56 protein-coding genes (1 of these 56 running past the window's edge) are annotated in these 57,671 nt (G+C 44.4%); 49 read left to right on the forward strand and 7 right to left on the reverse strand.

Annotated elements, in window-relative coordinates; all coding sequences use genetic code 11:
* Positions 1-94 precede the first annotated feature (94 nt).
* From ACWNM1_RS14790 to ACWNM1_RS14825, 8 genes are all read left to right on the forward strand, one after another.
* Positions 95-1,504 carry an extracellular solute-binding protein gene (locus tag ACWNM1_RS14790; RefSeq protein ID WP_094873719.1) on the forward strand — a complete coding sequence of 470 codons (1,410 nt, stop codon included), beginning with the start codon at positions 95-97 and terminating at the stop codon, positions 1,502-1,504.
* Positions 1,505-1,631: 127 nt separating this feature from the next.
* The gene (locus tag ACWNM1_RS14795) at positions 1,632-2,516 is read left to right on the forward strand and encodes a carbohydrate ABC transporter permease (protein ID WP_341052551.1); all 885 of its coding nucleotides are present in this window, start codon (positions 1,632-1,634) and stop codon (positions 2,514-2,516) included.
* Positions 2,516-3,346 carry a carbohydrate ABC transporter permease gene (locus ACWNM1_RS14800; RefSeq protein WP_042129876.1) on the forward strand — a complete coding sequence of 277 codons (831 nt, stop codon included), beginning with the start codon at positions 2,516-2,518 and terminating at the stop codon, positions 3,344-3,346. The genes ACWNM1_RS14795 and ACWNM1_RS14800 overlap by 1 nt, the downstream gene beginning before the upstream one ends.
* A gap of 29 nt (positions 3,347-3,375) precedes the next feature.
* A complete protein-coding gene (locus ACWNM1_RS14805; RefSeq protein ID WP_076284461.1) occupies positions 3,376-5,232 on the forward strand; it encodes a cache domain-containing sensor histidine kinase in 1,857 nt (618 codons plus the stop codon).
* A complete protein-coding gene (locus ACWNM1_RS14810) occupies positions 5,207-5,998 on the forward strand; it encodes a response regulator transcription factor (protein ID WP_449601524.1) in 792 nt (263 codons plus the stop codon). Before ACWNM1_RS14805 ends, ACWNM1_RS14810 begins: the two co-directional genes overlap by 26 nt.
* A 444-nt stretch (positions 5,999-6,442) precedes the next feature.
* Complete coding sequence (locus ACWNM1_RS14815) at positions 6,443-7,435, forward strand: ABC transporter permease (protein WP_449601525.1); 993 nt, start codon at positions 6,443-6,445, stop codon at positions 7,433-7,435.
* A 15-nt stretch (positions 7,436-7,450) separates the two neighbouring features.
* A complete protein-coding gene (locus tag ACWNM1_RS14820; protein WP_231573325.1) occupies positions 7,451-8,413 on the forward strand; it encodes a carbohydrate ABC transporter permease in 963 nt (320 codons plus the stop codon).
* 93 nt (positions 8,414-8,506) lie between these two features.
* Positions 8,507-10,105 carry an ABC transporter substrate-binding protein gene (locus ACWNM1_RS14825; protein ID WP_449601526.1) on the forward strand — a complete coding sequence of 533 codons (1,599 nt, stop codon included), beginning with the start codon at positions 8,507-8,509 and terminating at the stop codon, positions 10,103-10,105.
* An 82-nt stretch (positions 10,106-10,187) separates the two neighbouring features.
* On the opposite strand, the gene ACWNM1_RS14830 is transcribed toward ACWNM1_RS14825, so the two are convergent.
* From ACWNM1_RS14830 to ACWNM1_RS14840, 3 genes are read right to left on the reverse strand one after another with little or no spacing between them, the layout of a single operon-like run.
* Complete coding sequence (locus ACWNM1_RS14830) at positions 10,188-11,465, reverse strand: ABC transporter substrate-binding protein (protein WP_449601527.1); 1,278 nt, start codon at positions 11,463-11,465, stop codon at positions 10,188-10,190.
* A 23-nt stretch (positions 11,466-11,488) separates the two neighbouring features.
* The gene (locus ACWNM1_RS14835; RefSeq protein ID WP_449601529.1) at positions 11,489-12,733 is read right to left on the reverse strand and encodes a response regulator; all 1,245 of its coding nucleotides are present in this window, start codon (positions 12,731-12,733) and stop codon (positions 11,489-11,491) included.
* 11 nt (positions 12,734-12,744) lie between these two features.
* Complete coding sequence (locus ACWNM1_RS14840) at positions 12,745-14,514, reverse strand: sensor histidine kinase (RefSeq protein ID WP_449601530.1); 1,770 nt, start codon at positions 14,512-14,514, stop codon at positions 12,745-12,747.
* A 351-nt stretch (positions 14,515-14,865) separates the two neighbouring features.
* Between ACWNM1_RS14840 and ACWNM1_RS14845 the strand changes: the two genes are divergently transcribed.
* From ACWNM1_RS14845 to ACWNM1_RS14880, 8 genes are all read left to right on the forward strand, one after another.
* Positions 14,866-17,112 (forward strand): stalk domain-containing protein, encoded by a 2,247-nt coding sequence (locus ACWNM1_RS14845; RefSeq protein WP_449601531.1) that lies wholly within the window; start codon positions 14,866-14,868, stop codon positions 17,110-17,112.
* Between the two features lie 228 nt (positions 17,113-17,340).
* Complete coding sequence (locus tag ACWNM1_RS14850) at positions 17,341-17,802, forward strand: Fur family transcriptional regulator (protein WP_449601532.1); 462 nt, start codon at positions 17,341-17,343, stop codon at positions 17,800-17,802.
* 2 nt (positions 17,803-17,804) lie between these two features.
* Positions 17,805-18,068, forward strand: coding sequence for a membrane protein insertion efficiency factor YidD (yidD, locus tag ACWNM1_RS14855; RefSeq protein WP_449601533.1), 264 nt, complete (start codon positions 17,805-17,807; stop codon positions 18,066-18,068).
* Between the two features lie 350 nt (positions 18,069-18,418).
* Positions 18,419-20,431 carry a methionine--tRNA ligase gene (gene metG, locus ACWNM1_RS14860; protein WP_449601534.1) on the forward strand — a complete coding sequence of 671 codons (2,013 nt, stop codon included), beginning with the start codon at positions 18,419-18,421 and terminating at the stop codon, positions 20,429-20,431.
* A 211-nt stretch (positions 20,432-20,642) separates the two neighbouring features.
* The gene (locus ACWNM1_RS14865; RefSeq protein WP_449601536.1) at positions 20,643-21,641 is read left to right on the forward strand and encodes a metal ABC transporter solute-binding protein, Zn/Mn family; all 999 of its coding nucleotides are present in this window, start codon (positions 20,643-20,645) and stop codon (positions 21,639-21,641) included.
* Between the two features lie 34 nt (positions 21,642-21,675).
* Positions 21,676-22,425, forward strand: a complete 750-nt coding sequence (locus ACWNM1_RS14870; RefSeq protein WP_042190495.1) for a metal ABC transporter ATP-binding protein — start codon at positions 21,676-21,678, stop codon at positions 22,423-22,425.
* 237 nt (positions 22,426-22,662) lie between these two features.
* Entirely contained in the window at positions 22,663-23,466 is an 804-nt protein-coding gene (locus ACWNM1_RS14875) for a metal ABC transporter permease (RefSeq protein WP_449601537.1), read from the forward strand.
* Between the two features lie 63 nt (positions 23,467-23,529).
* On the forward strand, positions 23,530-24,243 hold the full coding sequence (locus tag ACWNM1_RS14880) for a cytochrome c biogenesis CcdA family protein (RefSeq protein WP_042129852.1): 714 nt from the start codon (positions 23,530-23,532) through the stop codon (positions 24,241-24,243).
* On the opposite strand, the gene splB is transcribed toward ACWNM1_RS14880, so the two are convergent.
* Positions 24,240-25,316 (reverse strand): spore photoproduct lyase, encoded by a 1,077-nt coding sequence (gene splB / locus ACWNM1_RS14885; RefSeq protein WP_339242876.1) that lies wholly within the window; start codon positions 25,314-25,316, stop codon positions 24,240-24,242. The two genes, ACWNM1_RS14880 and splB, sit on opposite strands and share 4 nt — an antisense overlap.
* 193 nt (positions 25,317-25,509) lie before the next feature.
* Here splB and mntR point away from each other — a divergent pair, with 193 nt between their 5' ends.
* The 3 genes from mntR to ACWNM1_RS14900 all read left to right on the forward strand — a co-directional run bounded on the left by mntR (position 25,510) and on the right by ACWNM1_RS14900 (position 28,900).
* Positions 25,510-25,935 carry a transcriptional regulator MntR gene (gene mntR, locus ACWNM1_RS14890; RefSeq protein ID WP_042190488.1) on the forward strand — a complete coding sequence of 142 codons (426 nt, stop codon included), beginning with the start codon at positions 25,510-25,512 and terminating at the stop codon, positions 25,933-25,935.
* A gap of 304 nt (positions 25,936-26,239) precedes the next feature.
* Positions 26,240-27,880: a family 10 glycosylhydrolase gene (locus tag ACWNM1_RS14895; protein ID WP_449601538.1), complete on the forward strand. Its 1,641-nt coding sequence runs from the start codon at positions 26,240-26,242 to the stop codon at positions 27,878-27,880.
* Positions 27,881-27,970: 90 nt separating this feature from the next.
* The gene (locus tag ACWNM1_RS14900; protein ID WP_449601539.1) at positions 27,971-28,900 is read left to right on the forward strand and encodes a patatin-like phospholipase family protein; all 930 of its coding nucleotides are present in this window, start codon (positions 27,971-27,973) and stop codon (positions 28,898-28,900) included.
* Positions 28,901-28,980: 80 nt separating this feature from the next.
* Here ACWNM1_RS14900 and ACWNM1_RS14905 read toward each other — a convergent pair whose 3' ends face one another.
* Positions 28,981-29,322 (reverse strand): hypothetical protein, encoded by a 342-nt coding sequence (locus ACWNM1_RS14905; protein WP_042190481.1) that lies wholly within the window; start codon positions 29,320-29,322, stop codon positions 28,981-28,983.
* 7 nt (positions 29,323-29,329) lie between these two features.
* On the reverse strand, positions 29,330-30,277 hold the full coding sequence (locus tag ACWNM1_RS14910; protein WP_371916578.1) for a DUF1385 domain-containing protein: 948 nt from the start codon (positions 30,275-30,277) through the stop codon (positions 29,330-29,332).
* A gap of 207 nt (positions 30,278-30,484) precedes the next feature.
* On the opposite strand from ACWNM1_RS14910, the gene ACWNM1_RS14915 reads away from it, so the two are divergent.
* The 4 genes from ACWNM1_RS14915 to ACWNM1_RS14930 all read left to right on the forward strand — a co-directional run bounded on the left by ACWNM1_RS14915 (position 30,485) and on the right by ACWNM1_RS14930 (position 34,281).
* On the forward strand, positions 30,485-30,976 hold the full coding sequence (locus ACWNM1_RS14915; protein ID WP_449601540.1) for a YqhR family membrane protein: 492 nt from the start codon (positions 30,485-30,487) through the stop codon (positions 30,974-30,976).
* A 74-nt stretch (positions 30,977-31,050) separates the two neighbouring features.
* The gene (locus tag ACWNM1_RS14920; RefSeq protein WP_449601541.1) at positions 31,051-32,121 is read left to right on the forward strand and encodes a M24 family metallopeptidase; all 1,071 of its coding nucleotides are present in this window, start codon (positions 31,051-31,053) and stop codon (positions 32,119-32,121) included.
* A gap of 47 nt (positions 32,122-32,168) precedes the next feature.
* A complete protein-coding gene (gene efp, locus ACWNM1_RS14925; protein ID WP_042190473.1) occupies positions 32,169-32,726 on the forward strand; it encodes an elongation factor P in 558 nt (185 codons plus the stop codon).
* A gap of 301 nt (positions 32,727-33,027) precedes the next feature.
* A complete protein-coding gene (locus ACWNM1_RS14930; protein ID WP_042190470.1) occupies positions 33,028-34,281 on the forward strand; it encodes an aspartate kinase in 1,254 nt (417 codons plus the stop codon).
* A gap of 97 nt (positions 34,282-34,378) precedes the next feature.
* Here the strand turns inward: ACWNM1_RS14930 and ACWNM1_RS14935 are convergent, their stop codons facing one another.
* A complete protein-coding gene (locus ACWNM1_RS14935; protein WP_449601543.1) occupies positions 34,379-35,245 on the reverse strand; it encodes a YitT family protein in 867 nt (288 codons plus the stop codon).
* Positions 35,246-35,547: 302 nt separating this feature from the next.
* On the opposite strand from ACWNM1_RS14935, the gene ACWNM1_RS14940 reads away from it, so the two are divergent.
* From ACWNM1_RS14940 to spo0A, 26 genes are all read left to right on the forward strand, one after another.
* The gene (locus ACWNM1_RS14940) at positions 35,548-35,811 is read left to right on the forward strand and encodes a YqhV family protein (RefSeq protein ID WP_371915730.1); all 264 of its coding nucleotides are present in this window, start codon (positions 35,548-35,550) and stop codon (positions 35,809-35,811) included.
* 82 nt (positions 35,812-35,893) lie between these two features.
* A complete protein-coding gene (gene spoIIIAA, locus ACWNM1_RS14945) occupies positions 35,894-36,895 on the forward strand; it encodes a stage III sporulation protein AA (protein WP_076284476.1) in 1,002 nt (333 codons plus the stop codon).
* On the forward strand, positions 36,888-37,406 hold the full coding sequence (gene spoIIIAB, locus ACWNM1_RS14950) for a stage III sporulation protein SpoIIIAB (RefSeq protein WP_094874069.1): 519 nt from the start codon (positions 36,888-36,890) through the stop codon (positions 37,404-37,406). The genes spoIIIAA and spoIIIAB overlap by 8 nt, the downstream gene beginning before the upstream one ends.
* Before the next feature lie 13 nt (positions 37,407-37,419).
* The gene (spoIIIAC, locus tag ACWNM1_RS14955) at positions 37,420-37,623 is read left to right on the forward strand and encodes a stage III sporulation protein AC (protein ID WP_036682849.1); all 204 of its coding nucleotides are present in this window, start codon (positions 37,420-37,422) and stop codon (positions 37,621-37,623) included.
* A gap of 7 nt (positions 37,624-37,630) precedes the next feature.
* A complete protein-coding gene (gene spoIIIAD, locus ACWNM1_RS14960) occupies positions 37,631-38,020 on the forward strand; it encodes a stage III sporulation protein AD (RefSeq protein WP_042129828.1) in 390 nt (129 codons plus the stop codon).
* A gap of 42 nt (positions 38,021-38,062) precedes the next feature.
* Positions 38,063-39,298 carry a stage III sporulation protein AE gene (spoIIIAE, locus tag ACWNM1_RS14965; RefSeq protein WP_341059966.1) on the forward strand — a complete coding sequence of 412 codons (1,236 nt, stop codon included), beginning with the start codon at positions 38,063-38,065 and terminating at the stop codon, positions 39,296-39,298.
* Positions 39,299-39,379: 81 nt separating this feature from the next.
* The gene (gene spoIIIAF, locus ACWNM1_RS14970) at positions 39,380-40,141 is read left to right on the forward strand and encodes a stage III sporulation protein AF (protein WP_449601545.1); all 762 of its coding nucleotides are present in this window, start codon (positions 39,380-39,382) and stop codon (positions 40,139-40,141) included.
* A gap of 40 nt (positions 40,142-40,181) precedes the next feature.
* A complete protein-coding gene (gene spoIIIAG / locus ACWNM1_RS14975; RefSeq protein WP_042190462.1) occupies positions 40,182-40,823 on the forward strand; it encodes a stage III sporulation protein AG in 642 nt (213 codons plus the stop codon).
* 67 nt (positions 40,824-40,890) lie between these two features.
* Positions 40,891-41,805 carry a SpoIIIAH-like family protein gene (locus ACWNM1_RS14980; protein WP_449601546.1) on the forward strand — a complete coding sequence of 305 codons (915 nt, stop codon included), beginning with the start codon at positions 40,891-40,893 and terminating at the stop codon, positions 41,803-41,805.
* 147 nt (positions 41,806-41,952) lie between these two features.
* Positions 41,953-42,462: an acetyl-CoA carboxylase biotin carboxyl carrier protein gene (gene accB / locus ACWNM1_RS14985; protein ID WP_042190457.1), complete on the forward strand. Its 510-nt coding sequence runs from the start codon at positions 41,953-41,955 to the stop codon at positions 42,460-42,462.
* A gap of 54 nt (positions 42,463-42,516) precedes the next feature.
* Positions 42,517-43,860, forward strand: a complete 1,344-nt coding sequence (accC, locus tag ACWNM1_RS14990; RefSeq protein WP_042190455.1) for an acetyl-CoA carboxylase biotin carboxylase subunit — start codon at positions 42,517-42,519, stop codon at positions 43,858-43,860.
* A gap of 114 nt (positions 43,861-43,974) precedes the next feature.
* Positions 43,975-44,391, forward strand: coding sequence for an Asp23/Gls24 family envelope stress response protein (locus ACWNM1_RS14995; RefSeq protein WP_042132343.1), 417 nt, complete (start codon positions 43,975-43,977; stop codon positions 44,389-44,391).
* A gap of 74 nt (positions 44,392-44,465) precedes the next feature.
* Positions 44,466-45,005, forward strand: coding sequence for an alkaline shock response membrane anchor protein AmaP (gene amaP, locus ACWNM1_RS15000; protein ID WP_042129814.1), 540 nt, complete (start codon positions 44,466-44,468; stop codon positions 45,003-45,005).
* A 15-nt stretch (positions 45,006-45,020) separates the two neighbouring features.
* A complete protein-coding gene (locus ACWNM1_RS15005; protein ID WP_042190453.1) occupies positions 45,021-45,254 on the forward strand; it encodes a DUF2273 domain-containing protein in 234 nt (77 codons plus the stop codon).
* 298 nt (positions 45,255-45,552) lie between these two features.
* On the forward strand, positions 45,553-46,005 hold the full coding sequence (nusB, locus tag ACWNM1_RS15010) for a transcription antitermination factor NusB (RefSeq protein ID WP_449601548.1): 453 nt from the start codon (positions 45,553-45,555) through the stop codon (positions 46,003-46,005).
* Between the two features lie 144 nt (positions 46,006-46,149).
* Positions 46,150-47,007: a bifunctional methylenetetrahydrofolate dehydrogenase/methenyltetrahydrofolate cyclohydrolase FolD gene (folD, locus tag ACWNM1_RS15015; protein WP_449601549.1), complete on the forward strand. Its 858-nt coding sequence runs from the start codon at positions 46,150-46,152 to the stop codon at positions 47,005-47,007.
* Between the two features lie 12 nt (positions 47,008-47,019).
* Entirely contained in the window at positions 47,020-48,399 is a 1,380-nt protein-coding gene (xseA, locus tag ACWNM1_RS15020; protein ID WP_449601550.1) for an exodeoxyribonuclease VII large subunit, read from the forward strand.
* Positions 48,377-48,634, forward strand: coding sequence for an exodeoxyribonuclease VII small subunit (gene xseB / locus ACWNM1_RS15025; protein WP_042129807.1), 258 nt, complete (start codon positions 48,377-48,379; stop codon positions 48,632-48,634). The genes xseA and xseB overlap by 23 nt, the downstream gene beginning before the upstream one ends.
* Positions 48,621-49,568: a polyprenyl synthetase family protein gene (locus ACWNM1_RS15030; protein ID WP_234532351.1), complete on the forward strand. Its 948-nt coding sequence runs from the start codon at positions 48,621-48,623 to the stop codon at positions 49,566-49,568. Before xseB ends, ACWNM1_RS15030 begins: the two co-directional genes overlap by 14 nt.
* Before the next feature lie 99 nt (positions 49,569-49,667).
* The gene (gene dxs, locus ACWNM1_RS15035) at positions 49,668-51,572 is read left to right on the forward strand and encodes a 1-deoxy-D-xylulose-5-phosphate synthase (protein ID WP_234532350.1); all 1,905 of its coding nucleotides are present in this window, start codon (positions 49,668-49,670) and stop codon (positions 51,570-51,572) included.
* A 47-nt stretch (positions 51,573-51,619) separates the two neighbouring features.
* Positions 51,620-52,522, forward strand: coding sequence for a TlyA family RNA methyltransferase (locus tag ACWNM1_RS15040; protein ID WP_449601551.1), 903 nt, complete (start codon positions 51,620-51,622; stop codon positions 52,520-52,522).
* A 111-nt stretch (positions 52,523-52,633) separates the two neighbouring features.
* On the forward strand, positions 52,634-53,107 hold the full coding sequence (locus ACWNM1_RS15045) for a hypothetical protein (protein ID WP_449601552.1): 474 nt from the start codon (positions 52,634-52,636) through the stop codon (positions 53,105-53,107).
* A 148-nt stretch (positions 53,108-53,255) separates the two neighbouring features.
* Positions 53,256-53,705, forward strand: coding sequence for a transcriptional regulator AhrC/ArgR (gene ahrC, locus ACWNM1_RS15050; protein WP_042190440.1), 450 nt, complete (start codon positions 53,256-53,258; stop codon positions 53,703-53,705).
* A 63-nt stretch (positions 53,706-53,768) separates the two neighbouring features.
* Positions 53,769-55,496, forward strand: a complete 1,728-nt coding sequence (recN, locus tag ACWNM1_RS15055) for a DNA repair protein RecN (RefSeq protein WP_449601553.1) — start codon at positions 53,769-53,771, stop codon at positions 55,494-55,496.
* A gap of 138 nt (positions 55,497-55,634) precedes the next feature.
* The gene (gene spoIVB, locus ACWNM1_RS15060; protein WP_449601560.1) at positions 55,635-56,747 is read left to right on the forward strand and encodes a SpoIVB peptidase; all 1,113 of its coding nucleotides are present in this window, start codon (positions 55,635-55,637) and stop codon (positions 56,745-56,747) included.
* A 199-nt stretch (positions 56,748-56,946) separates the two neighbouring features.
* Positions 56,947-57,671, forward strand: partial view of a sporulation transcription factor Spo0A gene (gene spo0A, locus ACWNM1_RS15065; protein ID WP_042129795.1) — the 5' portion only. It continues 91 nt past the right edge of the window; the window shows 725 of its 816 coding nt (coding positions 1-725); its start codon is at positions 56,947-56,949; its stop codon lies off the right edge, out of view.

Below are 57,671 nucleotides of genomic sequence, written 5' to 3' on the forward strand. Positions count from 1 at the left end.
CCCTATAGTGGATGAATCTTAACCTTACGAGAATGGAATCTGTTTTCTATAATAAGAAGTGTAAAGCACAACATTATATGGGGGGTCACAAGAAATGAAAAAAGGTATGACTTTGCTATTGTCCCTGATTTTTGTATCATCAGCTTTACTGGCAGGTTGCGGAAGCAACAACAATGCATCTTCTAACAAAGGAGATGGAAACGCTACCGCGACGAATTCAGCGGATGCTACAAATGCTCCAGCAACAGAAGAACCGGTTAGTAGCGAGCCGTTCGAAATGACGATTCGTCACACTCAAATCGGTGCCGACAAACAGAAACGTTTAGCTATTCTGCAAGAAGTAGTGAAAAAGGTAGAAGGCGATGTACCGGGTCTTACCTTTAAGCTTGATGGAGTAGATTCAGATGTAAACCGTAAAGAAAAATTACGTGGTGAAATGGCTGCAGGTAATCCACCAGAGATCTTCGATCTTTTCGGAAGCCCTGACTCTAAGATCTATGCTAAAGAAGGTAAATTACTCGATCTGACTCCAATCCTAGAAGAACTTGGAATTAAGGATAAATTCTCAAATCTTGATCCTTTCACTTATGAAGGAAAAATTTACGGATTGCCTATCGGTGGATCTGGTGAAGGTTTCTTCTACAACAAAGAATACTACAATAGCAAGGGTTGGAAAGCTCCAACAACATTTGCTGAATTGGAACAACAATTGGCTGACATCAAGGCTGACGGAAAAGTACCTTTGGCTGGTGCATCTAAGGCTGGTTGGGTACCACTTATGCTAGCTAACCACTTGTGGTCACGTTATGCAGGTCCAGATGTAACTGCTAAGTTTGCAACAGGTGAAGCTAAATGGACTGATCCAAACGTTGTAAAAGGTTTTGCGAAGTACAAAGAATGGGTTGACAAAGGATACTTCAAAAAAGGCGAACTTGGTTTCGAGTATGCTGAATATACAACACAATTCACTAGTAGTGAAGCAATCCTCTTGTATGATGGTACTTGGAAATCTTCCGTATTTAAAGAAGGACAATCTGGCGAAGGTTTGATCGGTAAAGTTGGATTCTTCAATATTCCTCCAGTTGATGGTGGCGTAGGCGACCAAACTGCACTGATGCGCGATGTAAACAATGGCTACGGCTTCTCTGCTTCTGCTGAGAAAGATCCACGTCAATTGGCTGCTGTGAAATCTTTCATCAAAAACTTGTTTAACGAAGAAATGCAATTACGTGGTCTTGTTGAAGATGGCGTACTGCCAGCAATGAAAATTGATCAAAACGTGCTGAATGAAAATATTACGGATGATCTGATGAGCGAAATCGTAGGTGTACTTAATAACTCACAATCTTCGTTCCCAGCATTTGACTCCCTTGTTCAAGCTGATGTAACTACAGAAATCAGTAACATTCAAATTCAAAAGCTAATTGGTGGTCAGACAACTCCAGAGAAAATGGGCGAAGCTTTACAGAAGGTACAAGAAGAAGCAAACGCAGCAGTTGAATAAGTAGCTGCAAATTGAATGTACCCTGGTGCCAGAACCAGGGTACATTTTTAAACTCAAAGAAATTATGTGTTTGCAAAGCTCTAAAACATTCATTGTTCGCCAGATGTCAAAGCAACCGGAGGTAGTCATGAATAAAGCACTAAGAAATCCATTGGTATTTTTCCTTTTTATTCTTCCAGCACTGATCTTGTTCACGATGTTCTTCATCTATCCCATCTTTAGTTCAATCTATTACAGCTTTACTAGCTGGAATGGGGTATCTGACACAGTCAAGTCTGCCGGAATCAGTAATTTTGAGAAGGCATTAGGAGACGAACGATTCTGGATATCTGTCAAAAATAACGGTTTCTTCATTCTTTTCTCCTGTTTTGTACAGGTACCGTTAATCATATTCTTCTCGTTATTGATATCGAATGTAAAGAAGCTAAAAGGCTTGTATAAGACAGCGGTCTTCATGCCTTCTATTATGTCTACAGCAGTTATCGGTATTCTATGGGGCTTCATTTATGAGCCCAACATTGGACTTTTAAATAAGGTTCTAGGCTTAGTTGGTATTGATCCACTTTACTGGCTGTCGGATGAAAGATTCGCAATGTTATCCATCCTGATCACGAATGCTTGGCAATGGACCGGATTCTACATTGTAATGGTACTTGCAGCTATTCTGTCGATACCAGGTGAATTGGATGAAGCAGCTGCCATTGATGGCGCAACTGGATTCCAACGTGCTACACGCATCACGCTTCCTTTAATTGTTCCGATCATTTCTGTTGTAATCATGTTGTCCATTGCTGGAGCAATGAAAGCGGCGGATATCGTCATTGTAATGACTAAGGGTGGACCTGCTGGTTCAACCGATGTAATGGCAACTTACATGATTAAATATGCTATCACTAACTTTAAGTACGGGTACGGTAATGCCATTGCAGTCCTGATCTTTGTATTTACATTGGTGGTTACAGCTGTTTATCAGCTGCTGATAGCCCGACGTACAGAAAGGATTGAATACTGATGCCACGCGCCCTGAAAAAAAGTCTGCCACACGTCGCACTATTGTCCTATCTACTAGTTATTCTATTTCCTTTCCTGTTCGTGTTATTCTCCTCTGTGAAAAAGGATAACAATGCAATAGCACTTAACCCTTTTGGGATTCCAAAGGAGTTCGTCTTCAATAACTACGTTGAAGCTTGGGTAAATGCCAAGATCAGCACCTACTTTTTTAACAGTTTGTACATTTCCATATTGGCTTCTGTAGTATCTATCATTCTAGCGTCTATGTTTGCTTTTGCGGTTACTCGGATGCGCCAAGGCAAATGGAATACGATTTTGTTCACCTTAGTTATGGTGGGAATGCTCATTCCGAACAACGCATTGATGCTTCCTATTTATACGATTGTACGTAAGATGGGGATTCTGAATACGCACTGGGCATTGATTATCCCTTATATCGCGAATGCAATTCCGTTTACGATAATAATTTTGGCTGCATTTATGCGTTCGTTGCCTAGAGAAATTGAAGAGGCAGCGGTCATGGATGGGTTGAAGGCACCAGGTATCTTTGCTAAAATTATTGTACCTCTAACCGTACCTGCCATGGTTACTGTATTCATTGTTAATTTCCTGGGCAATTGGAACGAATTCTTGCTGGCAAACTACTTCCTATCAAATGATGAACTACGTACGCTCCCAGTGGGTATGGTTCAATTCCGTGATCAATATCAGATGAACTATGCACAAATGTCAGCGGGTATCGTCTTCAGCGTTCTGCCAGTAATTGTGATTTATGCGATTTTACAGGAAAAAATTATTGAAGGTGTAACAGCGGGTGGCGTAAAAGGATAACTTTTTTTCTCAGTCAGGAGCACTAGCCGATGAATTTGCGCTATAAATTATTTACGGCATTTTTGGGCCTGATAATCATTCCCTTATTTATTCTAGGCATGCTTATGTTTTTCGTGACTTATAACTCTATTGAGAAGAAGTACAGTCAACAGTCGGAATACTCACTCAAAGCAATTAGTTACAGTATTTCAAATGTGTTAAAAGATATGGATAACGTTACAGACAACGGAATTGCTACCTCGGTTTTTCATATGGCACTTAGCGCAGAAGATCCTTCTAATCAAGATTTGACTGATGCTGAGCAACTCAATTTGAATGCAAGCCAGCGCAATTTCCGTAGTCTGTTGTTTAACCATCCATCGATTAGCTATGCTTTTTTATACAATTTTAACGGTAGAGGTAACTCTGAAATCGTGTCGCTTTTTAATAAGGAAAATTTCCGAACGCTACCCTATGATACTTTCAAAAAAAGTGATTTGTACCAGGAAGTAATGGATTTGAATGGCGTGCCGAAATGGCTGGCTCCTCATGAGTATCCCGAGCTTACAGGAACTGAACCTGTGTTTACACAAATTCGACTCGTGAAGGAACTGAGCTTCTTTCAGAACATAGGTATCCTTGTTGTACAGATCAAAAATTGGGAGCTCGAATCGATATTTCGCAATTTAAAAATTGGGGATAGCAATCAGGATGTTTCGTTTATGCTAGTAAATGATGACGGAATGATTCTATTTGACCCAGATCAAAAGCTGGATGGGCAGGATATTCAGTCATTCGCGAATAAAGAGATTACCTTCAAAAAAGGGTTTCAGAGCTTTAAAACAGAGTATAACGGGGAGAAGAGTATTCTCTCCATGTATCATTTGAAAGATTATCCTTGGAGTCTAGTGTCTGTAACCTCATGGGACTCTTTATCTCGAGAAGTTACAGTATTTGCACGCTGGTTTGTTGGGGTTATCTTCCTTTGCTTTTTGGCAGCGGTGATCTTCAATCTATTCTTTATGAATCGCATTACTGGTGCAATAGCCGTAATTGTTCGTTTTATGCGACGTGTTGAGGATGGAGATCTAACTTCGCGGGTAGAAGTGAAGGGGAATGATGAGTTAACGCTTCTTGGTAAGGGCTTTAATGATCTTATGGATAAAATTAACCGATTGTTTAACAGAATCCATTTGGAACAGCGTCGCAAGAATCAAGCCGAGATGCGTGTTCTACAGGCTCAGATTAAACCGCATTTTTTATTCAATACGTTAGAGTCGATAAATGTTCTGGCTATACAGAATGAAGGCAAGAAAGTCAGTGAGATGGTCTACCGACTGGCAAGTATTTTACGTATTAGCATTCAGGATCGAGAAGAAATTACACTGGATGAAGAGATTAAACATCTACGCAATTATTTGGATATTCAAAAATTTAGATTTGAGGATTTATTTGAATACGATATTGATATCCCACAAGAATTGATGAGTTGCGGCATTTTAAAGCTTACTTTGCAACCGCTTGTAGAGAATAGCATTCAGCATGGATTTGAGGGTATTGATTACAAAGGTCAAGTTTCTGTGAAAGTTTGGGAGAAGCAAGGGGACTTAATTTTACGAATTGAAGATAACGGTATTGGAATTACACCATCTCAGTTGTCTATTTTCCAATATATTGTGAATGATCCTGTGGAGCAAGAGGTTGAAGTTGAACGGGAAAACCGGATGAATCTTGAACGTAGAGGCCTTGGCATTCGCAGTGTAGCAGATCGCATCCGCATTGAATATGGTGACAGATATGGAATATTTATTTGTTCCAGTCCAGGATATGGTACTATTATTCAATGTGTCATACCTAAATACGAGCAGGGGGAAGATCATTATGCTAAAAGTATTATTGGTAGATGACGAAGCCCCAATTCTGAATAATCTAAACAAAGTGTTGCCATGGCAGGAGATGGGGATGGAAGTCGTCGGTATGGCGCGAAGCGGTATGGACGCCTTGCGCATTGCTGAAGAGGAGCGGCCCGATCTAGTGTTAAGTGATATTCGCATGCCAGTAATGGATGGGTTAACATTTGTAGGAAAGTTGCGGGAAATGGGATTGGATAGCGAGGTATTACTTCTTACCGGGTATCAGGAGTTTGACTATGCACGGGAAGCGATCCGGCTTGGGGTCAAAGAATACATTTGTAAGCCGATTCATTATGAGGAACTTGGTAATAAGATACGTGAGATCGGTGCTAATATCCGTAGTAAACAGTTTAAAAATAAACTGTATAATAGCATCCCTCTATTTCAGGAGATTCCTGAAGTTGACAATGGCAAAAAAACGCCGGATCAGCTAATGAACTTGGCCGCTCAATACATCACTGAACATCTTCATTCAGATATCGGGATTGAGGAAGTGGCGAATAAGATCGGCATTAGTGGCAGTTACTTCTGCCTATTGTTTAAGAACCGTTTTGCAATGACTTTCGTGGAATATGTAACACAACAACGAATTGAAGCTGCCAAGTTTATGCTTACTAACAGCGATAAGAGCATTACGGTGATTGGTTCCGGAGTGGGTTATCAGGAACGACGTTATTTCACGAAGGTGTTTCAGAAGCAGACAGGGATGTCTCCTAAGGAGTATCGTGACCGAAACGCTGTGAGGTCGGCGTCACTCTGAGGATATTTGGACTTCCGGTCGCTGTTATCATTGGATTTCTTGATTGGAAGCCGCTGATCGCGGTTGAAATCCAATGATAAAGGCGAACGCTCCGCTCCTACAGTTCCAAACTTCCTCTCCGTTCCTTCTTCCTCACCACACTTCGTTGTGGGTATGGAGTCGCCCCACTCCTTCGGATGTGGGGACTCCTTAGGGGAGTGAATGGATTATCGACCAGCCTACGGCTGTGATAAAGGTACATAAGCTGTAATTAATTAGATGATTTTAAACAGTAGAGATGATTATCCTTAGTTATTGAGGATAATCATCTCTTTTTTTATAGAAATATAATATGCTCCCTATACTCCCAAAATTTATCATATGTTTTAATTAGAGTGTAAGAAGGAAGTGCAAGGCGATAGCCAAGCAAGCGTGAAAAAGGCTCTAGATTAGGATGATGGGGAAATGGGGGAACAGAACATGAGTGTGACGAATCCTTCCGTCAGCTTATCAGAAGTAGAAAAACGCGGCAGGGGGAGAGTGCCGAATTTTCTGAGAGTGATGAAGAAATATTGGGTGTTCTATTTGATGATGCTCCCAGCCATTATTATTCTGATCATCAATAACTACATACCGATGTTAGGGACGGTAATTGCTTTTAAGGATATCAATTACCAGAAGGGCATTCTAGGCAGTGATTGGGTCGGGTTCTCGAACTTCAAATATTTATTCTCGACAGAGACGGCGTGGATCATTACAAGAAATACCCTATTGTACAACACTGCGTTTATTGTACTTACACTATTTTTTTCACTGGCTTTTGCGATTATGTTTAACGAAATGCGCAGCAGATGGCTATCGAAATTCCATCAGAGTGCGATGTTTCTCCCATATTTTCTCTCATGGGTCGTCGTCAGTTATTTAGTATACGGCTTTCTAAGCGCTGAGCACGGGTTCATGAACAAGACACTACTTCCGTTCTTTGGGGTTGATCCAATTGAATGGTATTCGCAGTCGCAATATTGGCCGGGGATTCTAGTAATCGTAAAGCTGTGGAAAGAGATTGGTTATACGACGGTCATTTATATGGCCGCGATCATCGGCATAGATCACGAATATTATGAGGCTGCGCTGATTGACGGTGCTTCTAAATGGAAGCAGATTCGTAAAATCACGCTGCCGCTGATCAGTCCGGTTATCATCGTAATGACGCTACTGCAGATTGGTAGGATTTTCAACGCAGACTTCGGATTGTTCTTTCAGGTGACTAGAAACGCAGGAGCATTATACTCCACTACGCAAGTTATCGACACCTATGTATATCAGACCTTCCTGGCGATTGGTGATATTGGGATGTCCTCTGCCGCGGGTCTCGTTCAATCTGTTGTAGGATTTCTACTGATATTCTTAGCAAATCTAGCAGTACGACGAATAAGTAAAGATGATGCGTTATTTTAGAGGGAGGTGGGCGTGTTGAGCCAGACAGAAACTGCAATCGGGCCGTCGGGTCGTACAGGAAAGAGAGCTAAACGGCAAAGACAACCCAATGAAATTTCTAATATCTCCAATTTGTTAATTAATATATTCTTCTGGATCTATACGGCGATTTGTGTGGTCCCACTGATCCTCGTGATTATCGTATCGTTCTCAGATGAACAATCGGTTGTACAGCACGGCTACAGCTTTTTCCCGAACAAGTGGGATATCTCGTCATATGAATTTCTGTTAAAAGATTATTGGCAAATCATAGATGCGGCTGCCGTTTCCTTATTTGTGACGGTGGTTGGAACGATTCTGAGTCTCGTAATTATGGCAATGTATGCCTATCCTATCTCGCGTGGAGATTTTCCACATCGTAATTTCTTTTCGTTCTTTATGTTTTTTACACTGCTGTTTAATGGAGGCCTAGTGCCTTGGTATCTAGTTTATACTCAAATGATGCATTTGAAAGATACGCTATGGATTCTGATTATGCCACTGCTGGTTTCAGCATTCTTTGTCATCATTTTACGAACCTTTTTTGCAAACACAATCCCGCCGGCACTGGTTGAGTCTGCTAAAATCGACGGGGCACCGGAGTTTCGGATCTTCGTTCAAATCATTCTGCCTTTATCGTTACCGGTGCTAGCTACAGTGGGATTATTTCAAACCTTGGCGTATTGGAATGACTGGTATCTAAGCTTGATCTTTATTTCACCCGAAGGGCATGTCAATCTGCAGTATCTAATGTATAAGACGATGTTGAACGTTCAGTTCCTGACTGCAAGCCCTCAAGCGATGGCTGCCTTAGCTGCTCAAGGTGTAGAAATCAATCTGCCGACAGAGACAGTAAGAATGGCAATGGCTGTTATTGGGATCGGTCCTATCGTATTCGTTTACTCCTTCTTCCAAAAGTATTTTATCAAAGGACTTACCGTTGGTGCTGTTAAAGGCTAATGAGGATTGGAATGGCTTAATTCGGCGTTCCAAGCAAGTGTGTGAACGTCCGATTCAGCATATATAAATATTTTGAGGGAGGTTATGGTGTACATGAAGGCTATTCGAACAAGCACACTTTTAACGCTGATGCTTATCGTAGTACTCAGTCTTAGCTTAGCTGGATGCGGAGGGAATAACGGTAATAATGAAGGAGCCTCACCAGCGCCAAGTGAAAATGCAATCGCTACCAATGCTGCGGCAACAGATGAGCCCGCTGCAGATCCTACAGCTGAACCGGAGAAGAAATTAGATCCTTATACTGTTAAGTTAATCTATGTCGGTGCCGTTCAAAAGGATGAGCAGGTTGTAGAAGACGCTATCAATAAGCTTCTGGAACCTAAAATTAACGCCAAATTGGATATCGCACCGATCGACTGGGGTCCATGGGACAATGATGTTAATCTGAAGATTGCCAGTCAGGAGAAATTCGATATTATTTTTACAGCCCAATGGAAAAATTATGTAACCAATTCAGCTAAAGGTGCTTACCTCCCACTTAATGATGATAACGGCAAGTACGGTAATCTATTGAATGAATATGGCCAAGGGATTCTTAAAAATCTCGACCCGCAATTCTTAAAAGGTTCTGCGATCAATGGTGTGAATTATGCCGTTCCTACGAATAAGGAGCTAGCAGCACAAGGTGGGATCGTTTATCGCTCCGATATTGCTGATGAACTGGGTATTGATATGACGAATGTAAAGACCATTCAAGACTTGGATGCCGTGCTCAAAGTCGTAAAGGAGAAGAGACCAGACCTAACCCCACTGTACTTCAAACAAGGAGAGACCTTTAACTCCCAGTACATGGCGCAGTACGACACGCTTGGTGATGCTTCAATTCCGGGCGTTCTGCTTAAGGATTCATCGGATACTAAAATTCAATCCATGATTGAACTGGACCGTTATAAAGAAATCATCAAGCTTACTCGTGAATATATGAAGAAAGGTTATATAAACAAAGATGCGGCCGTGGCTACAAATTCTACACAAGATGCAATGAAGGCCGGTAATGTCTTTATGACAGTACAATCACTTAAACCTGGTAAAGATAGTGAATTGGCTAATGCTACAGGTTTGGTCGGAAAACTGAAACAAATTGCTTTTAACGAACCGACGATTTCTACTAGTGATGCAGCAGGATCAATGTTAGCGATCTCCGCTTCCTCGGGTGATCCAGCTCGTGCCATGATGGTATTAGATCTTTTGCACACGGATAAAGAAATCAATAATCTGCTCGTATTTGGTGTAAAAGGTGTCCATTATGATGTCGTTAGCGGTGATACGATTAAAGCTACTGACAAAACGGGTGACTATAATACCGCTGCTGCCTGGATGCTTGGAAGCCAATTCCTGAATCCTGTATGGGAAAGTGAAGCTCCGGACAAATGGGAGCAATTCAAAGCCTTCAACTCTAAAGGTAAAGCTTCTGTTGCGCTCGGTTTTAATTTCGACGCATCCTCTATGAAGACTGAAATGGCAGCTTGTAAAGCTGTAATGGATGAATACGACATCAGTTTGGATACGGGTTCTGTTGATCCCGATACCGTATTGACTAAGTACGCCGACAAGCTGAAGAAAGCCGGACTTGATAAGATTATTGCAGAGAAACAAAAACAACTAGATGTTTTCTTGGCTGCTCAAAAATAAATACTTTAAATGAAACTAAAAGGCTATCCCCGGCATGATTAATGCGCTGGGGATAGCCTTTGTTGTACGCTTGGTGAATAGGTTAGCGGAAAGAAGTATCTATTTTTTGCGCTACCTGAATGGCAAGTGACCAAGCCTGCTCAGGATCTAGCTTACCTTGCTCGGCTTTGGTTAAATACTCGATCATATTTGTTTCTACATCGGCGTGGTGCGGACCGTAGTAGGTGGGAATTACTTCTTGTGCTGCTGTAGAGAGGACACGTCCAACCTCAGAATTAGGAAAATAAGGATCGGACAGGTTATGGATCTCGGGATCGTCATAAATTTCGGGCGTGGAGGGAAATGCCCCTTCTGACTTAAATGAAATTAGCTGTTGTGTGGGCTCGGTTAACCATTTGATAAGCGCGAATGACTCCTCTGGATGACTGCCTGTTCTAGGCAAGGTAAGGACGGAACCTCCTCGATTAGCGCTATTTCCTGGGATGGTCGTTACATTCCATAATCCGCTGGCTGTTGGAGCACTACTCTTGATATGATCAATCATCCAAGCCGGACAGAGCATCACTGCAAAGTCGCCGTTTAGCAGACCTGCGCCCCAGCGCTGTGTATCTACAGCAATACCTGCGGATAGATTCAGCTTCAAAGCTTGAATTGCAAAGTCCCAGGCCCCTTTTACTGCTGGATTATTTCCTATGATCAGCTCTTGGGAAGTGGGGCTGTAATATTGAAGCTTGGACTGACGCAAAAGGGTTAGATAAAGATTCTCTAAGTCATTGACAAAGGCTTTGCCTGTTGCCTCATGGACTCTAGTGCCGACCTTGAGGAATTGGTCCCAAGTTTGAATTCGCTTTGCTACTTCTTCAGGTTTGGTAGGGAGTCCAGATAACGCGAAGATGTCAGTCCGATACAACATAGCATAGGGACCAATATCAGTCGGTAATCCGAAGATAAAATCATTACCGAGCACCTCCTGCCATTTCCAACTCAGAAATTGATTCTTTAGATCATTCGCTCCAAATGTTGTTAGATTATAAAAATAATCGGGGAACTGCTTGAAACGATCCAAATAGCTAATATCAATAGCCGCCACATCAGGGGAACTATATCCTGCTGCGAATGAAGTTTGCAGCTTGGCGGGAAGCTGCGTGGAGGTTGAGGTCTGAATATGGATTTCTAGCTCGGGATGCTGCAATTGATACTCTGCTATAAGCGGCTCAAGACCCGATCCAGCCGTAAGCCAGATGTTCAGCTGGATCGGGTCTTGAAGGTCGATATCTTCCCTAGAAGGAGAGATCTGGCAACCGCTTGTATGAAGCAGCAATCCAAAGCTTAACAGGATAGTCAACAACTTAGCATTCACATGCAAGAGAACACACCTCGTCTTTATTTGTTGTGCTTCTGAAATTCCTGAGGAGTCATACCCATGTATTTCTTGAATATGAGGCTGAAGTACGCAGGATCTTTAAAGCCAACTAATTCGCTAACTTCGTAAACTTTGAGCGTAACATTATTTAGCAGCTCTACCGCTTTTTTGATACGAAGCTTGGTAAGAAAACTAGAGAAGCATTCTCCTACATCGTCTTTGAACAGACGGCCCAGATAGGTTGGATTCATGTATAATTCATCTGCAATTATTTTGAGAGAGAGGTTCTCTTGGAGTCGCGAATTCATAGCCTCAATCATCATAGAGATTACCCTACGAGTAGCCTTCACCTGTAGTTGTTCCGTAAGCTGAGGAGAAGCTGAGCACATGGATACATCACTATAATAGATAACGGGTCGGGTACTATCCTTTTTGAGCTGTTGGCATGCCTGCATGCTCTCATGATAAGCTGTTGCGAGGGCTCCAAGATCATAGTGAGGGTTGGAGACACCGGCGCTGAAAGGCGATTTCAAGAGGCTAGACAGCTTAATCATCATTTCCTGAGTTAGCGCCTCATCGATTCTTTCGGATTGTTCATGGGGATAAAACAACATGATTATCGCTTCTTGCTCCTCTTGAATGCCGACAACATTAGCGTAAAGCGAAAAACACTCTTCTAATATATTGATTACGGCTGCATACATCGCTTGTTCAGACCAGTACTGTGGCATAACATCACCTAGGTGATTTACAGTAATGATGACAAAAGAATGAAAGGGAGGTATGAGCTGTTCTTCAAAGTAGGGTAATGGAATGCCATAAAGTAAATCAGAAAGGCGTTTCTCCCGAAGATTCTTTTCTCGCAGCTGCGAAACTTGCCTGTGTTGCTTCTTCAATTCCAGACGTTCATACACACTTGTTACGACTTCGAGGATATTTTCAACTGAATTTGGCTTGACCAGATATTCTCGTACACCGTACCTTATGGCTTGGCTGGCATAGGAGAAATCCTGATAACCAGTGAGCAGTATCGTCTCGGTGTCAGGGTAACATTCATGGATATGCTTAGAAAGCTCGAGTCCATCCATGCCAGGCATACGTATGTCTGATATTACAAGGTCAATTGCCTGCTCTTTTAACAGTTGTATCGCTTCTAATCCGTTCTCTACTGAACCAATGATGCTAAAATTATGGTTTGCACTTCCCAGCATTTCTGACAGAGACCGTCGGACAAAACTTTCGTCGTCAACAATTAACACTTTCATCACTTCGCCCCCTACCCTTGATCGAACTGTAATGGAACAGTGACTTTTACGAGTAAGCCTCCGAGCTCGCTGGTTGATAAATGAAGGCCAAATCCATGTCCATAGATTAGTTCTATACGATGATTCAGATTGGAGAGACCGATACCCGTGTGGAGCAGCTTCTCCGGATTAACCTCGCCGCTGATTAAGGCCTCAGCCATTCTTGCCTCGCTCATGCCTTCTCCGTTATCTTCTACTGTTAGCACAAGTGAGTTGCCTTCACTATAGGCCCGAATACGTATAAGCCATACTTCGCGTAGTGTAGGTTCAAGTCCATGCGTGATAGCATTCTCTACAAGGGGCTGAAGGGTTAGCTTCATGAGCTGCCTATTCATGACCTCAGGATTCACGTGCAGATCAACCTGTAGTGTGTCCTCGTAGCGTAGTTTTTGCAGGTAAATGAACCTTTCTAGTTGTTGTAAATCTTCCTCAACCGTAACAAATTCCGATCCACGATCAATGCTGTATCTAAGCAAATCGCTTAGTGCAATAACCATTTGTGACTCTTCTCGCATATGTTTATTAGCCAGTGACCAATAGATGGTGTTCAATGTATTGTAGAGAAAATGAGGGCGAAACTGTGCTTTAAGAGCTACGATCTGAGCTTGTTTTTCACTGATTTGTTTGCTTGAGAGGTCAGTAATCGTATGGTCTAGGTTTTGAAGCATGGAGTTATAGCTTGAGTATAGGATAGCCATTTCTTTATTCATGGTTGTTTTTACAAACGGTAGCGTGGTTCCGCGTTCAACGTTGCTTAGCTTGGTTGCGAGATTACGAAGTGGCTTAGACAGTGTCCACGAGAAAAAGAAGGTGAATAATAACGCTGCGGCCATCCCGAGCAGGCCAATTAAAATAATATTTCTGCGAATGCCATTTAAATCTTTAACAGCTTCTTTAGAATCAATGTAAGCAAAAATGCTCCACTCGCTGTAGGGGGAATAAGCGTAGGATACGAACATATTGCGGGAGTTTATGGTATTTGGGATGATTCGTGCTTTATGATTACTGAATTGACTTAAAATTCTATCATCCATATACAAACCTATCTCATCTGGATCGGTGGAATAAACAATGGTGTTGAAGGAATCAACCATTTGGATTTTTTCATTCTTGCCAAGATGAAATTGGCTGACAGCGTTATGGATAACCTCCACAGGTAGGACAAGAAATAGGGTTCCCAACCGATTTAAGTCATTCCAATCATTAATTTGCCTAGCTCCCATGACCACAGGGATCGTACCGTTCTGCCATACATCTGCACCAAACCAGACCATACGGCCATTATTCTGAGCGATAGCCGGAAACCAATAGGCGCTGCGGATTTCCCTCTCACTGTCCCAGATTACTTTTAAGGAACTGCTATTGGTATATACCTGATTATCTGAAAGACCGAGCAGCTTGAACTGGATATCATAGTTGATGGAACGTGTCTGTTGATCGATGTAGCGGGTGATATCCATAGCGTCTGTATGAGGGGTGCGGGATTTTGCTAAGTCTCCCAGTGTTTCTTGAATCGAGGGACTGAACATAATCGTAGATGAGAGTTTGTCGTTATCTTGAAGAATAGCGTCCATTTTACCTTGAAGCTGTTTGACGGATTCCAGAATATATTGGTTCGACCGGTTAAGAACAGCTTGGGATGACGAACGGTAGGATAAAAAAATTGTAAAAGCTACGATAGTGAAGATGATTAGTGAGAAACCTATGATTAATTGAACGAGGATGGAGATTTTCTTGGACATGTCATCACCCGCATGAAAAGATATTCTTCCATACATTGTAACAAAAGCAAATGAAAGCGAATATACCTTGCCGTAAAATACACATATTTATATGGATAATCTCATATTTTTCGGGTAGCGGATGAAAGGTTGTCTTTGCTTGTTTTAATACTGGGTTAATCTTTCTTTACTTTAAAATGAAACTTTTTGCGGTCGCATGCGTCTAATACTATGTTTTGTTATAACGAACGTGGCAAAAAGCAATTCTTCCGCTCCGCTGAGAGCGGTTGCGTTTTTGCGGGGAATATAAGAGGAGTATGAAAAAGACAGAGACCTACTTATATTTACAAATAGGAGCAGAGGAGTCATATCATGGATTTAAAGAAATTAACGTTAGTTGCTGTTTTGGCCATTTCTCAGGCCGCCTCGGCAGTGCCGGCTTTTGCCGAAGCTGTCAATAATACCTCCGGTAATACTAATGCAGTAGGAGCAGCTGCTACATCTGTGACGGATGTAATGCCAGAAGCTACTGACCCATTGCCACCATTACAAACTGAGGTACCAGGGGGAGTCGTATCACCTACACCAACCCCAACCCCAATTCCGGGGGCAACAACTGAACCGACGACTGAACCTGCGACAACAACCGAACCAACGGCAACAACTGGACCAACGGCTACACCGATCCCTACTGCTACACCTGAAACCACTACACAGCCTATACCAACGGATGGTGTTCGCGCTGCGGCCAGTAATCAGCTTGTACTGATGATGAACAGCAACAAAATGTACCAAAACGGCGTTGAATATTTGGCTAATCAGCCAATGGCCGTGAAGAATGGCGTCTCATATGTTTCGATCCGAGCTATGGTAGAACGCGTAGGTGTGAAGTACATTTACGATTATAAAACGAAAGAGACCATTGTTACCAAAGGAAGCGACGTAATGCGCTTTAAGACGGACAGTAAGATTTATTCCGTTAATGGTAAAAATGTGACGATGAAAGGTCCAGCTTACCAAACTAATGGTACATTCATGGTTCCTTTGACGTCCATCACTGGAGCGTTAGGCATTCCTTATACCGTTGATAATGTGCAAAAACGAGTAATTCTTACGTTGAACACGAAGCCAAAAGCTTCTTTTACAGTGCCAACTGAAATTTATGCAGGTGATCCTGTGAATTTCGTGACTTCCAGCTCTTCACCGAATGGTACGGCCATTGTCGATGAACGCTGGGAAGGAAATAAGCAAGATATCTATGATACACCAGGATTTTATGTAGTATCCTATTCCGTTATGGATGCGAATGGACAGTGGAGTGATCCTTACTCTGTGACCATCAATGTGCTAAAACCAAATACACCTCCGGTCGCTAATTTCACGACAGACAAAGATTCTTACAAGATGGGTGAAATGATCACTTATTCGGATCTAAGCAGCGACCCAGACGGTGATCCAATTGAAGTGACTTGGACGAACAAAGCAGAAGCTTTCTTTACACCAGGCCCAGCAAAAGTCGCTATTCAAGTAAAAGATTCACATGGCGCAATCAGCACTTTTGAGAAGACCATTAATATTTCGGATGAAATCTTGTACAGTAAAGAAGATTTCTATAGATTATTCGGTGCTCCAGGTAGCGTATTTAACATCGACGGATCGATGGTTCCAACTTGGCAGAAAGTAGCCTATAATCTTTCTTCTGAGCCTTATACCCTTATCCGCAGTAACAGTCCAGAAACTGTGAATACGGAAGGGATCACGTATAAAGAAACATCATTCGGCGGAACTCGCTTCTTGGTTCACCATAAGAACAATATGAATATTAAAACGAAGGTGTATGTGATTGCTAAGAATAACAATCTGTACCCTACGACAATTACAACAGAGTATGTAGGCTTTGGTGGTCCAAACGCTTACCCTGAAGGTACTGGCAAAATGTCTGTTCAGCGGTACTGGGAATCAATGCAGACCAGAAAAGATTATAAGACAACGGTCCTCCAACCAGGAGAAAGCGTCTCGATTCTTACGGATCTAAACAAAATCGCGATGAAACCAGGCGAAATTGTATCCCTCCAAGCGGATTTATTTAGTGATTATCCTATTGAATATAATGTCATGATGATTGATGCGAATAAAGATCCTCTAGCAACACTTCCTACACTTCCAATATTGGATCGTGATGGGGTGCATAATCGGGGAACTTATGCTGATTCTACACGCATCATCACGGTTACCGACGAAGTAGGAACATCTCCTGCGAGACTTCTTCTCGGTGACAATTTGAGTGATTTGAATTTGAGCGGCATAGACCCGATGAATGGTACTGAAGCATCCAATGCAGGTAATTTCGGCGTGTTATACAAAATCAAATTCGATCGTGTTGCACCTAATTCATTGATTACATTTAATCCACGTGGCGGTAATTACATGGGACCTGTCATGGTTAATGGTCAGATTGTACACATGCCGACATCCGGAAGTCTCTCATCGGCTGACATGAACAGTGTGATTTATCGTACTGGCGACTATGGCGGCTCCGTGGAGATTTTATTCACTGCAGCTTCTGGTAGTAACTTGCCGGTGAACTTCTTGGTTACACCGCTGCCAGCGAAAAAATAGCAAAATAGGTCCATCCTTTAAGTTATTTGGGATTCACCTGAAATAAAAGTCCGGCTGAATATTCCGCATAGGAATACTCAGCCGGACTTTTTGTATTTAAATGTATGATTTTACTCTGGTGAACACTCATACGATTGGTTGTTTCATTGACGGGGCATTTATTTTGGGGCATTATTAAGAGAGTGAAGCATAAATGAAATGAACTGAAATGTTATGGGAGATGAGCGTATGCTGTCGACAGAACAAATATTAGAGGTCATGTCGGGGCAGGGTCTGCGAATCACCGACCAACGCAAAACGCTTGCCAAGTTATTCGGCGAGAATAAGGGTTATTTGTCAGCGAAGGATGTCTATGAGCATATGGGCCGCAAGTATAGCGGACTTAGCTTTGATACCGTGTACCGCAATCTGCGTGTAATGGAAGAGCTTGGTGTACTTGAACAAATCGTCTTTGAAGACGGCGTGAAATTCAAGGGAAGCTGTAATCATCAGGATCACCATCATCATATGATCTGCCTTCAATGCGAGAAAACCTACCCGATTAATTTTTGCCCGATGAATTTAACGGATACACCTGATCAATTCCGGGTAGTCAAGCATAAATTTGAGGTGTTCGGTTATTGCAAAGAATGTGAAGAGAACCGGGAAGAAGAACTAATCGCAGCAGCTAATCGCAAAAAAGGGGTCTAAGGATGGCGACCCTTCGAAGAACGATTCAGGCCCCCATTCGGGTGTACCGCAAGTACATTTCCCCGATTAAGCCTGCCACTTGTCGCTTCTATCCAACCTGCTCTGCCTATGCGCTGGAAGCTATTGAAGTGCATGGTCCACTTAAAGGTTCATGGCTTGCTGCCAAGCGGATTGCTAGATGCCATCCCTTCAATCCAGGAGGACTTGATCCGGTTCCGCCTCTTGAGGAACACCCTACGAAGAAGGATTCTGCTCGTACGACTTGACATAAGCCCTTACCATTGGGTATATTCACAGGTAATAGTATGAATTCCGAGGAACGGATGAGTAAATCGGTACGCCCATTACAGAGAGCCGGAACGAGCTGAAAGCCGGTATGGAGCGTTAGATTGAATATGGTCCGGGAGGAACTGTGTTCGAGCGGGAACTGCAAGTGAGGTTCACGTAAGATAACAGCGTGTTCCAGCGTTAATGGACAGTTCCCGGGAGGGAACTGGCGAAGCCTGATCTCTGTGAAGAGACAGGAAATTTGGGTGGTATCGCGTGAGTTATACTCTCGCCCCATTAAAGGGGCGGGAGTTTTTTGTCTTTTTATGAAAGAAAGGATGATTAATCAATGAGCGAAAAGAAAACTTTTTACTTAACTACACCTATCTACTATCCGAGTGATAAGCTGCATATCGGACATGCTTATTCTACCGTAGCTGGAGATGCAATGGCCCGCTACAAACGTCTACGCGGCTATGATGTAAGGTATCTTACAGGTACAGACGAGCATGGTCAAAAGATTGAACGGAAGGCAGAGGAAGCAGGCAAAACCCCTCAGCAGTTCGTAGATGACATCGTCGTTGGCATTAAGGAATTATGGCGCAAGCTAGACATCTCCAATGATGACTTCATCCGTACAACGGAAGAGCGTCATAAAAAGGTTGTTCAGGATATTTTTGATCGACTGCTCAAGCAAGGGGACATCTATAAAGGCGAATATGAAGGCTGGTACAGTATTCCGGATGAAACCTTCTATACAGAAACACAATTGGTTGATATCGTTCGAGATGACAATGGCGTAATCATTGGTGCAAAAAGCCCTGATAGCGGTCATCCGGTTGAACTGGTGAAGGAAGCGAGTTATTTCTTCCGGATGAGTAAATATGCAGATCGATTGCTGCAATTTTATGAGGAGAATCCGGACTTTATTTTGCCGGAATCCCGTAAGAACGAAATGATTAACAACTTTATCAAGCCTGGTCTGGAGGATCTTGCGGTTTCCCGTACGACTTTCGATTGGGGTGTTAAGGTTAAAGGCGATGAAAAGCATGTAGTGTACGTATGGATCGATGCATTGACAAATTACATTACTGCTTTGGGTTACGGTTCCGAGGATCGCAGTCTGTACGATAATTTCTGGCCTGCTGATGTGCATATTGTCGGCAAAGAAATCGTCCGTTTCCATACGATTTACTGGCCAATCATTCTAATGGCGCTGGGTGAGCCTCTTCCGAAAAAGGTATTTGCTCATGGCTGGCTGCTCATGAAGGATGGCAAAATGTCAAAATCCAAAGGGAACGTAGTAGATCCAGTTACATTAATTGATCGTTACGGCCTGGATGCACTTCGTTATTACCTGCTACGGGAAGTACCATTTGGTTCGGATGGTACATTCACACCGGAAAGCTTTGTTGATCGGGTTAACTATGATCTTGCTAATGACCTTGGTAACCTGTTGAACCGGACAGGTGCGATGGTAGAAAAGTATTTCGGTGGAGAGCTTCCAGCGTATGAAGGAAATGTAACAGCATTTGATGGTGAGCTTCAAGCTGCGGCAGAGAATACTTATGCCAAAGTAGAAGAAGCGATGGAAAAAATGGAGTTCTCCGTAGCGCTAACAGCGATCGGGATCTTTATCAGCCGCACCAATAAATATATTGATGAGACACAGCCTTGGGTGCTTGCTAAGGATGAGAGCAGAACAGCTGAGCTCGCTTCCGTAATGAGACATCTTGTGGAAGGTCTTCGCACCGCTTCCATCCTACTGCAGCCGTTCTTGACGCAAACCCCAGCGAAGATTTGGGAACAGCTTGGCATCGAAGTTGGTGAATTAACGACATGGGACAGCGGTAAGACCTTTGGTCTGATTCCGGCAGGAACAAAGCTGGTGAAAGGCAACCCAATCTTCCCACGCCTGGATGTGGAGCAAGAGGTAGCTTATATCGCCGAAGCCATGGGCGCTGGTAAACCGGCTGCTGAAGCGACCGAAGCAGCACCTGCGGCTCCTGCGGTATCCGAGCCTGAGGAAGAGCATAAAGAAGAGATCGGCATCGACGATTTCGCCAAGGCTGAGCTTCGGGTAGCTCAGGTCATTGCAGCTGAACCTGTGAAGAAAGCCGACAAGCTGCTGAAGCTGCAGCTGGATCTAGGTTATGAGCAGCGTCAAGTCGTTTCTGGTATCGCGAAGTTTTACACACCGGAAGAGCTGGTAGGCCAAAAAGTGATTTGTATTGTGAACCTGAAGCCAGTGAAACTGCGCGGAGAATTATCCCAAGGGATGATTTTAGCGGCTTCTAAAGGTGATCAGTTAACCATCGCCACAGTTCCAGATAGCATGCCAAATGGAGCTATTGTGAAGTAAGATTCGTTATGTAGAATCTATATATGTAATTGTTATATAAGCAAGGGAATGCTCCTTCAGCCGGATAGGCTGTGGGAACATTCCTTTTTTCAACGTATAAGCAGGGACAAAATTCAGAATCATTTTATTAGGATTTATTGTTGACTTATCGTAATGATTACTATTATACTTCTAATAGTAAAGATTACGATTTGAGAGGGAGATCAATTTAATGGTTGCTATGAAGTCACGAATAAGTCTGCTTATACTTGCATTGGTGCTTGTATTTACACTCACTGCATGTGGACCTAAGAGCAGTGGAAGTATAGTTGAAGGGAAAGTAAATGTTGTAACTACTTTTTATCCTATTTATGAGTTTACTCGGGAAATTGGTGGAGATGATATAAATGCCATTAATCTTCTTCCGGTTGGTGTAGAGCCGCATGATTGGACACCACGCAGTCAGGATATTGTCAACACCTCCAAAGCGCAATTATTCTTGTACAATGGAGCAGGGCTTGAGGGATGGGTTCCTAATTTTCTAAAAGGACTTGATAGTAGCAGTAAAGTGGAAGCTGTTGAAGTAAGTAAAGGTGTTGATTTAATAATGACCGATGAAGATGACGGACATGATCATGGGGGAAGCGGCGAAGAGGATCATCACGAAGATGATGCTGATCATAATAGCCATTCTTCTGAGGACAGCCTTCATACGGACCCACATACCTGGGTAAGTCCGAAATCAGCGATCATCATGGCGCGCAATATAAAAGAAAGCCTTCAATCTGTGGATCCTGATCATAAAGATGGTTATGAAGAGCGTTACAATAAGCTAGCTGAACGTTTACAGGCTTTGGATAGTAAATTTGAACAGGAGCTTACCAAACTGCCTAACCACAAAATTGTAGTTTCGCATCAAGCTTTTGCCTATCTTGCTCGTGACTATAAGCTTGAGCAGCATGCGATTATGGGATTATCCCCAGACGCTGAGCCGCGTGGACAGGATTTAGTAAACCTGGCGAAGATGGTTAAAGAGGAGAAAATTCAATACATCTTTTTTGAAGAGCTTGTCTCCGATAAACTGGCTAAGACGTTAGCGGCTGAAGCTGGTGTGTCTACTATGGTTCTTAATCCGGTGGAGGGTCTTACTGCGGAGCAAGAAAAGAACGGGGATAACTACTTCACCTTGATGGAGAAAAATTTGCAAAATCTGATTATGGCTTTACAATAAAAAGGAAAGTATAAGGAAAAGGCGGTGCTAAAGCATGCAATCGGTATCCTTGGACTGCCATCAGCATATCATCGATATACAGGATCTATCTTTTTCATATGGTGAACAGAAGGTGATCTCGAATCTTAACTATAGTGTAAGAGAACGAGACTTCCTTGGTATCATTGGTTCTAATGGCGCTGGTAAAACAACACTGATGAAGATGATCGTCGGTTTGCTTCCGGCAAGCAGTGGTGAAATCAAATTATTTGGAACGCCTGTCCGCAAGTTTAAAGACTGGGAACGGATAGGTTATGTTCCACAAAAGAACGCCTTCAACCCGCTGTTTCCAGCAACGGTGCGTGAAGTAGTGCTATCTGGTTTGTACAACAACAAGAATCTTATTCGAAGAGTATCAAAGGCTCAGCATCGTCAGTGCGAAGATGCACTTGAAGTGATGCGGATACAGGATATTGCGGAGAAAAGAGTAGGCCAGCTGTCAGGCGGTCAGCAGCAGCGTGTATTTCTAGCACGTGCGTTGATCAACCATCCGGATCTGCTGATTTTGGATGAGCCTACAGTCGGTATTGATGCTGAATCACAAGCAGGATTCTTTGAATTAATTACACATATGCACGCCCATCATCATATGACATTCCTAATGGTGTCGCATGATATTGACATGATTAAGAATTACTTAGGGAATGAACCTGTGCAAACGAACGGTAAGATTAACTTTTTCTCCCGTCATTCTCATGATTTGCAGAATTGTACGGAAGAGAACCTTCAGCACACGCTCTCTTAGGTCATAGATCTAGATACAGCGACGCTGTAAGCGTGCCCCAAAAGGGGCGAAAGCGATCTTTCCCCGATTTATCTAAGTTAAGTAACCCCACCTCCTACGCTAGTTGACTTGACGGGTGTCCAGAGGGCAGAGCCCTTGGGGCCCTCCCTTGGAAGGGAGGGTTTGGGAGGGATCAAAAATAAGATTTTAATAAAAGCTTTAAAAATGTTTCAATTGTTCTATGAAGGAGAGTTAAAGTTGGGAATTTTATTTAGCGATTTTTTTCAGCGAGCGCTTGCGGGCGGTCTTCTGATAGGCATTACAGCGCCGCTTATAGGCGTTTTTCTTGTGCTCAGACGTTTATCTATGATTGGGGATACGCTGGCTCATGTTACGATTGCCGGTGTGGCACTTGGTTTTTTGACAGGATTTTACCCGCTGGGAGCAGGTCTTATTTTTGCAGTGGTGGCTTCCTTCGCGATAGAGAAGCTGCGCAAGGCTTATAAGAGTTATGCAGAGCTCTCGATAGCCATAATTATGTCGGGCGGAGTGGCTTTAGCCTCACTCTTTTTCACTTTAGGAAAAGGTTATAATGCAGATGTTATGAGTTACTTGTTCGGTAGCATTTATACGCTAGACAATACCGATTTAATCGTAGTAGGGATCGTAACGATAGCAGTTGTAGTAGTAGTATCGCTGTTCTTTAAGGAGTTCTTCTTACTTAGCTTTGAAGAGGATGCTGCGAGTGTCAGCGGACTCCCAGTGAAGCTGCTTAACATGTTGATTACCATTCTGACGGCGCTTGTAATCAGTACTGCGATTAAAATTGTTGGATCTTTGCTAGTATCAGCTCTACTGACCATTCCTGTGGCCATCAGCTTATTGTTATCTCGAAGCTTTAAATCCTCGGTCATTCTATCCGTCATCATTTCGGAAATTGCTGTTGTAGGCGGACTAGTGGTTGCAGGAGTTTGGAATCTGGCCCCTGGTGCAACCATTGTGCTTTTACTCATATCACTATTAGTGTTGACTTTGATTGGTAAAAAGGGTTTGCCAGCATAAACAGCGAATAAAATATAGGGTATGCCCTGAAGTGACTCGAATGCTGGAAGGAGAGCCGCTACCTTGTCTAATATCAATGCAGGAATAGCCTTAGCAGCAGGGGTAGCATCGTTTATATCACCTTGCTGCTTACCGCTTTATCCCTCTTATTTATCGTATATTACCGGATTATCCGTTCAGCAATTGAAGTCAGGCAGCAATACCAAAGAGGTCCGTATACGCACAATAACCCATACATTGGCTTTTATTTTAGGTTTTTCAGCGGTTTTTTACACTTTGGGATTTGGTGCAGGACTATTTGGACAATTTTTTAATGGACAGCGTGATCTGATCCGGCAATTATCGGCGATTTTGATTATTGTGATGGGATTATTTTTGCTTGGGATCTTTCAGCCGCAATTTCTACTTCGCGAACGTAAGCTTGATTTAAAATGGAAGCCGGCGGGTTATGTGGGATCCTTTATTTTTGGGATCGGTTTTTCAGCGGGCTGGTCTCCATGTATTGGACCGATTTTGACTGCGATTATCGCACTTTCTGCAAGTGAGCCTGGCACGTGGTTTACGTTAATTACGGCTTATAGCATAGGGTTCGCATTGCCATTCTTTGTCTTAGCCTTCTTTCTTGGAGGAGCCAGACGTATCCTTAAATATTCAAATGTGCTGATGAAGATTGGTGGCGTTCTCATGGTATTTATGGGCGTTCTGCTCTTTACAGATCAAATGTTTCGGATCACAGTTTGGCTACAGGGAATCACACCAGATTGGCTCATTTTTTAAGTGAAATAATCAATTCCTGCTTCTGGAAAATGTTCGAATATCCGCTCTGTGATAAACTCTCGCAGGGCGGTTTGCTGTTCATCTGGATAGACATATTTATTTTGTCCCCAGCGTCCCCATTTTTTCTTACGCTTCTCCATGTCCATTTCTAGCTTGGATTTGGGGTAGCGCTTCTCTATAACCGTCTTAGCGGTTTTGGTGAATCGATGCTGAATCATTTCGAAGGTTAATCCTTTTCCGACTTCAGGGGGGAGGGTCTGGGCTAACTTGGCCAGTAGCTCAGCATAACCTTCTTGCCAGCCGTCATACCAAATAATTGGAGCAATGATAAAGCCAAGTGGATAACCCGCCCGTGCTACCTTTCCAGCGGCTTCAATACGCTCCTCAAAGCGGGAGGTGGCAGGCTCGAAATTTTTGATTACATAATCTGCGTTGACGCTGAAGCGAACTCGGGTATGTCCGTTATGCTCCAAAGCAAGCAGTGGTTCAACATGTTGGTATTTGGTCACAAAGCGCAGACGGCCAAGGGGTTCTTTTGCCATAAATGTAATTAGTTCTGCCAGAGAGCCGGTAATATGCTCAAGTCCTAAAGGATCTGATGTGCAGGCAGCTTCAAAAGTGGTGATTTCTGGATTGCGCTCCTCAATATATTTTTTGGCAGCATCTATAATGTCACCTGTGTTTACATATACGCGAATGTAGGGCTTTGCTCCTAAGGTAGTCTGCAAATAGCAATAATGGCAGTGCCCCATACAGCCGGTGGCAATGGGAATAGCATAATCAGCCGATGGCTTGGATTGGTCAAATTTCAAAGTTTTGCGTAGGCCGACAACAAGCGTTCTTTTGGCAATTTTATATTGCTCGACCTCAGTTTCACCAGGGAAATTCATAATACGATTATGTGATGTGGTCATACGATATGGGATATTGTTAGCCTTTACCCATTCCATTATTTTTTCACCTTTAGGGTAATTTAAAGCATTCGGTTCAAAGAAAACAAGCTCTGGAAGAAAAAGTGCAGTAGGTTTTCTGGGTCTTTTTACAGTAGAGGGCTCTGGAGTCACTATAGTCATAAATTCACGCTCCTTTTGAATGACGAGTATGTTTATTATGTCTAACTCAGCCCCAATAGAAGCATGGTAAACATGTGCAACTCATCTGTAAGTTCCTTTGAAGGACTTGCCAAGGTGCGTTAGAAACATGTATCATTGTTAGAGCAAGGTTTGGCCCGGCGCCATGCTCATTATAGAAAAGAGGTAAAGTTTAATGCCAACACCCAGCATGGAGGATTATTTGGAGCGCATATACAAGCTCATAGATGAGAAAGGTTATGCGCGGGTCTCAGATATTGCCGAGGGACTGGAAGTACACCCCTCCTCTGTGACCAAGATGATCCAAAAACTGGATAAGGACGAATATCTCATCTATGAGAAATATCGTGGGCTTGTCCTAACCAACAAAGGGAAAAAAGTAGGAAAACGTCTGGTTGATCGTCATCAACTATTGGAGGAATTCCTCGGATTGATCGGAGTACAGCAGGAATACATTTATAATGATGTTGAAGGAATCGAGCACCACTTAAGTTGGGATTCGATTACGCGTATTGAAACATTGGTAGAATATTTCCGCCGCGATGAAGAACGTGTACAGACTTTATATGCGATTCACAACGAACTGACAAGCGATTCTTGAAATGTTTTTCCCGAAACGGATACTGTCCTAAAAGTTATGCGCAGCAAGGCTTTCGTGAGCATAATCAGTGGATAGTATAGCCGTTTCTATTTTGTTTAGTGCAACCTTTCCCAGTTTTTAGCGTCAAAACGGATACAGTCCTTTTAAAAATATAAGAGAGTATGAGTTTTATTCGGTACTTCTTATATTTTTTGCAGAAACAGAGACCACCTTCTTAGAAGGAGGCATTCTCTCATCTGCTTGAAGGATTTATCCGTTTTTTCTTATTTTTTGGGTACATATTTTTTAGATTTGGGGAGGAATTATGAATTATCGTAAATGGATGTTGAGCTTGTTAGTACTTATGTTGTTTCTGCCTTTATGGTCTCCTGGTGTACGCGCGGCAGCGGTGCAAATTACGATTGAACTGGATGGAGAGGCGCTGGTTAGTGATGTGCCTCCGTATATCACAACTTCCAATGTGACGATGGTGCCAATTAGTGTGATCAGTAAAGGATTAAATGCCGGCGTAGTATGGAATCAAAATAGTAAGACTGTAACGATCACTCAAGGAGATACGATTCTCAAGTTAACCAGTGGCCTGAAAAATGCATGGGTAAACGATACTTCGGTAGCGCTGGATACATCCGTGCAGATTAAGCAGGGGCGGGTAATGGTACCCATTCGTTTTGTAAGTGAGCAATTGGGACTGCAGGTGTTATGGGATCAGATTAATAAGCATATTTCCTTGATCTCCAACACTGAACCACCACAATCTGTCGATCCAGAAACACCAACGACACCAACGACACCAACGACACCAACAGTGCCAACGATACCGACTATCCCTGGTGGATCGACTAGTAAGGAGATGAAGGGGGCTTGGATCTCTACCGTATTCAACCTGGACTGGCCTTCAACGTCTTCGGCAGGAAATGAAGCGAAACAAAAGCAGGAGTTTGATAATTTGTTAGACAAGCTAAAGGCTGTTGGCTTTAATGCTGTATTTGTTCAGGTTAGACCTTCAGCAGATAGTCTATATCCATCGACTTTAGTTCCTTGGTCTAAGGTATTGACGGGTACACAAGGGAAGAATCCTGGATATGATCCTCTAAGCTATATGGTCAGTGCTGCGCATTCCCGCGGCATGCAGTTTCATGCTTGGTTCAACCCATTCCGTGCAACGACGGATGCTTCCACCTCAGCGTTAGCAAGTAACCATGTGGCAAAAGAACATCCAGAATGGATTGTGAATGCCGATGGTAAGAAATACATTAATCCAGGTATTCCGGAGGCTCGTGAGCATATCATCGACACGGTGATGGAAGTCGTTAAAGGTTACGATATCGATGGTGTTCATTTGGATGATTACTTTTATCCTTCAAATGTTACTTTTGCTGATGATGCTGCTTATTCTACCTATAATTCGAAAAAGCTTTCTAAAGCTGATTGGCGTCGAGATAATATTAATGAATTTGTCCGTCAGTTGGGAGAACAGATTCATAAGGTGAAGCCAAAGGCTTCTTATGGAATCAGTCCTTTTGGAGTATGGCGAAATATTAAAAATGATAGTACAGGTTCGGACACGACTGCAGGGGTATCTGCTTATGACAGCATGTATGCGGATGTTCGGACATGGATTAAGCAGGGCTGGATTGATTATGTCGCTCCGCAAATTTATTGGAGTTTGTCCTTTAGCACAGCTCGTTATGACAAGTTAGTAGATTGGTGGGTAAAAGAAGTCGAGAATACGAATGTTAAACTCTACATCGGGTTAGCTGGTTATAAGGTCGGAGCCAGTGATCAAAAGGCTGAATGGCAAAGTGGAGATCAAATTATTAATCAGCTCAAATATAATGAGAAGTACGAAGAGGTTGCAGGTAGTATTATGTTTAGAGCGAATGACGTCGTAGTCCGCAATCCGTTCGGATTGTCGAGCTTACTGACCTTTTATTTTAAATCCTAATAGTTTAGCTGTTATTCATAAGGAGTCATGAATGTTCCCCCGTGCTCATAGATAAGCAATAGAATCTATGAGAACGGGGGATTTTTGTGTATGGAGATTAACGCTGTATTTGAAGGAGGAGGCGTAAAGGGGATTTCTCTTGCGGGAGCAGTTGAAGCTACAGAAAGGGCAGGCTGGACTTTTAAAAGGGTAGCAGGAACGTCCTCAGGTTCGATTGTAGCCACTTTACTAGCAGCGGGCTATGAAGGGGAGGAAATGTGTCGGATAATTCAAGGAACATCCTTTTCATCGTTTCTGAAGCGAGGTCCCATTTATAATACGGCTATCGTTGGCCCTGCGCTGCGAGTGTTATTGAAGAAAGGATTATATTCTGGGGAAGCCTTGGAGTCCTGGATAAGAGCATTATTACTAAAAAAGGGGATCATCACCTTCCGTGATCTGCCTGCCGGTAAATTATCTATCATCGCATCCGATATCACAAATGGAAGGATATTGGTCTTGCCAGATGGCTTGGAGCAGTATGGGATCTCTCCGGAGCATTTTGAAGTGGCCAAGGCAGTACGAATGAGCTGCAGCATTCCTTATTTTTTTGATCCTGTGAGGTTAAGACTAAACGGGCAGGCAGCAAGAGGGAAATCCTTTGCCGAGCAGTTTGTGTATGTTGTAGATGGTGGGCTCTTGAGTAACTTTCCTTTGTGGCTATTTGACAGCAAGAATAATGGGAGCAAACAACCTGGGAGCAGAATTCCTACGGTAGGTTATCAAACGGTAGGTAAGACCGATCCACAGCCGCATACAATTAGAGGACCATTCAGTATGCTCCAAGCTATGGTAACCACCATGCTCTCTGCTCATGATGAGAAGTTTATTGAAGGGGATAAATTTGTTCGTACGGTAAAAATTCCTACGCTTGGGATTGGGACGACTCAATTTGAAATTACAAAAGCGCAAAGCGATGAAATGTATGCTGCTGGACTTAAAGCAGGAGAAGATTTCTTTAAGGAGTGGCGACCAAGATAACGAGCGAGGTATCCATATGAGAAAAAAGCATCCCACACGTTACTTAAAACGTGGAGATGCTTTTTGGAGTTCTTATGAAGTTAGTGATACTTCGGAAGCTGATCGTCATTTTTCCCTTTACTTCCTTCGATCACTTGGAAAGGATAGCTTTTGCGTTTGCCTGGTGCAGCTTGAGTCTTACGAATTCCTGCTACCTTTGACATGGTCTTCTGGGAAGGCTTCACTTTAACCTTAGATCCACTGCTGCTACGAGCGTATTTGCCTGGTCCCATTTTTTTGTAAGCATAATAAATAATTGCTAACAGTACTAGGGGGAGAATCAGCTTCGACAGCGTAAAGAAGGGCTCAGTCAAGACTCCAATCACAAAACCGAAAATCGCAAGCGTAACCGTAATCCAAAAAATTAAAGCATGCCTGATCATAGATCACTCATCCTTTCGCAGGATCCAATATGCCGCCTGACACACTTGCCTCCGAATATCCTCTTGCTTCAATCGCAGCATCAAGCTCACGCATACGGTTAAAAGAGGCAATAGATACTTCTACCTGATCGTCTTTTGGCTCTTTGGTTGTAAGGAGTTGCAGCCACAATCCAGGGTAACCCAGATATTTAAGGCCTGGTACTTCTCTTACCGCATTGGTTCCCTTTAGAACTTCGAACGATACACCAATTACGACTGGCAACAAGATAATCCGCTGGATCACTCGTTCCCAAAGATTATCCCATGGGACTACGGAGTAAATGATCACACCGAGGATAATCGTCAGCATCATAAAGCTACTTCCACAGCGGTAATGCAGACGGCTGTATTTCTGAACGTTCTGAACAGTCAGTTCTTCGCCTGCTTCAAAAGCGCTGATGACTTTATGTTCGGCGCCGTGATACTGGAACAGTCGCTTGATCACAGGTGTTTGAGAAATCGCCCATAAATAGACCAGCAAGAGAATCATTTTGATGCCGCCTTCTATGAGGTTGTGCAGTACGTAGTTATCAAATACATTTTTAAATAAAAAATCCTCTACAAATACCGGAACAAGCGTAAAAATGAGCTTTCCGAACAAGAAGGAGAGAATACCCATTACAGCAACCCCAAAAATCATTCCAAGGCTCCAGCCCTCATCCTTTTTCTTCGGCTTCGCTTTTTCCTTCTCGATATCTTCCGGTTCCAATTCATCTTCAGCGTAGGATTCGGCTGAATAATTCAAGTGCTTAGAGCCTTTAGCGCTGGCATCTATTATACTGACAAGGCCGCGAAGCAGCGGAATCTTGCGCAGTTTCGTGACCCAGCTCTTATCGCTTTTGGGTACTTCTAAAAATGTGATTTCCTGATTCTTGCGTCGCACGGCTGTTACATTGATATGCTTACCGCCGAACATGACGCCTTCAATGACGGCTTGGCCGCCGTAACTGGGAGTTTCCTGGGACAACCAATTCACCTTCTCGTATTTAATATGATTTATATAATACATTGTAACTAATTTTTGAAGACATTACTAGTTGGATCGCCTTTTGCTGTACATACTATCTTCTAGAGAGAACGAGAGATAAATCGGCATTAAAAATAAAGAAAGCGAGGCCATTTCATGAGCAAATCTCATCAACAACAATCGGGGCATACAAATATTTGGCTTTTTGCACTCGAATTAGGTTTTTTTGCAGGATTAATTTGGGGTGGGCTTCATTGGCTAGTCTATTGGTTCAGTTTTACCAAAGTAAGCCCTGGCTTTATCGCAGAGCCTTTTTTCAGGCATGCGTTTTTGACAACAGCATTTGGACATTTCGTGGGATATATGATGTTTATTGTATTTTCGGTCATCGCCTCCATGCTGTATGTACTGCTTCTCCGTAAGCTGAAGGGACCTTGGCCAGGCCTGGTCTACGGCGTTTTATGGTGGGCGATTATATTTATTCCCGGCTCGCAGATGTTTCTTATGCAGCCCCCATTCAAGCTGCCGTGGAACTCTGTCATTAGTGAGTTCTGCATTTTTCTGCTATGGGGAATGTTCATTGGATATACAGCAGCGATCGAGTATACGGACGAACGGAAGCGTGAGCAAAGTACAGCGCTTGCCTAACGGCGCGAAAAAACTTCTCAAGGGGATATCCCTATGTTAAAATACAATGTGGCTATTTCGAGAGGAGAATGAAAATGGGTAACAAGCGTGTCTCCAAGCTGCGTAAGGTTTTGCAGGATCAAGGATTGGATGCAATGTTGATAACTAGCGGTTATAACCGCCGCTATTTAAGTGGATTTACCGGATCGTCCGGTTATGTACTGGTGACAAGTGATGATTGTTATCTGCTGACTGACTTCAGGTATATGACACAGGCCGCGGACCAAGCAATGGGGGTTAAAGTTGTAGAACATACAACTAAGTTCATTGATACAGTTCGCGAGCTTCTGCCTTCTGGTAAAGAGATACGTATCGGTTTCGAACAGGATGATGTTTCATTCAGCGCGTACACCTCATATGCAGAAGCACTTAAGCCGGCAGTGTTAGTTCCAATTTCCAAAGCTGTGGAAGACCTTCGTATGTTCAAGGATGAGGAAGAGCTTGCCGTTATGCAACGTGCAGCAGATCTGGCCGATGCTACATTCAGTCATATTCTGAATGTGATCAAGCCGGGCATGACTGAGCGCGATGTTGATTTGGAAATGGAATTTTATATGCGTACCCATGGTGCAACTTCTTCATCGTTTGATACGATTGTTGCTTCAGGTGAACGCTCGTCCATGCCACACGGCGTAGCAAGTAGCCGTGTAATTCAAGGCAATGAATTCATTACCCTTGATTTCGGTGCATTACTTGATGGCTATTGCTCAGATGTGACAAGAACCATCGCACTCGGAGCACCGGATCCGAAGTTGAAAGAGATCTATGATATTGTGCTGGAAGCTCAGCTACATACTTTAGCACATATCAAGCCGGGTATGACTGGACGGGAATGTGATGCCTTGGCACGTGATATCATTGCTAGCTACGGATATGGTGAACAATTTGGACACAGCACAGGCCATGGACTTGGAATGGAAGTTCATGAGTGGCCGCGTTTGTCCAAACTTAGCGACGATATTATGCAGCCGGGGATGGTCGTAACTGTGGAGCCTGGTATTTATTTGCCGGGAATTGGCGGAGTACGTATTGAAGACGACATTGTGATCACGGAGAGCGGAATGTCACTGCTGACTCATTCGTCTAAAGAATATACAGTACTGTAAGTAAGTGTGATGTATTAGATTGATTATAAATTTTGGAGGGATTTTTAGTGATTTCAGTAAATGATTTTAAAACAGGTTTGACCGTAGAGGTAGAGGGAGATATTTTTACCGTTATTGATTTCCAACACGTTAAGCCAGGTAAAGGCGCAGCATTTGTTCGTTCCAAGCTTAAGAACTTGCGTAACGGTAATACAGTAGAGCGTACATTCCGTGCAGGTGAAACGATTGGCCGTGCTATTATCGAAAACCGTGGTGTACAATATCTCTATGCCAGTGGATCGGACCACGTATTCATGGATAACGAAACTTATGACCAATTCGAATTGTCCGAAAAGCAATTGGAATGGGAATTGAATTTCCTTAAAGAGAACATGACTGTAAACATCGTTAGTTACAAAGGTGAGATTCTTGGGATCAACCTTCCTACCAGCGTAGAGTTGAAGGTTGTTGAAACTGAACCTGGCGTTAAAGGAAACACGGCTCAAGGTGCTACGAAATCGGCCAAGCTTGAAACCGGACATAGTGTTCAGGTTCCATTGTTCATCAACGAAGAAGACATCTTGCTGGTTGATACTCGTGAAGGTAAATATATCTCCCGCGCGTAGGAAACAGACCAATAACCTAGATATTACCAGAAGAGCCTCCCCGTTTATACGGTGGAGGTTTTTTTATGAACAGTAACGGATAAAGATGCAATGGAAACCTACATTAAAATACTGGAAGTTGAGTAAAATAAGCACAGCTGAAGGGCAGATGCTGACCTTATCTTTTTTTTCACAGCGGGGAAATTTAATAAATTTTTTATGAAACCATTAACGCAAGGCACTGTTTTCGTATTATACTGATTTAAAGCGGGAAACCGATTAGAAGCAACTACATAGACCGATATGGGGAGTGAATGGGACTTTGTCACTTTATGTTATGAAATTCGGAGGCAGCTCCGTCGGCGACACTGAACGAATGAAACGCGTCGCTAAGCGCATCGCAGACAAGCAAGATGAGGGACATCGCTGCGTTGTGGTTGTATCTGCAATGGGGGATACAACAGATGATTTGATCGATACGGCGAAGCAACTAAACGGGCAGCCGCCCGCACGTGAAATGGATATGTTGATGACGACAGGTGAACAAATCTCCGTCGCTTTATTGTCCATTGCCCTACATGGGATCGGGCGGAATGCAGTTTCTTATACAGGATGGCAGGCTGGATTCCGAACAGACGAAACTCACGGCAGAGCTCGTATCAATGAAATTGACCCGCGTCGTGTATTAGCGTCTTTGGAGCGTGAACAGATCGTGATCGTTGCAGGCTTTCAGGGAATGACTGTGGACGGTGAGATCACCACATTAGGCCGCGGTGGTTCGGACACTACAGCTGTAGCATTGGCTGCTGCTATTCAAGCAGATGTATGCGAGATCTATACCGATGTAGATGGTATCTACTCCACAGACCCACGTATCGTGAAGACGGCACGTAAGCTGAAGGAAATCTCTTACGATGAAATGCTGGAGCTTGCCAATCTGGGAGCAGCTGTATTACATCCACGTGCAGTGGAGTACGCTAAGCGTCATCAAGTTAAGCTGGTCGTTAGATCGAGCTTTAATCATAATGAAGGTACTGTTGTGAAGGAGGAAACAAGCATGGAGCAGGGAATCGTAGTTAGTGGTATTGCATTTGATAAGAATGTAGCACGTGTCAGTATTCTTGGAGTTCCTGATGTACCAGGTGTACTCGCTCAGGTCTTCGGCAAGCTTGCTGAAGAGGGCGTTAACGTAGATATTATCGTACAAAGTGGTGTACAGAATGAGCAGGCTGACTTCTCATTTACAGTTTCTCTTGATGAGCTGGATCGGGCGAAGGAAGTTATTAAAGAAATTCATAAAACTTTGCCTTATCGTGAAGTTACCTCCGAGGATAACCTGGTGAAGGTATCCATCGTTGGTGCTGGTATGGTCAGCCATCCAGGGGTAGCGGCTCAAATGTTTGATGTACTCTCCCAAGAGGGTGTAAGCATCAAGATGGTCAGCACTTCTGAGATCAAAGTATCTTGCGTTATTGAATCAGGCAATTTGCCATCAATCATACAGGCGCTTCATACCGCCTACAATCTCGATACAACAGAGCAGGCTTTCGTCGGAGGTCCTAAAGATCGCCGATAAGAGCTGCTGAGTAAACAAAGAGGGATGCCTTACAGCCAAGCGGCTGCGGGGCATCCCTTTTCATATATATAACAGCAAGGGAGGTAGGTCCCTGAATTTATCCTAATCGTTTGAACCGGCCCTGAATCTCTACAGTCTCCACAACATTGACGAAGGAGCTTGGGTCTGCTTCAAGAATAGTTCTCCGCAGATTTGCAAGTTCATACCGAGTCGTTACTGTCATTAGCATGGTATTTCCCTCATGACTGTATCCACCCTCTGCATTGACGACAGTGATGCCATGAGGTAACTCTCTGAGACGGGTCAGCATCATCTCCCGTTCTTTGGTAACGATAAAGCAGGTCAGCTTCACATGGCGAATATGGATCATATCGACTACTCTACTCTTTACAAAAATGCAGAGCATAGCGTATAAGGCGGAATCCCAGCTTTTAAAGAAGCCTAAACTCAGAATAACTAATCCATCCATTAAGAACATGACATTCCCCATGGGAATATCCCGTTTACGTGAAATAATCGAGCCTAATATATCAAATCCCCCAGAAGAGCCCCCAGTACGGAGAGAAAAACCAACGCCCCCAGCAATAATTACTCCGCCGAAAATACTTGCAAGAATGGGGTCCTTGGTCATTTGCACCTCAGGAATAATGGTAATGAACCAGGTGGTGGCCACGACGGAAAGCAAGCTTAGTAAGATGTACTTTTTCCCCACTGCAATAAATCCCCAGACAATTAAAGGAAGGTTTATTACAAAATAAAGCTTAGAAATGTACTTCGGATCCGTTAAATAACCGACGACTGAAGCCACCCCTGCTACCCCACCGCTCAGAAGCTGATGAGGAATTAGAAACAATCGCATCCCGCTTGCAATTAAAAAGGCTGAAAAAATAATGATAGCTACTTCCTTGAGTGGTCTGACTACGGTCCGCATGTTTTGCGGTAACCCGTAACTTCGAACTTGCATGACACAAATCCCCTCTTTTTCTTATGTCTTTATAGTCTGCTCTTTTTGAAAATATAAACCCACTATATTTCCAATTAACAAGGATACCACAGATGGAAGTGTTCGTAAAAAATAATTTTATCGTACTGATTATATTTATTTATATAGGTGTGTACTATGAACTCTTTCACAGTTGGACTTGCAATTCTGTCATTTCTCCTTGTCTAAAGTGAGTAATTATCGCATATCCATGGATAAGAGAAGGACAAACAAGCCCTGAATATCATTCTGTGTGAAATAGTAAAAGTTAGGAGTGGAGTGGATTGGACAAGTATGTAAGCTGGATGGCGACTCTTCGGCTGTTCTCGGGTAGTGCGGAGATTATAGCTGCACTGATTATGCTGCGGTTGAATCAGGTAGACAAGGCGCTTGCAGTCAATTCTGGACTAGCTTTGGTAGGCCCGACGATCTTGATATTGACGACAGCGATCGGACTTACAGGGATGGCTCAGCAGTTGTCCTGGAGCAAACTGGGCTGGGTCGGTTGCGGTGTAGCCTTTCTCTTAATCGGGATTCTAAAAAAATGATAGATGATAGGCATATTGAGCGCGTACAAGCATAAATATGGAATAAAGCAATTAGATAGAGGACAACTTGGGGGTACTTTGTATGGCAGATGATTGGTTGCAATTGTTTCCTGAAAAAGTAAGAGCACTATTAAAGTGCCTTCCCCTTCCGCTACTTGGAATGGTGGAAGAGATTCGGGTCCGTGAAGGTCGTCCGCTGGAGATTAATTATTCAGGTAAATATCACTTTCTTAGAGCAAATGGCAGCGTAACGCAAAGGCCGGAAGAAGCCTATAGGCCGGATCGGGAGGACACTCATAGACTGCTAGATCTGATCAGCAACCATTCACTGTATACGATGGAAGAAGAGCTGAGAAAGGGATTTATTACGATTCCTGGCGGCCATCGAATAGGACTTGCTGGTCGGACGGTGCTGAGTGGTGGTGGTGTGGAGCATCTACGCGACATTACAAGCTTCAATGTCCGCATAGCCCGTGAGGTTCCTGGAGTCGCAGATAAAGTGCTACCTTATCTGCTGGACAAGGGACGGCAGCGAATGATGCATACCTTGATCCTCTCTCCTCCACAGCACGGGAAGACAACACTTCTTCGCGATATCGCAAGACAGATCTCCTTAGGAGATTTGGGGAAGCGTGAAGGCGGAAGACCCGGTTTGAAGGTGGGGATTGTCGATGAACGTTCTGAGATTGCCGGAAGCAGACGCGGGATTCCCGCCTTTGATGTTGGACCGCGCACAGATATCCTCGACGGCTGTCCCAAAGCTGAAGGCATGATGATGATGATTCGTTCCTTGTCACCGGATGTATTGATCGCTGATGAGATTGGTCGTCCTGAAGACGCTGAAGCAGTCACTGAAGCGCTGCATGCTGGAATATCAGTCGTTGCTTCGGCTCACGGTAAAGAAGTAATAGAACTGGCTCGTAGACCCGGGCTTGGCGGGCTATTGGAACAAAAGATGTTCGAAAGATACGTCATTCTGCATCGCTCAGAAGCAGGGCTCTCCTTTCGTGTTCTGGATGGACAGAAACGCGGATTACTTCTTATCTCACCCGGGGATCGATTAGGTGGTGATTTACATGCTTAAGCTATTCGGTGCCGTTCTGATTGTGCTGGCTGGTACGCTAGCAGGTCTCCAATTTGCAAAACAATATGCAGACAGGCCAAGACATATCAGAGGCTTGATAGCAGCGCTACAGCGGCTGGAAACAGAAATTATGTACGGCTTTACCCCATTGCCTGAAGCTATGCGGCGTATTGGGATTCAGTCTAAGGAACCGCTCAAAACGTTGTTTGTTAAAACAGCTGAGGAGATGAGCCCACCCCATGACCGAAGTGCCCAGGATGCCATCCAGAGGGCTATGGAATCGCATTGGAAGTCTACCGCATTGAAGGGGACAGAAAAAGAGATTCTCCGCCAGCTCAGTTGTACTCTCGGTACAAGCGATAGGTCAAATCAGAGCACTCATATCGCGTTAGCATTGCAGCAATTGAAGCAGGAGGAGTCGGTGGCCAGAGAGGATCAAGGCAAATATGAAAAATTGAGTAAAAGCCTGGGTCTGCTGCTTGGAGCATTGATCGTCATTTTGATCTTTTAGCGAGGTGCCAGGAATGAATATTGAAGTCAATGCGATTTTTCAAATTGCCGGCATTGGCATAATTATCGCCATGATACACACGGTGCTTAAACAGATGGGAAAAGAAGATTTCGCACATTGGGTTACCGTGATCGGGTTCGTCGTTGTGCTATTTATGGTTATTCGAATGCTGGACGGACTGTTGCAGGAAATAAAAACGATCTTTCTTTTTCAATAGGCGTGCTATGGAGATCATTCAAGTTGTTGGAATAGGGCTGATATCGACCATATTGATTCTCGTGCTGAAGGAACAAAAACCGATGTTTGCCTTTCTCCTCGCTACTGCCACAGGGATTCTGATCTTCCTGTTTCTAATCGGTAAGATTGGAATGATACTTTCCACACTGGAGCGGGTGGCAGAGTCATCGGGGATGGAAATGATCTATTTGAAGACCGTGTTCAAAATCATCGGAATTTCATATATCGCTGAATTTGGAGCACAGATTGTGCGTGATGCAGGGCAGGAATCGATTGCTTCCAAAATAGAGCTCGCAGGAAAAGTCCTCATTATGGTACTAGCTGTACCTATTATCAGCATCATTATTGAAACGGTCATGAAGCTGCTACCTGCTTAAAGCAATTGAAGGAAGCTAAGCAACGATTAGGGAGGAGAAGTTATGCAAAAGTGCAGTGTTTTTCGTCCTCCAAAATTAAAAATAATACTGTTGCTGCTCCCATGCTTCTTCATTCTATGGTTTGCAGGTACAGCTCAGGTGGCCATAGCTTCTCCAGCGTCAGGATCGGGCGGTAATGCCTCCCCAGTAGACCAGTGGGTCAAGGGTCAGGTGAATAATCTGCCAACAGATAAGGTGGAGTCGTACTGGGATCAACTGATGAAGGATTACGGAGGTTTTTTTCCAGACGGTGCAACACCATCACTTATGGACATGCTGCTTCCAGGGGATAAGGGACTCAGCTTACAAGGTGTATTATCTGGGCTTCTTGGTTTTATGTGGCATGAGGTGTTGTACAACGGAAGGCTGCTGGTCACGATTGTCATGGTCAGTGTGCTCAGCATGATACTGGAGACGCTACAAACCGCTTTTGAGCGAAAAACGGTCAGCAAGGTGGCTTATACGCTCTGTTATATGGTAGTGCTCGTTATTGCCGTGAACAGCTTCAATATCGCTATAGGTTATGCGAAGGATGCTATCGACCGGATGATTGATTTTATGATGGCCATGATTCCCCTACTGTTCGCGTTACTAGCTTCCATGGGGAACATTGTTACCGTCTCGGTCACACATCCACTAATTGTTTTTATGATTCATACCGTTGGCACACTGATCCACACCATTGTCTTTCCACTATTATTCTTCTCGGCGGTGCTACATCTCGTAAGTGCATTGTCGGAGAAATACAAGCTGACCCAGTTGGCAAATCTGCTAAGAAATATCGGAGCTGGATTACTAGGAGTACTGCTCACTGTGTTCCTCGGTGTGATTTCAGTCAGGGGAATTACGAGTTCAGTGACAGATGGTGTTACGATCCGGGCCGCTAAATATATTACAGGCAACTTTGTTCCGGTCATCGGAAAAATGTTCGCAGATGCAACAGACACAGTGATCTCAGCTTCACTACTGGTGAAGAACGCTATTGGGCTATCCGGAGTGATCATCATTTTGTTCCTTTGCGCTTTTCCGGCGATCAAAATTCTGGTGCTTGCTCTGATCTACAATGTAGCTGCTGCTGTAATGCAGCCATTAGGAGAGACGCCGATTGTGGTCTGCCTCCAGACGATCGGAAAAAGCATGGTGTACGTATTCGCTGCTTTGGCAGCTGTATCGTTAATGTTTTTTATGGCCGTCACGATCATGCTAACCGCTGGCAATTTAACCGTCATGATGAGGTGAGCTTGATTAGGCTTGCGTAGCGAGTTTTGCAAGAAGGAATTCTCTGATGGCTATGCTAACAAAACTTTTAGGAGGGAAACGATGAGCTGGTTGGGCGATTGGCTACGAGAGATCATACTTGTCGTGCTGCTAGCATCATTCGTTGAATTACTGCTCCCAAGTAAATCCATGGAGCGATATGCAAGGCTGGTGCTGAGCCTCCTGATCTTACTTACCATGCTGAGCCCGATCGTTTCTCTCCTTAAAGGTGACGCAATAGCCGAGCTGAGTATAGCCATGGGGCGTCAGGAGAAAGAGGGAGGCTTATTCACAGGAGGGGGAAGTGGAGATCCTTCCTTGGAAAAGATTCTGGCAGATGGTCAAAAGCTTGCACAAGGGCGACAGGATCAAAGTCTAAAGCTGGCCGCAGAAGAGGTTGCTGAGCAAATGAGGGAGCAGATCATCAGCGAGACCGGCAAACGCGGGGTTAATGTCACTGTAACGCTCGGCATGGGGAAATCCGGCGGCTCCGGTAATGAAGACATTCCTGTCATCTCTGCAGTGAAGGTTTCAATGTCCCAAGCAACAGCTAATTCCATAGGGGCTTCCGGTAAATCCAGCGCAGCCGCTGCTCCGCCGATTGCAATCGCTCCTGTAGAGCCTGTAGAAGTAAAGATCGGTACGAATCCAGAGAATGGATCAGCTTCTGCAGATGAGCCCAAAGCAGTGAACGGAAATGTAACAGAAAATAACACGCCTTCAAGTGAAACGGAATCCATCGTAAAGCTGTTGGAACAAAAATGGGATTTGGATCCCAAAGTAATCCAAGTAGATGGCGGCGTTGTGAATAACGTCAAGTTATGAGTCTGTAGCTTCTAAACTATCAATGTTAGGAGGGATAGGAGTGGGCAATTGGCTGAAAAAGCTGGAGCAATGGGCTGGGGGTGGGGCTGGCAGTCCGAAGAGAAGTCATACTTTTCGCTGGCTAATCATTCTGGGTCTGCTGGGCGCAGCGATTATGCTGTTTAATTCCTTCGTCAATGTAAAGAAGATTGATAACGAGAATACGGGGCGTGAGCCACCGCTGAATCAGTCCTCCCAAACGGCGCTGGTGCAGAGTGATCCTGGAGCGACTAACTCGTTCGAGAGTATTGAACAGACACTGGAGAACCGGACAAAGGAGATTTTGGAAAAAATCGTTGGTGTCGGTACCGTTGATATCATGGTCACTGTGGAATCCACGGAAGAAATTGTCGTGGTGCGAAATATGAACGACTCCCAGCAGCTTAGTGAGGAGACGGATGCCAGTGGTGGAAAACGTCACACGACACAATATACGAGGGATGGCGAAATCGTAACCTACTCGCAATCGGGTGATGAGACACCTATTGTGACGAAGCGGATTAAGCCTCAGGTACGCGGCGTACTGGTAGTTGCCAAAGGTGCAGAGAACAAAGTCGTTCGTGGACTTATCGAGCAGGCTATCGAAAAAGGCTTGAATGTCCCAATCCAGCGCATTTCAGTAGTACCACGCAAACAAGAGTAGCAGGAGAAAGTCAAGAAGTGAGTGCTTCCGAGGTAGCCACTAGATTAAATTTTAGGAGGAATAAAGAATGAATGGCAAAAGACAAACAATATGGTTGGTTTCTATGCTCAGTTTGATGGTTGTACTCTCGGCATACTATTTATTTACTGAAGATTCAGGTGCATCGGTTCCAAAAGACACAGCAGGAACTATGCAGGTAGACTCCTTGAAAAAAGATACAGCAAACGCAGCATTACCAACGGTTGGCGACAAAGGTATCGTTGTGAACGAAGTGGTCAATCAAGGAGATGTTGTTGCTGATGGAGGTGTTGTAGATAACGCTAGCGGCACTACAGCCACTGACGATAGTGCAGCCACTGCAACTACTGATGACAGTGCAACTACAGCGGTTAAGGATGATAGCAGTAAAGCTGTAGCAGACAGCGGTAACTCTGAGAAAGCTTCGACGGACACTGCTGCAAAAGACTCCAGTAAAACTTCTGACAAAGCAACTAAGGACACAGCAGCTAAGGACACAGTAACTAAGGATACGGCAGCTAAGGATACAGCGGCTACTACAACATCCAAAACCCCTGCTAAGAATGATAAAGAAATCCTGGATGAAGTAGCTTCACAAAGTGTATCGGCGAGCAGCATGTTCACTAACTATCTGTATGAACGTGAACAAAAGAATCTAAAGAGCCAACAAGACTTACTCGCTTTGATTAACGATATGGAGAAGACGCCTGCTGATAACGCAGTTGCTCAAGAACAGCTCCTTAACCTTGAAGAAAAAGAATCTAAAATTACGGGCATCGAAGAACAGCTTCAACAAAAATATGGGGAAGCTATCGTGAAGGAAGAAGCTGGGGACAGCTATAAAGTAGTTGTACTGAGTGACAAGCTGGATGTAAAACAAGCGGTTAGCATCGTTGATCTCGTAATGAAGGAACTGAGTGTGTCTCAGGATAAAGTTAGTGTTCAATACGTTTCCGAGAAATAATAAGACGTGAAATTATAGGGAAAATGACGAAAGAGCTCGGGTTCTCCCGGGCTCTTTCCATTTCTAGCGTTTATGATATAATACATAAAGTTATCTTGTCCGCTTAAGAAGTGGCTTCGAGAGAAAGCTGAAGGAGTGAACTAATGTATGTTCAAGTTGAGCGAAATTAAGGAATTAATTAAATTGCTGGACCAGACCTCCTCTGTACATGAGTTGGAGATCGAAAGCGAAGGAATGAAGCTTGCAATTCGCAAACCGGATCGCCCTGAAGCTGATGGAACAGCAGTACAGGCGACTCCTTATAATGCCTATCCCTTTACGCCTGCCCCGCAGCCGCAGAGCGTGCAGCAAGTGTCCTATCCAGTAATCAGTGAGGTTCCTCCAGCGCAGCAGCCACAAGCCGTCGCAGAAGGCAAACTACATAAAATTGTATCTCCAATGGTGGGAACATTTTATAGTGCCGCTTCTCCGGAAATGCCATCGTTTGTTAATGTTGGAGACCGTGTTGGTGAGAAAACAACGGTATGCATTATCGAAGCGATGAAGCTGATGAATGAACTGGAAGCGGAGATTAAAGGTGAAATCGTGTCCGTACTGGCCGAGAATGGTCAGCTTGTAGAATACGGTCAACCACTATTCTTGGTTAAACCGGAATAAATACCGCAGATTACTTATGGAGCGGAAGCTTCGCAAAACTTTGGGAGGAAACGCATGAACATTCAAAAAGTGTTGATTGCCAACCGCGGCGAAATCGCGGTCCGCATTATTAGGGCCTGCCGAGAACTGGGCATTTCCACCGTCGCGGTCTATTCGGAACCCGACCGGGATTCACTGCATGTCCGGTTGGCTGATGAAGCTTACTGCATCGGTCCGATGCCGTCCAAGGACAGCTATCTGAACTTTACAAATATTATGAGTGTAGCCACCTTAACAGAATGTGATGCCATCCATCCTGGTTATGGATTTTTAGCTGAGAATGCAGATTTTGCAGAGATTTGTGAATCTTGCAATATTATCTTCATTGGGCCATCTCCAGATGCAATCAACCGTATGGGTGATAAAGCTGTGGCGAAGGAAACCATGAAGCTGGCTGGAGTTCCGATCATCCCGGGCTCAGATGGCCTGGTAGGTGATGTTGAGGAAGCCGTCATGTTGGGTCGTGATATCGGATACCCGATTATCATTAAGGCTACCGCAGGTGGCGGGGGTAAGGGCATTCGGATTGCTGAGGACGAGGAATCATTGGTGAAGCAGATTACTGCTGCACAACAGGAAGCGCAGAAGGCGTTCGGCAACGCTGGTGTATATTTGGAAAAGTACCTTACAGGTATGAAGCACGTAGAAATTCAAATTATTGCAGATAAGCATGGTAATGTAGTGCATTTAGGTGAACGTGACTGTTCCGTACAGCGTCGTCGCCAAAAGCTGATTGAAGAGGCACCTTGTTCTGTACTTACACCGGATATCCGTGAAGCGATGGGGAATGCAGCAGTTCGTGCAGCACTCGCTGTGAATTATTCGGGAGCGGGAACGCTTGAATTCTTGCTTGGACCGGATGGACAATTCTACTTCATGGAGATGAATACTCGTATTCAGGTAGAGCATCCGGTAACGGAAATGGTTACGGGTGTGGATTTGATCAAGGAAATGATTTCGGTTGCAGAAGGAAATCCTTTGTCATTTACACAGGAAGATATCGTGATTAATGGCTGGTCGATTGAATGCCGTATCAATGCGGAAGATCCAGAACGTAATTTTATGCCTTCACCAGGTAAAATCGGCTTTTATTTGCCGCCTGGAGGTCTTGGTGTTCGTGTAGACAGCGCGGCGTACCCTGGTTATACGATTTCTCCTTTCTATGATTCTATGATTGCAAAGCTGATTGTATGGGCACCCACACGTCAGGAAGCGATTGCAAAGATGAAGCGCGCCTTGGCTGAATTTGCCGTGGAGGGAATCCATACAACGATCCCTTTCCATCAGAAACTGTTGGAGCATCCTGTATTTCTGGATGGTAATTTTGACATCAAGTTTCTGGAAGAGTATGAAATTTAGGACGACTTCGCTTTGTTTGTCATAAAGTTCGTCAAATGATATAGTATGTTTAATAAGAGACGTGCTTTACGCTTGAATTTATGAGAATCTTTGTTGAAAGGTGTGAAGTCTAAAATGAGTACATTGCCGACAGAATACGAACGGACAGAAATCGGTGAGATCCAGATTGCTCCTGAAGTGATCGAGGTGATCGCAGGTTTAGCGACCGTTGAGGTTAAAGGTGTAGCTGGCATGAGCGGTGGTTTCGCCGGTGGTATTGTTGAGCTTCTCGGACGTAAGAACTTGTCTAAAGGAGTTAAAGTAGAGGTTGGACAACGCGAAGCTGCAGTGGATGTTTCTGTAATCATTGAATATGGTAACCGTCTTCCTGAAGTGGCTGCTGAAATTCAGCGTAATGTTAAGCGTTCCATCGAGACTATGACTGGTCTGACTGTTGTGGAAGTGAATGTGCATATTCATGATGTGCAATTCAAGAACAACAACACTGTAGACAAGAACGAGGAAGCTGAAACGGTTCTTCGCGTGAAATAACAGTCGTCGTTCTTCCATAAACCCCCGACAGTAAAGTCGAGGGTTTACTCTAATTTAAGGAGGTTATGAGACTCGTGGCAAAAATTTTGGACAGACTTTTGCTGTTTGTCTACAGCTTAAGTATCGGAATATTATCTGTTATTGCCATCCTCCTCTTGAGCGGTGCTATTCCTAAAACTTTGGAGATTGAGAATGGACCAGCAGCTTATATTACTGCAATTGTAGTAGCAGTTGTCTTGTTCCTTCTGAGCATCCGATTTTTCTACATCTCTTTGCGTCGTGATCGCGCTTCTTTACCTTCTGTTGATCAGCGTACAGAGTATGGGGATATCCAGATTTCAGTGGAGACCATTGAGAATCTGAGTCTGAAGGCTGCCGGTAAAGTGAAGGGAATCAGAGATCTCAAATCGCGTATTCGCGTTTCTCAGGCGGGCCTTGAAATTACAATTCGCGCAGTAGTGGATGGTGAACATTCATTGCCGCTGCTAACCACAGAAGTGCAACGTCAGGTGCATGATTTTGTGCAGGAGACAACCGGTATTCCGGTTGCGGATGTGTCTGTATATATTGCTAACCTCACGCAGTCTCCAAGCTTCAAAAGTCGAGTGGAATAGAGGTGAATTTCCCTTATGTCTTGGAAAGAAGTATGGGAAAGTCACGGGGGTAGAATCGCCGGAGTGACTTTCGGCATTGGTCTAGGTTTGATATATTTAATTTGCGGTTTTTGGGATATGTTGTTCTTTGCACTGGTAGTGTTCATCGGATATACGTTCGGCAAAAGAAAGGATAACGCAGAGGCTCCCCTGTTTCAGTGGCAGGAGCTGATTACGCGTCTATCCGGACGCTGGCGTCCCTTCAAGTGAACCGCGATAGTCTTTTTCCCGGAGCAGGAAGCCGTAAGTTTGTGTTGTCCAATGCCCCTGGAAGAAAGACTTTGCGGTTTTTTTAATTGTGAAAGATATCTTTAACGGACATCGGACAATAATCCTCTAAGGATGAGGGATAGAATTCGAAGGATTTGGGCTTAAAATAATTATAGGCGATGTGATTAAAGTCTGAATTATTATCACACTTGAGGTGTGAAGTTATATTTATGGTTGCTGGACGTTATAGAAGTTCGAGTAAAGATGTTAATGCGATATAAGATTTTAGGAGGAACACATGAAAAGACGTATAGCGAGAGAGATTATTGTCCAAAGCCTGTATCAGATGGAAATGAACGATGTAGAGAGCGCGGAAGCTGTGGAAATGCTGCTGGAGGAAGCTTCAGAGGAGAATGAAACCGAGCGTGTAATTACGGACGAAATTCAGCTTAAGCACTATGTGGTGGAGCATGTAAACGGTGTGTGGGAGCACAAGGTTGCAATTGACGATATGCTTGAGCATTACTTGAAAGGCTGGCAAATGAGCCGTCTGTCACGTGTGGATCGTCAAATTCTACGTCTTGCGGCGTATGAAATGGTGTTCGCGAGTGATGTTCCGGCTAAGGTTGCTGTGAATGAGGCTATAGATTTGGCCAAGCATTTTGGAACGGATGATTCCGGTAAGTTTGTAAACGGTGTGCTTGGTAAGATGATCCAGGAGATAGATACAATTAAAGCTGACCATTCTTAATTTTTAAAAATATAAGCAAGTATAAGTTATTCACCTATTCTTTATGTTTTATATTTCTCGCATAAACGCTTACCGTCCTCGTAAGGACGCCGAAGGCGTTTATGCTTGTACAATAGTAAAGTATATAAAAGGGGAGAGACTATCATGACAGCAGCAATCATCAGTGGTAAACAAGTATCTGAGGAAATTCGTATTGGTATTGCCCAGGAGGTTGCTGAACTGGCGAAACGTGGCGTGAAGCCCGGTCTGGCAGTAATTCTAGTAGGTGAAGATCCAGGATCACAAGTTTATGTTCGCAACAAGGAAAAATCTTGTATCAGCCTTGGTTTCCATTCGGAAGTGCATAAACTGGATGAGTCTACTACTCAAGAAGAATTGCTGGCTCTCGTAGCGCAGCTTAATGGTCGCGATGATATTGATGGGATTCTAGTTCAACTTCCATTGCCTAAGCATATTGAGGAAAAAGCTGTTATTGATGCGATCTCCGTGGAGAAAGACGTTGACGGCTTCCACCCTGTAAATGTAGGTAACCTAGTGATTGGTGCTGACAGTCTGCTTCCTTGTACACCTGCAGGTGTAATTGAACTAATCAAACGTACAGGAACAGGAATGGCTGGTAAACATGCTGTGGTCATTGGCCGCAGTAATATTGTAGGTAAGCCAGTGTCTTTGTTATTGCAACGTGAGAATGCTACTGTGACGATGTGCCATTCCCGTACAACTAATATGCAAGAAATTAGCCGTCAAGCAGATATTCTAGTTGTTGCGATCGGACGCGCGAATTTCATTGACGCTTCGTACGTGAAACCGGGTGCTGTTGTCATTGATGTGGGTATGAACCGTTTGGATAACGGTAAGCTTGCGGGTGACGTTGATTATGATAGTGCAAAAGAAGTTGCCGGATACATCACACCTGTTCCGGGTGGGGTTGGACCGATGACGATTACAATGCTGATGAGCAACACGCTGATTGCGGCTAAACGCCGTCACGGCTTGGAATAGGGGTAGGAATTCATGGCGGCAGAGCGGCAGGTCTATTCGATAAAAGAACTCAACCGTTACATCCGCATGAAGCTAGACTCGGATAATTTACTTTCGGATGTATGGATTCGCGGAGAGATTTCCAACTTTACGCATCATGGTAGCGGTCATATGTATTTCACGCTAAAGGATGAGAGCAGTCGGATCAAGGCGATTATGTTTGCTTCTCATAACCAGCGCCTACCCTTTATTCCGAAGGAAGGTGCTCGGGTAATTGCTAGAGGTAATGTGACCGTATATGAACGGGACGGGCAGTACCAGTTCTATGCCACACATATGCAGCCAGATGGAATTGGTAGTCTATATTTAGCCTATGAGCAGCTGAAGAGTAAGCTTGAGCAAGAGGGGCTGTTTGCAGAAGTGCGTAAACGCCCTTTGCCTCGCTTTCCAAAGTGCATTGGCGTCATTACTTCGCCAACGGGGGCAGCTGTGCGGGATATCGTGATTACACTCCAACGGCGGTTTCCGCAGGTGGCTATTGTAATCTATCCCGTACTGGTGCAAGGCAAAGGCGCCGCGCCATCGATCGTAAAGGCGATTGGAGCGCTGAACCGCATGGGTGAGGCCGACGTGCTTATCGTCGGCCGCGGCGGCGGTTCGCTCGAGGAGCTATGGGCGTTTAATGAGGAGGAAGTCGCGCGAGCGATATCGGCATCGAGGATTCCGGTCATCTCGGCCGTTGGCCACGAGACCGATTTCACGATTGCCGATTTCGCCGCCGACCTCCGCGCGGCTACGCCCACAGCGGCCGCGGAGCTGGCCGTGCCGCACGCCGGCGAGCTAGCTGCGCAGCTTCGCCAGCAACAGCAGCGGCTGCGCCAAGCGCTGCAAAGACGCGCCCAGCGCGGACGCGAGCGTCACGCGGGGCTGGAACGCTCGCTGGCGCTGGCAGGCCCGCGCCGCTCGCTGATGCAGCACACGCAGCGGCTGGATCAGCTGCGTGAGCGGCTCCAGCGCTCAGCGGATGCACGGCTCAGCCGTTCCCGCGAGCGCACAGCTGTGCTGCATCATAGTCTGCAGCGGTTCCATCCGCACGGCAGTGTTGCCGCTGCGCGTCAGCGCACCGAAAGCATACGCCGTGAGCTGATGGGTGCTATGCAGGCCCGCCTGCAGGAGAAGCGAGCTCGCTATGTAGCGGAGATTCGTCATCTGGATGCACTGAGCCCTCTTAAAGTTATGTCGAGAGGCTACAGCTTAGTCTATGACGAAGCAGAAGAACATTTAATCAAATCGCTGACCGAAGTACAGCTTGGCGATCTTGTAGTGATAAAGATGAATGACGGACAGCTGAACTGCCAGGTATGGGGAATGAAGGAGGATGGCAAAGACGATGACGAAGGAAGCGGAACTTGATTTTGAAGGCGCCATGGACCGGCTGGAGGAAATCGTACGTGAGCTTGAACACGGCGACGTTCCCCTGGAGAAGGCCATCGATTTATTTCAGCAAGGTATGAAGTTATCTCAGCTTTGCGGCAGCAAGCTTGAGCAAGTAGAGCGTAAGATCGAAATGATTACCCTAGAGGACGGAGAACTGCGTAAAAAGCCGTTTGGTGCACGTCTGGAAGGGGACGCCGATGACTCGCTTTGAGCATGAGCTTGAGAGAAACTCTGAAGGAGAAACACTGCGTCAGCCGCTGGAGGATTACATCAAGTCCTTAGGCGATCTAGTCTCACATGAACTAGAGGTTATTCTCCCCACGCAATGGATGGTTCCAGAGAATTTGCAGCAAGCCATGAAGTATTCACTTATGGCTGGGGGCAAACGCCTCCGGCCACTGCTGGTGATTATCGCATGTGAAGCACTGGGAGGAAGTCGAGAGGCTGCCCTGCCTGTCGCTGCTGCTATAGAGATGGTACATACCTACTCGTTAATTCATGATGATTTGCCTGCCATGGATAATGATGATTATCGGCGCGGGAAGCTGACGAATCATAAAGTCTTTGGGGAAGCGACCGCTATTCTTGCTGGTGATGCCCTTCTGACCCATGCTTTCTACAGTGTGGTACAAGCCTCGCGTAAATTTGGCATCCCTGCGGAGAGTGTACTATCCATCGTGGAGGATTTGGCGGAAATGGCAGGTCCCCGTGGTATGGTTGGCGGTCAGATTGCAGATATGGAAGGCGAGCAGGGTTTAACCGATCTTGCCCAGCTAAAGTACATTCATCTGCATAAGACAGGAGATTTGATTATCTTTTCGCTACTAGCTGGCGGTCGTATTGCAGGTGCTAACGAGCAGCAGCTTGAGGCTTTGCATAAATTTGGAACAGCCATTGGACTCGCTTTTCAAATCCAGGATGACATTCTAGATTTGGTTGGAGACGAAGGTAAACTTGGCAAAAAAACAGGCAGTGATGTTAAGCAGCAAAAAGTAACCTATCCTTATTTTATTGGCCTTGAAGCATCGCGAGAAGAAGTGAAGCAGCTTACAGAAACAGCCCGTAATGCTGTTCTGAACGGTGGCTTTCATGACAGCCAGCGCCTGCTGGAAATCGCAGATTACTTAATGGCACGTGATCACTAATTATGAACTTTCGAAACGGCTGTATTAGGGCAGGCGTTTCGTTTGTGTTATAATGGGTTTTATATAATTTACAACATCTAGGAAAGCGGGGAACTATACGTGCTGCTTCCACAAATAAATGATCCTGAGCAACTAAAATCATTGTCAGTCGATGAATTAACTACCCTAGCGGAGGAAATTCGTCGATTTCTGATTGAGAAGCTTACAGCAACTGGGGGGCACCTCGGATCCAATCTAGGAGTCGTAGAGCTCACTTTGGCTTTGCATTATTGTTATAACAGCCCTCGTGACAAAATGATTTACGACGTTGGGCACCAGGCTTATGTCCACAAGATACTGACCGGTCGTCAAGACCGCTTCGATACCCTGCGTAAACATCAGGGCTTGTGCGGCTTCGTTAAGCGCTCCGAAAGCGAGCATGATGTGTGGGAAGCTGGACATAGCAGTACCTCATTATCGGCAGCAATGGGGATGGCGATGGCTCGCGATCTCAAGGGTGAAGACAATAAGGTTATTGCCGTGATTGGTGACGGTGCGCTTACTGGTGGAATGGCGTTTGAAGCACTTAATCATATTGGCCATGAGAAGCGTAAGCTGATGGTTATTTTGAACGATAATGAAATGTCAATTGCTCCTAATGTAGGGGCGATGCACAATTATCTAAGCAAAATACGTTCAGATCGCCACTATTTGCGTGCCAAAGACGAGGTTGAAGGGCTGCTTAAGAAGATTCCGGCCATCGGAGGACGATTAGCGAAGACTGCTGAACAGTTAAAAAATAGTCTCAAATATATGATGGTACCTGGAGTATTGTTTGAAGAGCTCGGCTTTACGTATCTCGGTCCGGTAGATGGACATGATCTGGAGAAGATGATTGATACCTTCCACCAAGCAGATAACGTGGCTGGACCTGTGTTGGTACATGTACTAACAACTAAAGGTAAGGGCTACAAACCGGCTGAGACCGATTTCTATAAATCACATGCCATTTCACCATACAAAATTGAGTCGGGTCAGGCGCTTAAAGCTGTGGGACCTCCAATGTACACGGAAGTATTTGGCGAGACGCTGATCGAACTGGGTCGGGAAGATTCCCGTCTGATTGCTGTTACACCTGCGATGCCAGGAGGCTCGGGTTTATTTCCTTTTGCTAAGGAATTTCCCGATCGTATGATTGATGTCGGGATTGCTGAGCAACATGCGGCTACGCTTTGTGCAGCTTTGGCTATGGAAGGGATGAAGCCGGTATATGCGGTGTATTCTACCTTCATGCAGCGTGCCTATGATCAGATCGTCCATGATATTTGCCGACATAACGCAAATGTTATGTTCGCTATTGATCGCGCGGGGTTTGTAGGTGCGGATGGTGAGACTCATCAGGGTGTGTACGATGTTGCTTTTATGCGCCATATTCCGAATATGGTGATGATGATGCCAAAAGACGAAAATGAGCTGCGTCATATGATGAAGACGGCGCTTGAATATAATGACGGTCCGATTGCTTATCGCTATCCGCGTATTAACGGTACAGGTGTAGCAATGGATCCTGAACTGCGTACTATTCCAATCGGATCATGGGAACGACTGCGTACAGGCGAAGGTTATGCTGTTGTAGCCTGCGGACCTATGGTTCAAGTGGCTGAAGAAGCCGCAGATTTACTGAAGAGGGAAGGGATTCAGGTAGGCGTCGTAAATGCGCGGTTCCTGAAGCCACTCGACAACTCCATGCTGCTTGATTTGGCCCACGCTGGAACCAACATGGTTGTTATTGAAGAGGCTTGCCAAGCGGGAAGTCTCGGCAGCTCGGTATTAGAATTCTACGCAGAGAATGAAATTTATGACGCTCGTGTACATCTGATGGGTGTACCTGACATCTTTGTGGAGCACGGCTCTATTAAAGAACAGCGCCAGGAAACAGGTCTTACTGTAGAAGCGCTATGTGCACGTATCAAGTCCATGATGGCTTTGAGTGCTTATAACTACAAAACAACTTCGTCTTCCTAAATGGAAGCCGGGAAATTAGCAACCCTTTGAACGATCGGGAGATGACCATGGAACACCGTAAAGAACGGATAGATGTATTACTTGTTGAGCAAGGTTTTTATGAAAGCCGTGAGAAGGCTAAAGCAGCCATTATGGCAGGACTGGTGCTCGCGGATGAAGAACGCATTGAAAAGGCTGGTATGAAGGTGTCGCGGGAGGCTACCCTTAAGGTTAAAGGCTCTGTGCATCCATTTGTCAGTCGTGGGGGCCTAAAGCTGGAGAAGGCTCTACGCCAATTTAATATTGATCTTACGGGACGGACCATGCTGGACATCGGTGCTTCTACTGGAGGCTTTACGGATTGTGCACTTCAGAATGGAGTAAGCCATGTGTACGCGATTGATGTTGGCTATAATCAGCTGGATTGGTCGCTGCGTAATGATGAACGCGTTAGTGTGATGGAACGAACGAATTTCCGATATATGACGCCTCCAGATTTGGTGGGTCCGATTCCAGATTTTGCGAGTATTGATGTTTCATTTATCTCCTTAAAAATAATTCTTCCACCGCTCAAAGCTTTGCTTAAGCGCCCGGCGGATATTGCTGCTCTGATCAAGCCACAGTTTGAGGCAGGACGGGAGAAGGTTGGTAAATCAGGTGTAATTCGTGATTCTGCTGTTCATAAAGAGGTATTAATTAATGTACTGACCATGGCGGCAGAGCTAGGTTACCAGCTGCAGGGATTAACTTTTTCACCGATTACAGGCGGGGAAGGCAATATTGAGTTTCTTGCTCACTGGAGACTAACACCTGAATTGGCGGAAGCTGAAGAAGGTATATTACAGCCTTCAGATGCTGTATCATCAGTCATTCCAGTGGAGGATTTCCCATCCCTAGCGGATGATTTGATTAAGCAGGCTGCGGGTACTTTTAATGTAAATTCGACTCATGGAAACTCATCGCGCCGGTGAGTTTCTTTTTCCATATGGGAAATAATAATTATTCGGAAAGCTTCTAAAAAGACAGCTTAGAAGAAGGAATTGGCATGGCTTCACGCGAATAAATCACCGAGGTGATTGATAGTGGCGGGTAGCTCTGACAAGGTCGTTATGGCGTTTATTGGAGTAGCATTATCGATTTTTATAATATATCGGATATATATATGGCTGCAAAGTTCTCCACGCTCTTTCATGAAGGATCAGATCCCGTTAAATAAAGTGATTATTCCTCACCCGTCTATAGACATACTAGAGGATGAAGGGTACGAGGTCGTTGGAGGGAAGCTCAAAATCCCGTTGTCCTTCAACGTAAACGGGGCGCAGATGTATAGCCGGTTATTTATAGATTATGTAGCGACTAAAGAGGAAGGATCAATATATTTGGTTATCCTTTCTAGACCACGCAAACCTTTGGATTTCACAGGCAGTGGCTTACGAGATACCTTGCTTCCGTACTTGCTGATTTATCCGGAATGTAGCGGAGTTTTGTATGTTAATACTGCAGCGGGATCTATTCAAGTGATTAAGCTTGGCAGAGATGACGGAGAATCAAACTGAGTCCATATTTTACTAGGTGTATGCTTCCGAGGTAGTTTTGCCGAAGCAATTCGGGGAGCATCGCTTACAAAACTAAGTCCATGCTTCCGATGTAGTTTTGTCGCTGCTAATCTGGAAGTGTCGCTTACAAAACTTTTAGGAGGCAACAATGAAGGGTCAACGACATATTAAGATACGTGAGATTATTACGCAAAAGGATATTGAGACACAGGACGAGCTGGTAGAAGCCTTGCGTGAATCTGGTTTTCAGGTTACTCAAGCTACAGTATCCCGAGACATTAAAGAGCTATTGCTCATCAAGGTTCCTATGGATGATGGAAGATACAAATATTCGCTTCCAACTGACCAACGGTACAATCCAATACAGAAGCTGAAGCGCGTTTTGGTGGATAATTTTGTGCAGATCGATTCATCGGCTAATCTTGTGGTGATGAAATGCTTACCAGGGACGGCTAACTCAGTCGCTGCTTTGATTGATAATATTGACTGGCCACAAATTATGGGGACCATCTCTGGTGATGATACCATTCTTATTATTTGCCGCCAGCCTGAGGACAGTAAGACCGTAATTTCACAAATCATGGGTTACATTTCTTAAATATAAGAAAGTATTAATTTCATTCTATCAAATTCTTATCATCTTCTCGGAGGTGCTCTATTAGTGTTAGAAACCTTGTCTATCCGCAATCTAGCCGTCGTTGAGGCGGTAGATGTGCATTTTTATCCTGGCTTCCATGTGCTCACAGGGGAGACTGGGGCAGGAAAATCCATTATTATTGATGCGCTTGGACTGATTGCCGGAGGGCGCGGCTCCGCGGATTCTATTCGTTACGGTTGTGAAAAAGCAGAGATGGAAGCGCTCTTCAGCCTCCCAAGCGGTCATCCCGTCTGGGATACTTTAGAGCGTCTTGGCATTGAGGCTCAGCGTGAGGAGCATCTTATAATACGCCGTGAACTCACCTCTCAGGGTAAAAGTACATCACGTGTAAACGGACAGATGGTCAATCTTACTATGCTACGTGAAATTGGCGAGCAGCTGGTTAATATTCATGGACAGCATGAACACCAAAACTTATTGAAGGCAGAACGACATTTGGGACTGTTAGATACATACGGAGAACCCATTATCGGGCCGCTAAAAGCGGTATATCAGGAAAAGTATTCAGCCTTTGCGAAAGTGGAGAAAGAGCTCCGAGAACTGCAGGAATCCAGCCAAAAGGCTTATCAAATGCTTGATTTGTACCGTTTTCAGTTAGAAGAAATTTCATCTGCAGCATTAAAACCGGGAGAAGATGAATTACTTGCCGAAGAACGGGTCAAACTATCCCACAGTGAGAAAATGATGGATTCCGTATCCGGTGCATATGAGCTTCTCTACGATAGACAAGGCTTAGAATCCATAGGTAATGTTATTTCCAGACTCGAGGATGCGGTTCGTTATGATGAAAAGGGTCTTAAATCCGTGCTTGAGCAGCTGCAATCTTCTTATTATCAACTAGAGGATGCTGCATTTCAGCTTCGTGATTACCGAGAAGAGATCGAATTCAATCCACAGCGACTCGAAGAAATCGAGAATCGTCTCGATTTAATTACCGGACTCCGCCGTAAATACGGAGATAGTGTAGAACAGATTCTGGCTTATTATGAACAAATCCATCGGGAAACCGATCTGCTTGAGAATAAAGATGAATATCTGGAGAAACTGACGACCAAACGCGATGCATTGCTGTCTGTATTGATGGAAGCAGCTACTGAATTAAGTGAAGCACGGAAGCTGTGTGCGTCTGATTTAGCCACGCAAGTGGAGAGTGAGCTTAAAGATCTTCAGATGGAAAGAACCTCACTACAGGTTAAATTAGACACGCTGGAGGACCCACGTGGAGTTGAATATAAGGGTCGGCGTATTCGTCTTACAAGACAAGGGATCGACAGTGCGGAATTTATGATTTCCCCTAACCCTGGCGAGCCGTTAAGACCTCTTGGCAAAATTGCCTCGGGTGGTGAGTTGTCGCGAATTATGTTGGCAATGAAGAGTATTTTTGCGCGTCATGATGCGATTCCAGTTCTGATTTTTGATGAGGTAGATACCGGTGTTAGTGGTCGGGCTGCTCAATCCATTGCAGATAAACTGTATAAGCTGTCCTCCACATGTCAGGTGTTCTCCATTACGCATTTACCGCAGGTGGCTTGTATGGCTGATCATCAGTACTTAATCCGCAAAAAGGTTGAGGACGGAAGAACCATGACGGAAGTGGAATCACTCTCGAATGATGGACGTGTAATGGAGCTGGCCCGAATGCTGGGTGGGGTGGAAATTACCGAAAAAACATTGCACCATTCGCAGGAAATGCTTAATTTGGCCGAGGCAAGTAAGGCTGCAACAAGCTAAGCGGAACAATGATTGACAGTAATAAAAGCCTGGGGGCAAGGTTATCTTATAGGTACGCAATTGGCGACCACCTTTTTCGTCAAGCGAAAGAAGCAAAAGGGAGCGTGACAGCCATTGAAGCCTAACCTCAGGAAGTTAATGCCAGGCCTTTTATTTGCCTTCTTTCTTAGTTTATCGGGCATAACGGGAACCCACCAAAGTTTTGCCGCACCACTGAACAGTGAACCTGCCAAGGTGACTGCGCATGGAATGAAACCGGAACTGAAGGTGATCCCGGGAGGTCAAACGATCGGAGTAAAGGTGAAGTCAGCAGGTGTTCTGGTTGTTGGACATCATCTGATTGAAGTATCCGAGAAATCCAAGCTTTCCCCAGGTGAGATCAGCGGTTTGGTGCCAGGTGATTTGATGATCTCCATTGATGGAGAGAAGTTGGACGAGTTATCTAAGGTGGCCAAGCTTGTGGATCGTGCTGGAAAAGCGAATAATTCTCTGACGATTGTCTTTAAACGCGCTGGGAAAGAGCATACAGCCAAGCTGAAACCCGCGTATGATATTAATGACAAAGTCTGGAGGTTAGGCCTGTACATTCGAGATTCTGCAGCGGGTGTCGGCACGTTAACTTTTTATGCCCCGAAACAGGGGGTTTATGGAGCTTTAGGACATGTGATTACGGACATGAATACAGGAACACCAATTGTTGTTGGCAGCGGTCATATTGTTCAGTCCAGTGTAACTTCGATTTCTAAAAGCCAGGATGGCGATCCGGGTGAGAAACGAGCCCATTTCTTAAAAGAAAGCCAAGTGCTTGGTAATGTGGAGAGTAACACAGATTTTGGCATCTTCGGTAAAATGAGTCGTAATCCCGAGCATAGTCTTTATAAAGAACCTATTCCTGTGGCAATGAGCAATCAAGTCAAGGAAGGTCCAGCTGAAATTCTTACCGTTGTAGATGGGCAGCAGGTAGAACGATTTAAGGTTGAGATCATTCATGTAGCACATCAGCAGACGCCGGCGACAAAGGGTATGGTCATTCGTATCACAGATCCGCGACTGATCGATAAGACAGGTGGTATCGTTCAAGGGATGAGCGGAAGTCCAATCGTTCAAAATGGACGGCTTATCGGTGCTGTAACTCATGTGTTTGTAAATGATCCTAAATCCGGCTACGGTTGCTTCATCGAATGGATGCTTAAGGATTCTGGTGTAACCCTACAGGAGAATAGGTATCCATTAAATCTTAAGGCGGTTTAGCCTTAAGATTTTTTTGTCGAAGGATTACGAAGATCATCGAACTTTGAAATAAAATATTTAATTATAATCCATGCCAGAAAAAAAATAAAGAAAAATAATTTTCGACAGAAGGGAATTCGATCTCCATGTCGAAAATGTTAAGGGACAAGAAAAAAATGTTATTTTCGAATAGCAGATATAATTAAGGAGGAAGCAGCCAGTGCAGAATATTGAAGTGTTGTTGGCCGATGATAACAGGGAGTTTACGAATTTGCTTTCCGAATACATTTCTGAACAAGAAGATATGACGGTAACGGGTATCGCCTACAATGGTGAAGAAGTGCTTCAAATGCTAAGCGAAGCACGCAAAGTTCCCGATGTCCTTATTCTTGATATCATCATGCCACATTTAGACGGTCTGGGTGTCTTGGAACGTCTGCGTGATATGGATCTGAATCCTCAACCGAAGATCATCATGCTGACCGCTTTTGGTCAGGAGAACATCACTCAAAGAGCTGTACAGCTTGGTGCATCCTATTATATTTTGAAACCGTTCGATATGGAGGTCCTGGCAAATCGTGTACGTCAGCTTGTAGGGGTCCAAGGCAGCATGAGCTCATCCTCTAACATGTACAACTATTCGTCGACGTCCAGATCGAATGTAGTGCCGCTTACGAAGGGCAAGAATCTTGATGCTAACATTACCTCGATCATCCATGAAATCGGTGTTCCAGCACATATCAAGGGCTATCAGTACCTGCGCGAAGCGATCACCATGGTATATAACAATATCGAGATCCTTGGTGCGATTACAAAAACACTTTATCCAGCCATAGCAGAGAAATTCAAGACCACGCCTTCACGCGTAGAACGTGCGATTCGCCATGCGATTGAAGTGGCTTGGACCCGTGGCAACATCGACTCCATCAGCCATTTATTCGGCTA

The sequence above is a fragment of the Paenibacillus sp. Marseille-Q9583 genome (genome assembly GCF_976954365.1).

Excerpts from the sequence above, each read along its gene's own strand:
- metG (WP_449601534.1), top strand. The coding sequence starts at position 18,419 with ATGAGCGAAAAGAAAACTTTTTACTTAACTACACCTATCTACTATCCG.
- ACWNM1_RS14805 (WP_076284461.1), top strand. The coding sequence starts at position 3,376 with ATGAATTTGCGCTATAAATTATTTACGGCATTTTTGGGCCTGATAATC.
- accC (WP_042190455.1), top strand. The coding sequence starts at position 42,517 with ATGAACATTCAAAAAGTGTTGATTGCCAACCGCGGCGAAATCGCGGTC.
- ACWNM1_RS14920 (WP_449601541.1), top strand. The coding sequence starts at position 31,051 with ATGGGTAACAAGCGTGTCTCCAAGCTGCGTAAGGTTTTGCAGGATCAA.
- ACWNM1_RS14815 (WP_449601525.1), top strand. The coding sequence starts at position 6,443 with ATGGGGGAACAGAACATGAGTGTGACGAATCCTTCCGTCAGCTTATCA.
- ACWNM1_RS14900 (WP_449601539.1), top strand. The coding sequence starts at position 27,971 with ATGGAGATTAACGCTGTATTTGAAGGAGGAGGCGTAAAGGGGATTTCT.
- ACWNM1_RS14835 (WP_449601529.1), bottom strand. The coding sequence starts at position 12,733 with ATGAAAGTGTTAATTGTTGACGACGAAAGTTTTGTCCGACGGTCTCTG.
- splB (WP_339242876.1), bottom strand. The coding sequence starts at position 25,316 with ATGACTATAGTGACTCCAGAGCCCTCTACTGTAAAAAGACCCAGAAAA.
- mntR (WP_042190488.1), top strand. The coding sequence starts at position 25,510 with ATGCCAACACCCAGCATGGAGGATTATTTGGAGCGCATATACAAGCTC.
- spoIIIAF (WP_449601545.1), top strand. The coding sequence starts at position 39,380 with ATGAGCTGGTTGGGCGATTGGCTACGAGAGATCATACTTGTCGTGCTG.
- ACWNM1_RS14980 (WP_449601546.1), top strand. The coding sequence starts at position 40,891 with ATGAATGGCAAAAGACAAACAATATGGTTGGTTTCTATGCTCAGTTTG.
- ACWNM1_RS14870 (WP_042190495.1), top strand. The coding sequence starts at position 21,676 with ATGCAATCGGTATCCTTGGACTGCCATCAGCATATCATCGATATACAG.
- spoIIIAD (WP_042129828.1), top strand. The coding sequence starts at position 37,631 with ATGGAGATCATTCAAGTTGTTGGAATAGGGCTGATATCGACCATATTG.
- ACWNM1_RS14935 (WP_449601543.1), bottom strand. The coding sequence starts at position 35,245 with ATGCAAGTTCGAAGTTACGGGTTACCGCAAAACATGCGGACCGTAGTC.
- ACWNM1_RS14850 (WP_449601532.1), top strand. The coding sequence starts at position 17,341 with ATGCTGTCGACAGAACAAATATTAGAGGTCATGTCGGGGCAGGGTCTG.
- folD (WP_449601549.1), top strand. The coding sequence starts at position 46,150 with ATGACAGCAGCAATCATCAGTGGTAAACAAGTATCTGAGGAAATTCGT.
- ACWNM1_RS14865 (WP_449601536.1), top strand. The coding sequence starts at position 20,643 with ATGGTTGCTATGAAGTCACGAATAAGTCTGCTTATACTTGCATTGGTG.
- spoIVB (WP_449601560.1), top strand. The coding sequence starts at position 55,635 with ATGCCAGGCCTTTTATTTGCCTTCTTTCTTAGTTTATCGGGCATAACG.
- accB (WP_042190457.1), top strand. The coding sequence starts at position 41,953 with ATGTTCAAGTTGAGCGAAATTAAGGAATTAATTAAATTGCTGGACCAG.
- ACWNM1_RS14895 (WP_449601538.1), top strand. The coding sequence starts at position 26,240 with ATGAATTATCGTAAATGGATGTTGAGCTTGTTAGTACTTATGTTGTTT.
- yidD (WP_449601533.1), top strand. The coding sequence starts at position 17,805 with ATGGCGACCCTTCGAAGAACGATTCAGGCCCCCATTCGGGTGTACCGC.
- ACWNM1_RS14795 (WP_341052551.1), top strand. The coding sequence starts at position 1,632 with ATGAATAAAGCACTAAGAAATCCATTGGTATTTTTCCTTTTTATTCTT.
- ACWNM1_RS14810 (WP_449601524.1), top strand. The coding sequence starts at position 5,207 with ATGCTAAAAGTATTATTGGTAGATGACGAAGCCCCAATTCTGAATAAT.
- xseA (WP_449601550.1), top strand. The coding sequence starts at position 47,020 with ATGGCGGCAGAGCGGCAGGTCTATTCGATAAAAGAACTCAACCGTTAC.
- ACWNM1_RS14790 (WP_094873719.1), top strand. The coding sequence starts at position 95 with ATGAAAAAAGGTATGACTTTGCTATTGTCCCTGATTTTTGTATCATCA.
- ACWNM1_RS14915 (WP_449601540.1), top strand. The coding sequence starts at position 30,485 with ATGAGCAAATCTCATCAACAACAATCGGGGCATACAAATATTTGGCTT.
- ACWNM1_RS14910 (WP_371916578.1), bottom strand. The coding sequence starts at position 30,277 with ATGTTCGGCGGTAAGCATATCAATGTAACAGCCGTGCGACGCAAGAAT.
- nusB (WP_449601548.1), top strand. The coding sequence starts at position 45,553 with ATGAAAAGACGTATAGCGAGAGAGATTATTGTCCAAAGCCTGTATCAG.
- ahrC (WP_042190440.1), top strand. The coding sequence starts at position 53,256 with ATGAAGGGTCAACGACATATTAAGATACGTGAGATTATTACGCAAAAG.
- spoIIIAE (WP_341059966.1), top strand. The coding sequence starts at position 38,063 with ATGCAAAAGTGCAGTGTTTTTCGTCCTCCAAAATTAAAAATAATACTG.
- spoIIIAB (WP_094874069.1), top strand. The coding sequence starts at position 36,888 with ATGCTTAAGCTATTCGGTGCCGTTCTGATTGTGCTGGCTGGTACGCTA.
- ACWNM1_RS14840 (WP_449601530.1), bottom strand. The coding sequence starts at position 14,514 with ATGTCCAAGAAAATCTCCATCCTCGTTCAATTAATCATAGGTTTCTCA.
- ACWNM1_RS15040 (WP_449601551.1), top strand. The coding sequence starts at position 51,620 with ATGGAACACCGTAAAGAACGGATAGATGTATTACTTGTTGAGCAAGGT.
- ACWNM1_RS14995 (WP_042132343.1), top strand. The coding sequence starts at position 43,975 with ATGAGTACATTGCCGACAGAATACGAACGGACAGAAATCGGTGAGATC.
- spoIIIAC (WP_036682849.1), top strand. The coding sequence starts at position 37,420 with ATGAATATTGAAGTCAATGCGATTTTTCAAATTGCCGGCATTGGCATA.
- ACWNM1_RS14845 (WP_449601531.1), top strand. The coding sequence starts at position 14,866 with ATGGATTTAAAGAAATTAACGTTAGTTGCTGTTTTGGCCATTTCTCAG.
- ACWNM1_RS14905 (WP_042190481.1), bottom strand. The coding sequence starts at position 29,322 with ATGATCAGGCATGCTTTAATTTTTTGGATTACGGTTACGCTTGCGATT.
- ACWNM1_RS14800 (WP_042129876.1), top strand. The coding sequence starts at position 2,516 with ATGCCACGCGCCCTGAAAAAAAGTCTGCCACACGTCGCACTATTGTCC.
- ACWNM1_RS15030 (WP_234532351.1), top strand. The coding sequence starts at position 48,621 with ATGACTCGCTTTGAGCATGAGCTTGAGAGAAACTCTGAAGGAGAAACA.
- xseB (WP_042129807.1), top strand. The coding sequence starts at position 48,377 with ATGACGAAGGAAGCGGAACTTGATTTTGAAGGCGCCATGGACCGGCTG.
- ACWNM1_RS14825 (WP_449601526.1), top strand. The coding sequence starts at position 8,507 with ATGAAGGCTATTCGAACAAGCACACTTTTAACGCTGATGCTTATCGTA.
- spoIIIAA (WP_076284476.1), top strand. The coding sequence starts at position 35,894 with ATGGCAGATGATTGGTTGCAATTGTTTCCTGAAAAAGTAAGAGCACTA.
- ACWNM1_RS15005 (WP_042190453.1), top strand. The coding sequence starts at position 45,021 with ATGTCTTGGAAAGAAGTATGGGAAAGTCACGGGGGTAGAATCGCCGGA.